The organism is Priestia abyssalis, assembly GCF_002019595.1.
Lineage (GTDB): Bacteria > Bacillota > Bacilli > Bacillales > Bacillaceae_H > Bacillus_BA > Bacillus_BA abyssalis.
The window spans coordinates 4819010-4876680 of sequence record NZ_KV917369.1 but is presented as its reverse complement, the minus strand read 5'-3'; the positions used below and the strand labels follow the sequence as shown (position 1 = coordinate 4876680).

General features: G+C 41.2%; 49 protein-coding genes, 2 pseudogenes and 2 other annotated features (1 of these 53 cut by a window edge). Of the genes and pseudogenes, 46 read left to right on the top strand and 5 right to left on the bottom strand.

Annotated features, from left to right (window positions below; all coding sequences use genetic code 11):
• The 19 genes from BK575_RS23340 to yihA all read left to right on the top strand — a co-directional run.
• Positions 1 to 351, top strand: the 3' portion of a protein-coding gene (locus BK575_RS23340) for a MarR family winged helix-turn-helix transcriptional regulator (protein ID WP_139368095.1). Its footprint begins 108 nt before the window's first position; only the last 351 of its 459 coding nucleotides appear in the window; the start codon falls outside the window, past its left edge; the stop codon is at positions 349 to 351.
• Positions 348 to 1175, top strand: coding sequence for a glutamate racemase (gene racE / locus BK575_RS23335; RefSeq protein WP_204524882.1), 828 nt, complete (start codon positions 348 to 350; stop codon positions 1173 to 1175). The genes BK575_RS23340 and racE overlap by 4 nt, the downstream gene beginning before the upstream one ends.
• A gap of 182 nt (positions 1176 to 1357) precedes the next feature.
• A complete protein-coding gene (locus tag BK575_RS23330) occupies positions 1358 to 2440 on the top strand; it encodes a GerMN domain-containing protein (protein ID WP_078413962.1) in 1083 nt (360 codons plus the stop codon).
• 170 nt (positions 2441 to 2610) lie between these two features.
• Positions 2611 to 3360, top strand: coding sequence for a ribonuclease PH (gene rph, locus BK575_RS23325; RefSeq protein WP_078413961.1), 750 nt, complete (start codon positions 2611 to 2613; stop codon positions 3358 to 3360).
• A gap of 1 nt (position 3361) precedes the next feature.
• The gene (locus tag BK575_RS23320; protein ID WP_078413960.1) at positions 3362 to 3961 is read left to right on the top strand and encodes an XTP/dITP diphosphatase; all 600 of its coding nucleotides are present in this window, start codon (positions 3362 to 3364) and stop codon (positions 3959 to 3961) included.
• Between the two features lie 193 nt (positions 3962 to 4154).
• On the top strand, positions 4155 to 4667 hold the full coding sequence (locus BK575_RS23315; RefSeq protein WP_078414932.1) for a metallophosphoesterase: 513 nt from the start codon (positions 4155 to 4157) through the stop codon (positions 4665 to 4667).
• A 400-nt stretch (positions 4668 to 5067) separates the two neighbouring features.
• Positions 5068 to 5481 (top strand): group I intron-associated PD-(D/E)XK endonuclease, encoded by a 414-nt coding sequence (locus tag BK575_RS23310; RefSeq protein WP_078413959.1) that lies wholly within the window; start codon positions 5068 to 5070, stop codon positions 5479 to 5481.
• Between the two features lie 622 nt (positions 5482 to 6103).
• Positions 6104 to 6371, top strand: a binding site (T-box leader).
• 73 nt (positions 6372 to 6444) lie between these two features.
• The gene (ilvB, locus tag BK575_RS23305; protein ID WP_235867435.1) at positions 6445 to 8172 is read left to right on the top strand and encodes an acetolactate synthase large subunit; all 1728 of its coding nucleotides are present in this window, start codon (positions 6445 to 6447) and stop codon (positions 8170 to 8172) included.
• Positions 8169 to 8687: an acetolactate synthase small subunit gene (ilvN, locus tag BK575_RS23300; protein ID WP_078413958.1), complete on the top strand. Its 519-nt coding sequence runs from the start codon at positions 8169 to 8171 to the stop codon at positions 8685 to 8687. The genes ilvB and ilvN overlap by 4 nt, the downstream gene beginning before the upstream one ends.
• Positions 8688 to 8756: 69 nt before the next feature.
• A complete protein-coding gene (gene ilvC, locus BK575_RS23295) occupies positions 8757 to 9782 on the top strand; it encodes a ketol-acid reductoisomerase (RefSeq protein ID WP_078413957.1) in 1026 nt (341 codons plus the stop codon).
• A 160-nt stretch (positions 9783 to 9942) separates the two neighbouring features.
• Positions 9943 to 11055 carry a 3-isopropylmalate dehydrogenase gene (gene leuB / locus BK575_RS23290; RefSeq protein WP_078413956.1) on the top strand — a complete coding sequence of 371 codons (1113 nt, stop codon included), beginning with the start codon at positions 9943 to 9945 and terminating at the stop codon, positions 11053 to 11055.
• Positions 11056 to 11218: 163 nt separating this feature from the next.
• Positions 11219 to 12634, top strand: a complete 1416-nt coding sequence (leuC, locus tag BK575_RS23285) for a 3-isopropylmalate dehydratase large subunit (protein ID WP_078413955.1) — start codon at positions 11219 to 11221, stop codon at positions 12632 to 12634.
• A gap of 15 nt (positions 12635 to 12649) precedes the next feature.
• Positions 12650 to 13228: a 3-isopropylmalate dehydratase small subunit gene (leuD, locus tag BK575_RS23280; protein WP_078413954.1), complete on the top strand. Its 579-nt coding sequence runs from the start codon at positions 12650 to 12652 to the stop codon at positions 13226 to 13228.
• A gap of 297 nt (positions 13229 to 13525) precedes the next feature.
• On the top strand, positions 13526 to 14515 hold the full coding sequence (locus tag BK575_RS23275) for a tetratricopeptide repeat protein (protein WP_169907962.1): 990 nt from the start codon (positions 13526 to 13528) through the stop codon (positions 14513 to 14515).
• 270 nt (positions 14516 to 14785) lie between these two features.
• A complete protein-coding gene (gene tig, locus BK575_RS23270) occupies positions 14786 to 16066 on the top strand; it encodes a trigger factor (protein ID WP_078413952.1) in 1281 nt (426 codons plus the stop codon).
• A 389-nt stretch (positions 16067 to 16455) separates the two neighbouring features.
• Positions 16456 to 17721: an ATP-dependent protease ATP-binding subunit ClpX gene (gene clpX / locus BK575_RS23265; RefSeq protein ID WP_078413951.1), complete on the top strand. Its 1266-nt coding sequence runs from the start codon at positions 16456 to 16458 to the stop codon at positions 17719 to 17721.
• A 314-nt stretch (positions 17722 to 18035) separates the two neighbouring features.
• Entirely contained in the window at positions 18036 to 19703 is a 1668-nt protein-coding gene (lonB, locus tag BK575_RS23260) for an ATP-dependent protease LonB (protein ID WP_078413950.1), read from the top strand.
• Positions 19704 to 20051: 348 nt separating this feature from the next.
• Entirely contained in the window at positions 20052 to 22376 is a 2325-nt protein-coding gene (gene lon / locus BK575_RS23255; protein ID WP_078413949.1) for an endopeptidase La, read from the top strand.
• A complete protein-coding gene (gene yihA / locus BK575_RS23250; protein WP_078413948.1) occupies positions 22373 to 22960 on the top strand; it encodes a ribosome biogenesis GTP-binding protein YihA/YsxC in 588 nt (195 codons plus the stop codon). Before lon ends, yihA begins: the two co-directional genes overlap by 4 nt.
• 61 nt (positions 22961 to 23021) lie before the next feature.
• Here the strand turns inward: yihA and BK575_RS23245 are convergent, their stop codons facing one another.
• A complete protein-coding gene (locus BK575_RS23245) occupies positions 23022 to 23507 on the bottom strand; it encodes a LiaF transmembrane domain-containing protein (protein ID WP_078413947.1) in 486 nt (161 codons plus the stop codon).
• 321 nt (positions 23508 to 23828) lie between these two features.
• Between BK575_RS23245 and hemA the strand changes: the two genes are divergently transcribed.
• The 8 genes from hemA (at position 23829) to ysxE (ending at position 33117) form a co-directional block, all read left to right on the top strand.
• Entirely contained in the window at positions 23829 to 25166 is a 1338-nt protein-coding gene (gene hemA, locus BK575_RS23240) for a glutamyl-tRNA reductase (protein WP_078413946.1), read from the top strand.
• Between the two features lie 18 nt (positions 25167 to 25184).
• A complete protein-coding gene (locus BK575_RS23235; RefSeq protein ID WP_078413945.1) occupies positions 25185 to 26018 on the top strand; it encodes a cytochrome c biogenesis protein in 834 nt (277 codons plus the stop codon).
• A gap of 13 nt (positions 26019 to 26031) precedes the next feature.
• Complete coding sequence (hemC, locus tag BK575_RS23230; protein ID WP_078413944.1) at positions 26032 to 26967, top strand: hydroxymethylbilane synthase; 936 nt, start codon at positions 26032 to 26034, stop codon at positions 26965 to 26967.
• Positions 26964 to 27773: a uroporphyrinogen-III synthase gene (locus BK575_RS23225; protein ID WP_078413943.1), complete on the top strand. Its 810-nt coding sequence runs from the start codon at positions 26964 to 26966 to the stop codon at positions 27771 to 27773. The genes hemC and BK575_RS23225 overlap by 4 nt, the downstream gene beginning before the upstream one ends.
• The gene (hemB, locus tag BK575_RS23220) at positions 27770 to 28753 is read left to right on the top strand and encodes a porphobilinogen synthase (RefSeq protein ID WP_078413942.1); all 984 of its coding nucleotides are present in this window, start codon (positions 27770 to 27772) and stop codon (positions 28751 to 28753) included. The genes BK575_RS23225 and hemB overlap by 4 nt, the downstream gene beginning before the upstream one ends.
• 21 nt (positions 28754 to 28774) lie before the next feature.
• Complete coding sequence (hemL, locus tag BK575_RS23215; protein ID WP_078413941.1) at positions 28775 to 30064, top strand: glutamate-1-semialdehyde 2,1-aminomutase; 1290 nt, start codon at positions 28775 to 28777, stop codon at positions 30062 to 30064.
• Between the two features lie 554 nt (positions 30065 to 30618).
• Positions 30619 to 31827 carry a stage VI sporulation protein D gene (gene spoVID, locus BK575_RS23210; RefSeq protein WP_078413940.1) on the top strand — a complete coding sequence of 403 codons (1209 nt, stop codon included), beginning with the start codon at positions 30619 to 30621 and terminating at the stop codon, positions 31825 to 31827.
• Positions 31828 to 32064: 237 nt separating this feature from the next.
• Complete coding sequence (gene ysxE, locus BK575_RS23205) at positions 32065 to 33117, top strand: spore coat protein YsxE (RefSeq protein WP_078413939.1); 1053 nt, start codon at positions 32065 to 32067, stop codon at positions 33115 to 33117.
• Positions 33118 to 33231: 114 nt separating this feature from the next.
• Here ysxE and BK575_RS23200 read toward each other — a convergent pair whose 3' ends face one another.
• A complete protein-coding gene (locus tag BK575_RS23200; RefSeq protein WP_028395066.1) occupies positions 33232 to 33423 on the bottom strand; it encodes a hypothetical protein in 192 nt (63 codons plus the stop codon).
• Positions 33424 to 33644: 221 nt separating this feature from the next.
• Positions 33645 to 33911, top strand: a binding site (T-box leader).
• 45 nt (positions 33912 to 33956) lie between these two features.
• On the opposite strand from BK575_RS23200, the gene BK575_RS23195 reads away from it, so the two are divergent.
• Complete coding sequence (locus BK575_RS23195; RefSeq protein ID WP_078413938.1) at positions 33957 to 36602, top strand: valine--tRNA ligase; 2646 nt, start codon at positions 33957 to 33959, stop codon at positions 36600 to 36602.
• A gap of 176 nt (positions 36603 to 36778) precedes the next feature.
• The gene (locus BK575_RS23190) at positions 36779 to 38074 is read left to right on the top strand and encodes a bifunctional folylpolyglutamate synthase/dihydrofolate synthase (RefSeq protein WP_078413937.1); all 1296 of its coding nucleotides are present in this window, start codon (positions 36779 to 36781) and stop codon (positions 38072 to 38074) included.
• 61 nt (positions 38075 to 38135) lie between these two features.
• On the opposite strand, the gene BK575_RS23185 is transcribed toward BK575_RS23190, so the two are convergent.
• Genes BK575_RS23185 through BK575_RS23175 form a run of 3 tightly spaced genes read right to left on the bottom strand, consistent with a single transcriptional unit; the run spans position 38136 to position 39945 of the window.
• A complete protein-coding gene (locus BK575_RS23185) occupies positions 38136 to 39086 on the bottom strand; it encodes a hypothetical protein (RefSeq protein WP_078413936.1) in 951 nt (316 codons plus the stop codon).
• Positions 39087 to 39097: 11 nt separating this feature from the next.
• On the bottom strand, positions 39098 to 39538 hold the full coding sequence (locus BK575_RS23180) for a PulJ/GspJ family protein (protein WP_078413935.1): 441 nt from the start codon (positions 39536 to 39538) through the stop codon (positions 39098 to 39100).
• A gap of 14 nt (positions 39539 to 39552) precedes the next feature.
• On the bottom strand, positions 39553 to 39945 hold the full coding sequence (locus tag BK575_RS23175; RefSeq protein ID WP_169907960.1) for a type IV pilus modification PilV family protein: 393 nt from the start codon (positions 39943 to 39945) through the stop codon (positions 39553 to 39555).
• A 356-nt stretch (positions 39946 to 40301) separates the two neighbouring features.
• On the opposite strand from BK575_RS23175, the gene BK575_RS23170 reads away from it, so the two are divergent.
• From BK575_RS23170 to BK575_RS23090, 17 genes and pseudogenes are all read left to right on the top strand, one after another.
• Entirely contained in the window at positions 40302 to 41819 is a 1518-nt protein-coding gene (locus BK575_RS23170; RefSeq protein ID WP_078413933.1) for a hypothetical protein, read from the top strand.
• Between the two features lie 19 nt (positions 41820 to 41838).
• A complete protein-coding gene (locus BK575_RS23165; protein WP_328589533.1) occupies positions 41839 to 42540 on the top strand; it encodes a PRC-barrel domain-containing protein in 702 nt (233 codons plus the stop codon).
• A gap of 129 nt (positions 42541 to 42669) precedes the next feature.
• Positions 42670 to 44064 carry a VanW family protein gene (locus BK575_RS23160; RefSeq protein WP_078413932.1) on the top strand — a complete coding sequence of 465 codons (1395 nt, stop codon included), beginning with the start codon at positions 42670 to 42672 and terminating at the stop codon, positions 44062 to 44064.
• Between the two features lie 9 nt (positions 44065 to 44073).
• The gene (locus BK575_RS23155) at positions 44074 to 45735 is read left to right on the top strand and encodes a GspE/PulE family protein (RefSeq protein ID WP_078413931.1); all 1662 of its coding nucleotides are present in this window, start codon (positions 44074 to 44076) and stop codon (positions 45733 to 45735) included.
• Positions 45736 to 45748: 13 nt separating this feature from the next.
• A complete protein-coding gene (locus BK575_RS23150; protein ID WP_078413930.1) occupies positions 45749 to 46789 on the top strand; it encodes a type IV pilus twitching motility protein PilT in 1041 nt (346 codons plus the stop codon).
• Positions 46789 to 48003, top strand: a complete 1215-nt coding sequence (locus BK575_RS23145; RefSeq protein WP_078413929.1) for a type II secretion system F family protein — start codon at positions 46789 to 46791, stop codon at positions 48001 to 48003. Before BK575_RS23150 ends, BK575_RS23145 begins: the two co-directional genes overlap by 1 nt.
• 79 nt (positions 48004 to 48082) lie before the next feature.
• Positions 48083 to 48514 carry a type IV pilin protein gene (locus tag BK575_RS23140; protein WP_407984362.1) on the top strand — a complete coding sequence of 144 codons (432 nt, stop codon included), beginning with the start codon at positions 48083 to 48085 and terminating at the stop codon, positions 48512 to 48514.
• A 33-nt stretch (positions 48515 to 48547) separates the two neighbouring features.
• A complete protein-coding gene (locus tag BK575_RS23135) occupies positions 48548 to 49300 on the top strand; it encodes a prepilin peptidase (RefSeq protein ID WP_078413927.1) in 753 nt (250 codons plus the stop codon).
• A gap of 13 nt (positions 49301 to 49313) precedes the next feature.
• Positions 49314 to 50306 carry a type IV pilus biogenesis protein PilM gene (gene pilM, locus BK575_RS23130; RefSeq protein ID WP_204524881.1) on the top strand — a complete coding sequence of 331 codons (993 nt, stop codon included), beginning with the start codon at positions 49314 to 49316 and terminating at the stop codon, positions 50304 to 50306.
• Entirely contained in the window at positions 50303 to 50911 is a 609-nt protein-coding gene (locus BK575_RS23125) for a fimbrial protein (protein ID WP_139368093.1), read from the top strand. The genes pilM and BK575_RS23125 overlap by 4 nt, the downstream gene beginning before the upstream one ends.
• Positions 50908 to 51687, top strand: coding sequence for a hypothetical protein (locus tag BK575_RS23120; protein ID WP_078413925.1), 780 nt, complete (start codon positions 50908 to 50910; stop codon positions 51685 to 51687). Before BK575_RS23125 ends, BK575_RS23120 begins: the two co-directional genes overlap by 4 nt.
• A gap of 39 nt (positions 51688 to 51726) precedes the next feature.
• On the top strand, positions 51727 to 52200 hold the full coding sequence (locus tag BK575_RS23115; protein WP_078413924.1) for a type II secretion system protein: 474 nt from the start codon (positions 51727 to 51729) through the stop codon (positions 52198 to 52200).
• Positions 52201 to 52310: 110 nt separating this feature from the next.
• On the top strand, positions 52311 to 53327 hold the full coding sequence (locus tag BK575_RS23110) for a hypothetical protein (protein WP_078413923.1): 1017 nt from the start codon (positions 52311 to 52313) through the stop codon (positions 53325 to 53327).
• A gap of 253 nt (positions 53328 to 53580) precedes the next feature.
• On the top strand, positions 53581 to 54165 hold the full coding sequence (locus BK575_RS23105; RefSeq protein ID WP_078413922.1) for a Maf family protein: 585 nt from the start codon (positions 53581 to 53583) through the stop codon (positions 54163 to 54165).
• 16 nt (positions 54166 to 54181) lie between these two features.
• A pseudogene (locus BK575_RS23100) lies at positions 54182 to 54673 on the top strand (JAB domain-containing protein); the annotation flags it as partial.
• A 605-nt stretch (positions 54674 to 55278) separates the two neighbouring features.
• Positions 55279 to 57090, top strand: a complete 1812-nt coding sequence (gene ltrA / locus BK575_RS23095) for a group II intron reverse transcriptase/maturase (protein WP_078413920.1) — start codon at positions 55279 to 55281, stop codon at positions 57088 to 57090.
• A gap of 103 nt (positions 57091 to 57193) precedes the next feature.
• Positions 57194 to 57361: pseudogene (locus BK575_RS23090) on the top strand (JAB domain-containing protein); the annotation flags it as partial.
• Between the last annotated feature and the right edge of the window lie 310 nt (positions 57362 to 57671).

The following is a 57671-nucleotide window of genomic DNA, read 5'->3' as shown; positions in this document are numbered from 1 at the left end:
TTAAACGATTATACGATTACCCCCCCTCAGTTTGTGGCTCTTCAATGGCTGCTTGAGCATGGTGATATGACGATCGGTGAATTGTCCGGTAAAATGTTTTTGGCTTGCAGCACAACGACTGATTTAGTGGATAGAATGGAAAAAAATAAACTCGTTATGCGCGTTAAAGATCCGAATGATAGAAGGGTTGTTCGTATTCATTTATTAGAAGAAGGCGAAAGATTGATCGAAGAAGTTATTTGCAAAAGGCAAGAGTATTTGAGTGGAGTCTTACAAAACCTGTCAGAAGACGATGTGGAGCGATTACAAAAAAGCTTGCATCAATTACATCTAGAGATGAAAGAAGAATGAGGCGATTTTTTTTGAATAGACCAATAGGAGTTATTGATTCAGGCGTAGGAGGATTAACGGTCGCCAAAGAAATCATGCGTCAGCTGCCTAAGGAAACAATTATGTACATAGGGGATACGGCGCGCTGTCCTTATGGACCGAGACCAAGCGAAGAAGTACGTCAATTTACTTGGGAAATGACCGATTATCTATTAAATCAAAATATTAAGATGCTGGTGATTGCTTGTAACACAGCGACTGCTGTCGTGTTGGAGGAAATTCAACATAAAGTGGATATCCCGGTGTTAGGAGTGATTGAACCGGGCGCTCGGGCTGCGTTGAAATCCACTAATAATCACAGAATTGGAATCATCGGCACGAATGGAACCGTTAAAAGCAATGCCTATCCATTTGCACTAAGAGAGCTGCATGACAACGTGGAAGTGGAAAGTTTAGCTTGCCCTTTATTTGTTCCGCTGGTGGAGAGCGGAAATTTTGAAGGAGAAGAAGCGAGACGCATTGTTGAAGAAACGTTAAAGCCTTTCCGTAACAGTGAAATTGATACACTTATACTTGGATGTACCCATTATCCTCTTTTGAAGCCGATCATTCAGAAAGTCATTGGCCCGAAAGTGAAGCTCATTAGTTCTGGAGAAGAGACAGCCAGCGAAGTAAGTGCGATTCTTTCGTATAGCGATTTGTTAAATAACGGAGAGCATCCGGCGGAGCATCTCTTTTTGACAACGGGCTCTAATCAGCTTTTTCAAACGATTGCATCCAAATGGTTTGAGCATCCTATTTATAACGTTCAACATATTTCTTTGTCTGCATCAATGAAATCTTGAAGACGAACGGGATTCCTCCTAGTGAAAAAAGGGAATCCCGTTTTTTGTGATATTGGTAATATTCCCATAGCTTATATTTAAAAATGCTTCCGATACTTTTTGGATAAAAATCATCTATGGCGGTCTAATTTGTGAAAAGGCTCGTATACATATTAGTACAAACTGTCTTAGGAGGGAAAAACATGTCCAAAAAGGCAAGAATTATCGTTTTTTCGACGATTTTATCTTCCTCAGTGCTCTTAACAGGCTGTGGATTATTCGGGGGCGATAAAGCGGTAGAAGAAATTGATCCGCCAAAAGATGTTTCTTATGTAGAAGATGCCAAAGCATTAGAAACAGTGGGGGATAAGGAAAATAAAAAAGACATGCCAAAAGAAGAGGCTGCAGTTGGATCAGTAAAAACAGAACTGTATTTAATTGACAAAAACGGGTATGTCGTTCCTCAGACTTTGGAGCTGCCCAAAACAGAGGGAGTTGCTGCACAAGCACTTGAATATCTCGTAGATGGTGGACCTATTACAAACATGCTTCCGAATGGCTTTAAAGCAGTTCTTCCTGCCGATACAAAAATACTTGGAGTGAAGCTTGAGAAAGACGGAACGATTATCGCTGATTTTTCTCCCGAATTCTCCAATTACAAAGCAGAAGATGAGTTGAAAATTTTACAATCGATTACGTGGACTTTAACCCAATTCGATAACGTAGAACGGGTGAAAATTCGGATCAATGGATATGACAAGGAAGTAATGCCTGTCAACAATACACCAATCAGTGAAGGGTTAAGTCGAGCAGATGGTATTAATTTGGATAGTAATGGTTCGGTTGATATTACAAATACGAAATCAGCCACCCTTTATTACTTGGCTCAAAGCGGGGACAAAACATATTATGTGCCTGTGACGAAGCGAATTTCGGCGAATGAGAAAGACCCGTTTGCGGCGGTTGTTCGTGAACTCGTTGAAGGACCGAGTGTTAAATCCGGCTTAGTAAGCGATTTTAATGCTGATGTCGAGTTATTGGATGTCCCAAAATATGAAAATGGAACCCTTACATTGAATTTCAATGAATCCATTTATGGAAACATGGAAGGCAGTAAAATTTCTGATCATGTGCTGCAGTCTCTTGTTTTATCGTTGACTGAACAGCCGGGTGTCGAAAGTGTAGCAGTTCAAGTTAATGGAGAAAGTAAACTGATGAAAGAAGATGGAAAAAAACTGACTAAACCTGTTATTCGTCCGGCAGATGTCAATACGGGAAGTTTTTAATGCAGGTAAGCAATTTGTTAACCGGTTTATTTTTGATATACTATAAAAGACAATTTTTTAAGAGGTCAGCTTCCGAGGCGACCTCTTTCATCTTTTGTATAGGCTGATGTACACAGCAAAAGAAATGATAAATACATAACTTAATTGTTTGGATAAAGGAGAATGAAAACATGCGTGTAGACGGACGAGCAGTAAACGAACTGCGCCCTGTAACAATTGAAACCGACTATTTAAAACACCCGGAAGGTTCCGTATTGATCACAGTCGGGGACACGAAGGTGATTTGTACAGCAAGTGTCGATGATCGTGTACCGCCATTTATGAGGGGACAAGGAAAAGGCTGGATTACCGCCGAGTATTCGATGCTGCCTCGAGCGACTGAACAAAGGAACATACGTGAAGCGGCGAAAGGGAAAGTATCAGGGAGAACGATGGAAATTCAACGTCTAATTGGAAGGGCCCTTCGTTCGGTTGTGAATTTGGAAAAATTGGGGGAGAAAACGGTGTGGATTGACTGTGATGTCATTCAGGCAGACGGCGGTACCCGTACAGCATCCATTACAGGCGCATTTGTAGCCATGACACTGGCTCTCCAAAAAATGGTGAACAATAAAAAAATTGCTGCACTTCCCATCACCGATTTTCTGGCTGCTACATCTGTAGGAATTGTCGAGGGAGTTGGAGAAGTTTTAGATTTGAATTACATAGAAGATTCGGCTGCCGAAGTAGACATGAATGTGGTCATGACAGGAAACGGACGTTTTGTTGAGCTTCAAGGAACGGGAGAAGAGGCGACGTTTTCACGCGAACAGCTAAATAGTATGCTCGCCTTAGCTGAAGATGGGATATTGAAACTGATGGAAAAGCAAAAAGAGGCTCTTGGTAAAGCGGCAGAAAACATCGGAAACGGGGGAGCCTGATATGTCTAGTGAAGTGATTATCGCCACCAAAAATCTGGGGAAAGCAAAAGAATTTGAAGCACTATTTTCTTCAAAAGGAGTAGCGGTTAAAACACTGCTGGATTTTCCAGAGGCAATAGATGTAGAAGAGACAGGCAAAACCTTTCATGATAATGCCGTTTTAAAAGCTGAAGAAATCTCCAAGCAATTTAATAAAATGGTGATTGCAGATGACTCTGGTCTATGCATTGATGTATTGAATGGGGAACCTGGAGTATATTCGGCCCGTTATGCCGGAAGCGAAAAAAGCGATGAAGCAAATATAGAGAAGGTACTGGAGAAGATGAAAGGGATTCCGCTGCCTGAAAGAACGGCCCATTTTCATTGTGCGCTGGCAGTAGCCGTTCCAGGGCAGGAAACCATTGTGGTGGAAGGGGTTTGCGAGGGATTGATCACCGAAGAAAAACAGGGGGCAAATGGGTTTGGCTATGATCCGATCTTTTATGTTCCTTCTCTTCAACGAACAATGGCTGAACTGGAAAAAGAAGAAAAAAATAAAATCAGCCATCGTGCAAATGCATTGAAGCAACTTGGCCCGGTGATTGAAGAGCTTTATCAATAAACAATAGAATATGGAAAAAGGCATCTATATTCTATTGTTTATAAACGACTGGCGAGAGTTGTTATAGACTCTTGCCGGCCGTTTGTATGAGAAAGTAAGTCTTCTTGAGGAGAAAAACAGAGAAGTTTGAATGTGGAAAATTTAAAATAAATAAAACAGCACTAGTGAGAGAACCGTTGGGAGGTAAGTTGTGGTGAAAGTGCTTATCGTTAGTGATAGCCATGGACAGAGAAAAGAATTGGAGGCTATCAAAAAGCGTCATGAACATGAAGTGGAAGCCATGATTCATTGCGGAGATTCAGAACTTCCGGCTGATTGTGACGAAATGAAGGGATTTTACTCGGTTAGAGGAAACTGTGATTATGACCGTGAATATGTTAATGAGAGAATTGAAAGTATCGCAGGATGCACGTTCTATATTACGCATGGACATCTTCATAATGTAAAAATGTCTCTCATGAACTTGCATTATAAAGCAAGAGAAACGGGTGCCAAGATTGTTTGTTTTGGACATTCCCATGTGGCCGGTGCTGAAATGATCGACGGCATTTTAATGATTAATCCTGGCAGTATTTCCTTGCCGCGCATGCGGAAAGAAAAGACGTATGTGATACTTAACGTAGAAAATAAAAAAATCACTGTAGTTTTTTATGATGTCAATGGTCTTCCGGTTGAATCGATGGCTACAGAGTTTGATCCGTTCTAAAGAACAGTAATACCCTCACTAGAGAAAAGGGAGAAGATTAGGTGGGGGGGAACTGTCTCTCAGAGTGTGATGAGTAACTAAAGATTAGCAATGGGGAACTTGCCTGCTGTTTCAAGTTTGCTTGATATTTTAAATACTAAAAAAAGATCTGAAAAAAGATCTGAAAAAAGATACTAAAACATGTTGACATTAGTTTGGAAGTGCATTAGAATAGGTATTGTTGTTGAGTTAATTACGTCCCGGTAGCTCAGCTGGATAGAGCAACGGCCTTCAAAATAGGAGCCTCTATAAGGAAAGAGTAACTTATAGAGTGGACGACACTATATCGGTGAAGCCTTAACAGGTAATGCTGATGGTAATACCGAGGAAACTTACGATCTTCTTATATAGAGGTGGTGTAATGTATCATCACACAAAGTCAAAAGGAGATTTAGGTGTTTTAAAGGATCAAGTAGATTTATATGAAAAAGGGTATATGATATTAAACCCTCATACTGAACATGCTCCGTTTGATATTGTTATTTATAAAGATAGCAAATTTAAACGTGTTCAAGTGAAGTATAGGGAATTAAATCAAAAAGGATTTCTCGAAATAAGGTTTCGATCTTCCTATTCTACTTCAAATGGTGTCATGACCAAAGAAATAGATAAAGAAGAAGTTGATGTTTATTGTGTTTATTGTCCACAAACAGATAAATGTTATTATTTCGATCCTAAAACCTTTACTAAATCAATCAACTTGAGGGTAGAAACTCCAAAGAATAATCAACTGCAAAATGTTAAATTAGCTGATGATTATCGTGAGGTTCCGTAGAGACTACACGTGTCGCACCTGAGATGGTGAAGATATAGTCCAGACCACAAACAGCGACTCCATGCTGGTGCCGAAAGTCATAGTGGTAAGCTAAGCCGTCGGTCGGGGGTTCGAATCCCTCCCGGGACGCCATTTTATACATACATACGATCAAACCTGTTGTGATGTTCTAAACATTATAACAGGTTTTTTGTGCATATAAGATTGACTAATTGCTCCCTTTAATTTTAAAAAGTGAAGAGTGCACATTCATTCATAAAGTATTTCTCAAATGTGCAATCGTTCGCTTTGTTTTTGAAAAACAGATTAATAAAAAAAATAAAGTGGAGAAAAGATTACTATATCAGTATTGTAAGCGGATACAAAAAGATTGTTTAGTCTAAATAGTCTAAAAATTTACGGAAAAGGTGTTGACGAAGCTTAAAAATGAGAGTAAGATAGTCCTCAAATATAAGTTTTCTAAAAATTAAAAACAAAATTAAATTCAGAATAAGCTTCTGATTTTGTTTTAGTAACAAAGGAAAGATTGTCCTTCCTGTAAGAACAGTAAATCCTTTAAGTGTTGTAGAAGATGATATGAAACTTTACGGTGCTACTATTTCTGTAAATGAAATAAACATATAACAAAGCGAAGAAGAGGATAAGTAATCTTAAGGGATTAGGTATCAACAGAGAGCCGGGTTGCTGGAAGCCGGTGTTACCTCCTTAGGCCGAACTCACCTCCGAGTGCCAGTCTGAAATTTTAAAGAGTAGGACTGGACGGGTGTAAAATTGTAAACTATACCCGTTACCAAAATTGAGTGTAATCCGTTGATTACATTCCCGAGACAGCCATTATGGCTGTGAACAAGGGTGGTACCGTGGAAAGAGAGAGTCTTTTCACCCCTTCGACCTATAAAATGTTAGGTCTATTGTGGGGTGGGAAGACTCTTTTTATGTTAAAAAAATGAGGCGAAAGAAAGGATGGGGACAGTGGGAGCCAATATGCAAACGAAAGAACCTGTGAGCGCTAAAGTGAAAATGAGTGGGGCAGAAATGATGATTGAGGCATTAAAGAGGGAGAATGTAGAAGTCATCTTCGGTTATCCTGGCGGCGCAGTCCTTCCCATTTATGATAAGCTCTATAACTCGGGCATGTTCCATGTATTAACGCGTCATGAGCAAGGCGGCATTCATGCAGCGGAAGGGTACGCAAGAATTTCCGGGAATCCCGGCGTAGTCATTGCGACAAGTGGCCCTGGTGCAACAAATATTGTTACAGGTTTGGCAGATGCAATGATTGATTCACTCCCGTTAGTAGTTTTCACTGGTCAAGTTGCTTCCAATGTAATTGGATCAGATGCTTTCCAGGAAGCGGATGTATTAGGTATTACAATGCCAATTACAAAACATAGTTACCAAGTGCGTCGTGTGGAAGACTTGCCGAAAATTATTAAAGAAGCTTTTCATATTGCAACGACAGGAAGACCAGGTCCGGTATTAATCGATATTCCGAAAGATATGGCGGCGGGAGAGGGAGAATTCTCTTACGATCAAGAGGTGAACCTTCCAGGATATCAACCCACTTACAACCCTAACTTGTTGCAAGTGAAGAAATTGATAGAAGCAGTCAAGCAAGCGAAGAAACCGGTAATTTTAGCTGGAGCAGGCATACTTCATTCCTATGCGTCAGAACAGTTTAAAAAATACGTGGAACGTGAAAATATCCCGGTTACCAGCACGCTGCTTGGTTTGGGGGGATTCCCGGCTAATCATCCGCTCCATTTAGGAATGGCTGGAATGCATGGGACATATACAGCTAACATGGCTTTATACGAATGTGATTTACTCATCAGCATAGGAGCTCGTTTTGATGATCGAGTAACAGGCAACTTAAAACATTTCGCTCCAAACGCGACGGTGGCTCATATTGATATCGATCCAGCTGAAATTGGAAAAAATGTTCCAACTCAAATTCCAATTGTAGGCGATGCGAAAGAAGTGTTAACACAGTTATTATTGCAAGAGAGTGCAAAAGGAGACTTTGCACAGTGGCATAAAGAATTATCTGGAAGAAAGCAAGATTACCCTCTCTGGTATGAAAAATCAGATGAGTTGTTAAAGCCGCAGCAAGTTATCGAGTTAATTCATCAGTATACAAAAGGTGAAGCGATTGTAACAACTGATGTTGGACAGCATCAAATGTGGACGGCTCAATATTATAAGTTTAACGATCCTAACAAATGGGTGACATCCGGCGGGTTAGGCACAATGGGATTTGGTTTCCCGGCTGCAATCGGAGCTCAATTGGCTGATCGTGAAGCAACTGTTGTGGCAATTGTAGGAGATGCAGGATTCCAAATGACTCTTCAAGAGCTTTCCGTTCTTAAAGAACTTGATTTACCAGTTAAAGTGGTCATTATCAATAATCAATCATTAGGAATGGTTCGCCAGTGGCAGGAAATTTTCTATGAGGAACGTTACTCTCATTCCTTGATCCCAAATCAGCCAGACTGGTTAAAATTAGCTGATGCTTATGGTATTAAAGGACTTCAGGCTACTACTACAGAAGAGGCTCACGAAGTATTAAAAGAGGCATTCGCAACGAGAGAACCAGTTTTAATGAACTTCTATGTGGCACCAACTGAAAATGTATACCCGATGGTGGCACCTGGAAAAGGCTTGCATGAAATGGTGGGGGTGAAACCGTGAAACGAATCATTACAGCAACTGTTAACAACAGAGCGGGAGTACTAAACCGCATTACCGGCTTATTCACAAAGCGAGATTTCAATATTGAGAGCATTTCGGTAGGCCATACTGAAACAGAGGGGATTTCCCGCATGACCTTTGTCGCTAATGTGGAGGATGAAAAGTCGGCCGAGCAGGTCATTAAACAATTAAATAAGCAAATTGATGTGCTGAAAGTGCAGGATATTACAGACCAAGCGACGGTTGCCCGAGAGTTAGCTCTCATTAAAGTAGCATCAGCACCTGCTTCAAGGAATGAGCTATATGCTTTAATTGAGCCGTTTCGAGCCACAATCGTTGATGTGAGCCGGGATAGCGTTATTATTCAAGTAACTGGGGAATCCAGCAAAATTGAGGCTATCCTCGATTTACTAAGACCTTACGGTGTAAAAGAAGTGATGCGCACAGGCACAATTGCTTTTCCAAGGGGTACTCAAAAGCAAGTGTCTCATCAAAAAATATCATCTATTCTATGAAATCTAGCTGATTATTAACCTTAAAATACAGAATAATCAAATTAAAAAGATAAAGGGAGAGAATAAAAAATGGTAAAAGTTTATTATAACGGAGATGCAAACGAGCAATTATTAGCAGGTAAGAAAGTAGCAATCATTGGTTACGGTTCACAAGGACATGCCCATGCACAAAACTTGCGCGAAAGCGGAGTAGATGTAGTAATCGGTTTACGCCAAGGTAAATCTTGGGAGCAAGCGGAAAAAGACGGATTTACAGTATTGCCTGTTAGCGAAGCAGCTGAACAAGCAGACTTAATCATGGTATTGCTTCCAGATGAGCGCCAGCCTCAAGTATACAAAGAAGAAATTGAACCAGCATTAAAGCCAGGAAAATCACTTGTATTCGCTCATGGATTCAGCGTTCACTTTAATCAAATCGTACCGCCTGCATTCGTTGATGTATTCTTAGTAGCACCAAAAGGACCTGGTCACCTTGTAAGAAGAACATATACAGAAGGTGCCGGTGTGCCTGGCTTAATCGCTATTTATCAAGATGTAACAGGACAAGCGAAAGATGTAGCTCTTGCATATGCAAAAGGTATCGGATCAGCAAGAGCGGGCGTTATCGAAACAACATTCAAAGAAGAAACAGAAACAGATCTTTTCGGTGAGCAAGCAGTACTTTGCGGAGGCTTAACAGCTCTTGTAAAAGCTGGTTTTGAAACATTGGTGGAAGCGGGTTACCAGCCAGAAATGGCATACTTCGAATGTTTACATGAATTGAAATTGATCGTTGACCTTATGTACGAAGGCGGACTTAAAGGTATGAGATATTCTATCTCTGATACAGCGCAATGGGGTGACTTCGTAACAGGGCCACGCATTGTAACAGAAGATACGAAAGCAGAAATGAAAAAGGTATTAGAAGAAATCCAACAAGGTAAGTTTGCTAAAGGCTGGATTTTAGAAAACCAAGCAAATCGTCCAGAGTTTACGGCTATTAACCGCCAAGAAAATGAACACTTAATTGAAGAAGTAGGAGAAAAGCTTCGCGCAATGATGCCATTCGTTAAAAAGGATAAGAAAGAAGCTGTAGTAGCGAGTGCTAAAAACTAAATTCTTTGAGATGGCTCTTCGAGATGGTGAACAATCTCGAAGAGTCATCAACTAAAGCATATTTGAATGCAATCAATCGTATTTCACTTATTAAAGAATCCCGTGAGACACAAGAAGCCATTTAGTATCCTTCTTCTCGTGGATGGAAAGGAGAGGTGACATGAAAAAGAAAATTGCAGTATTACCAGGTGACGGCGTTGGTAAAGAAGTGACAAAAGGGGCTGTTGAGGTACTTAAAGCAGTCGCCAACTGTTTTGAACATCAATTTGAATTCACGTATGGCCTGATCGGCGGTGATGCAATCGATCAAGTAGGGAATCCTTTTCCAGACGCTACTGTTCAGATTTGTCAACAAGCGGATGCCGTTCTTCTTGGCTCAGTAGGGGGGCCTAAGTGGGATGCTCTTCCTGCCAATATACGCCCTGAAAAAGGATTGTTGGCAATGCGTAAAACACTTGATGTGTACGCTAATTTACGACCTGTTTCCTTTTACCAGAGTTTAATTGATGCTTCACCTTTAAAAAAGGAATATATCGAAGGTGTAGATTTCATCATTGTTCGTGAACTGTTAGGCGGAATTTATTTCGGTGAGCCGAGAGAGCGTAAAGTAGAGCAAGGGGAAGAAATCGCGATCGATACACTTGTTTATAAACGCACGGAAATTAAACGGATCATCGAATCGGCTTTTGAAATTGCGTCTAAGCGCGGAAAGAAAGTGACGTCAGTTGATAAAGCGAATGTATTGGAGTCCAGTCGTCTATGGAGAGAAGTAGCGGAAGAAGTGGCAAAACAATACCCTGATGTAGCATTAGAGCATATGCTTGTTGACGCTGCGGCTATGCATTTAATCAGAAATCCGAAACGATTTGATGTAATCGTCACGGAAAATATGTTTGGTGATATTTTAAGTGACGAAGCGTCCATGCTGACGGGATCTCTTGGCATGTTACCTTCAGCTAGTTTATCAACGACGGGGCCTTCGGTATATGAACCAATCCATGGATCGGCTCCTGATATTGAAGGACAGAATAAGGCGAATCCAATTGCTGCAATTCTTTCTGCCGCTATGTTACTGCGCCATTCCTTCGAATTAGAGGAAGAGGCAAAAGTGATTGAAAAGGCAGTAGGGCAAGTACTAAATGCCGGTCATCGCACAGCAGATTTATCAATTGATGGGAAAGGCTGTATTTCAACTACGAAAATGGTGGGAGAAATCATTGATGCCATTGTTGATGATTCAGCCATTTCTAAAATCATGACTTGTTATACGTAATGATAACCAACAGCTTATATAAATAAAGTTATCGCCCTTCGTCTTCCCGGCAGGTTAGATAAAGGGCGATATCCTTTCCTTTAAGAAACGAGATGTGCGGCGGCTGTTTGGTTTTATTTTTGAGCAGTGTAATATACAGAAAAAAGAGAGGAGGTCTTTAGAGATGAGACCAAAAAATATTATTGAAAAAGTATGGGAACAGCATGTTGTTCACCAAGAAGAGGGGAAGCCCGATTTATTATATATCGATTTGCATCTTGTGCATGAGGTAACATCACCGCAGGCGTTCGAGGGACTTCGTACAGCCAACCGGAAAGTAAGAAGACCTGATTTGACATTTGCAACAATGGATCACAATGTTCCAACCGTCAATCGCTTTGTTATTGAAGACGCCATTGCCAAAAAACAAATTGATACATTAGCTGATAACTGCCGCGAGTTTGGGGTAGAACTGTTAGATTTAGAAAATGAAGAGAACGGAATTGTCCATGTAATCGGACCAGAATTAGGTTTGACACAGCCAGGGAAAACGATCGTGTGTGGAGACAGCCATACTTCTACGCACGGAGCATTCGGTGCTCTTGCTTTTGGAATTGGTACGAGTGAAGTGGAACATGTACTGGCTACGCAAACGTTATGGCAAAGCCGTCCGAAAACGCTGCAAGTCCATGTGAAAGGCAAAAAACAAGAGGGTGTAACAGCTAAAGATATTATTTTGGCCATCATACAAAAGTACGGTATCCATTTTGGGACGGGATATGTTATTGAATTTACGGGAGAAGGCATTCGCGAACTATCGATGGAAGAACGAATGACCATCTGTAATATGTCGATTGAAGCAGGAGCGAAAGCAGGGTTAATCAGTCCCGATGAAACGACGTTTGCTTATTTGAAAGGCCGTACATTCGCACCGCAGGGAGCAGAATTTGATGCTGCTGTAGAAAAATGGCGTGCACTGGCTACAGATGAAGGGGCAGAGTATGATCAAACATTAGAAATTGATGCATCTAAACTCGAGCCTGTTGTAACGTGGGGAACTAATCCGGCTATGAGCAGTTATGTAACAGGTAATGTCCCGACCCTTGATAGTTTTGCGACAGAGGTAGATCGCAAAATGGGCCAAAGTGCGATGAAGTATATGGGCTTGGAGCCTGGTGTGCCAATTAGCTCTATTGCTATTCAACATGTATTTATCGGTTCCTGTACAAATTCCCGTCTTTCCGATTTGAGAGAGGCAGCTGAAGTGATTAAAGGGAAGAAGGTAGCGGCAGGGGTCAACGCAATTGTCGTACCTGGTTCACAGCGAATTAAGCGGATTGCAGAAGAAGAAGGTTTAGCACAAATTTTTATGGAAGCTGGCTTTGACTGGCGTGATTCAGGATGCAGTATGTGCCTTGGTATGAACTCCGATTTAGTTCCTGAAGGTGAACATTGTGCGTCAACGTCTAATCGTAACTTCGAGGGTCGTCAAGGTAAAGGGGCACGCACTCATTTAGTCAGCCCTGCTATGGCTGCTGCAGCTGCTTTGCATGGGCATTTTGTTGATGTCCGCACATTAGAAAAATCAGTGGTGATATAAGAGGGGTGTGATCATATGAATCCATTTACTTGTCATACAGGAAAGGTAGCGGGATTAAACCGTTCCAATATCGATACAGACCAAATTATTCCAAAGCAGTTTTTGAAAAGAATTGAGCGCAGCGGCTTCGGTCAGTTTTTATTTTTTGATTGGCGGTACAACCAGGATGGAACGTCTAATCCGGAGTTTGAATTGAATTATCCGGAGAATGAAGGAGCGACTATTTTAGTAGCCAATGAAAACTTTGGCTGCGGCTCTTCTCGCGAACATGCCCCATGGGCACTTATGGATTATGGTTTTAAAGCTATTGTTGCTCCATCATTTGCTGATATTTTTCATCAAAACTGCTTGAAAAATGGAGTATTACCTATTACATTAGCGGCTGAAGATATCCAATACTTATTGGAACAATCTCAGAAGGCGGAATATGAGTGTACGATTGATTTAGGAGAACAGGTTATCAAAGATAATCAAGGTTTCCAACGACGTTTTGAGATTAACAATCATTGGAAAAATATGCTGTTAAACGGATGGGATGAAATTGACTATACACTGTCGTTTGGTTCAGCCATTACAGCTTATGAAAATCGATAAAGACAACTTCTCAGCATAAGGCCTGTTAATGCAGGATAAATTCACTTTAAGGTTGTAAATTTGCATAAGATGAGAAAATCATGAGACATGGATGAAGCATCCATGTCTCATGATTTTTATCCATTTGAGATGTTCATCAGTCGATACATAAAAGGATGTTCTGTTTTAAGGGAAGAGAAAAGGGAAATAATGGTAAGTCATTTATTTACATAGTATGAAGCACAAAGGACTTTCCTTGTCTTTGTAGGTGTTCCTTGCTAAACTGAAAATCAAATGGATGTGAAGCGAGGAAGAAAAATGAACCACAAAGATTCAGGGAAACTAGTGTCGTTTCCTAATTTAAAGAGACGTGTGATTGAGAAGGCGACATCTTTAATGGAAGAGAAGCGGTACCATGAGGCCCTTCCTCTCTTTCGTCAAGCAGTTGAAATGGACGAGGATAATCCTGAGCTGTTAATAGGATTGATCATGTGTCTATTTGAAATCGGAGAGTTAAAAGAAGCCAAAGAACATTGTAAGGAAATGTTGAATCAAGGAATCGGCGATTATTATAGTATTTTGCAAATTTACATGATGATATTGATTCAGGCGGGGGCATATAAGGAAGGCTATGAAACGCTTTCGATAGTCATGCAAGAACAACGGTTACCGGCTGAACATGCCGAGCACTTTTATAAATTGTTTGAGTTTTTCAAAACAAGAGCAAACGGCGAGGACACAGTCGAAGAATCGGAAGATGAAAGATGGGAAGCATTTTGCAATGCAACGGTTCAACAGCAAATGGAAATAATCGGTTCTCTGAGAGGGACGGATCCTAAACGACATTTATCGTTTTGCCGCAATATTTTAAAAGAGGAAAATGTGCATCCAATCGTCAAAACGCTGACGGCGAAATGGATGCTGACAGCGGAAATGAGTGGAACAGCAGAAGTAACAAAATTCAACCGAAGGATGAGGCTGGATTTACCTTATTTGCAATCTGTAATCCATCATCCTTTCATTCAGGAAGTAGAAGAAAGGATTGAGAGTCACATCGGGCAGCTGAATCCCACGTTGCTGCAAGTGGCGCAAGAACTGTGGCATCGACATTTATTCATGCTGTTTCCTTTTCTCCCCGAACCGTTAGAATCGCTTACATGGGCTGGTGCTGTACATCATGTGGCTATGGATATGCAGGGGTTGCATTCTTCTCTTCCAAATATAGCGGAATTATATGGCGCTGCCGAGCAGGAATTAAGCAAAGCAATAGAGAAAATAAGAGAAATTGAAGAATTTTCTAGTATATAAAAAGCTCCGTTTAGTTGCAACACTAGAGTTGTATGGTATAATATAGTGGTTGCATAATGCATATTTGCACAAGAAAAGTAGACTTTGGCAGGAACAAAGATGAACAGTGCGGAGGTCCGCCTTTGTCTTTACCGGCACATCTTGTGCGTCTGAAGTTTACAATCTTTCCTACATACTATGAAGTGGGAATGAGATAGATGATGGACAAGGTAGATTCATTATCTGTTCAAACTACTATATTTTAAAACCATGCGTTGGAGGGAAACATACATGTCTGCAAAGTGGGAAAAACAAGAAGCAAACCAAGGAGTTTTAACTGTAGAAGTTGAAGCTGCTCAATTCAATGAAGCATTAGATAAAGCGTTCCAAAAAGTTGTGAAACAAGTGAACGTACCTGGATTCCGTAAAGGTAAAATGCCGCGCGCAATGTTTGAAAAGCGTTTTGGTGTGGAATCTTTATATCAAGATGCATTAGATATCATCTTACCGGAAGCTTACAGCAAAGCGGTTGAAGAAACTGGAATCGAGCCTGTAGATCGTCCGGAAATCGACATCGAAAAAATCGAACAAGGCGAAAATGTAATCTTCACTGCGAAAGTAACAGTAAAGCCTGAAGTGAAGTTAGGCGATTATAAAGGCTTAGAAGTAGAAAAAATGGATACTACTGTAACAGAAGAAGATGTTGAAGCAGAGTTGAAAACTCTTCAAGAGCGTCATGCTGAGTTAGTAGTAAAAGAAGGTAAAATTGAGCAAGGCGATATGGCAGTTATCGATTTCGAAGGCTTTGTAGACGGTGAAGCGTTCGAAGGCGGAAAAGGCGAAAACTACTCTTTAGAAATCGGTTCTGGCACATTCATCCCAGGATTTGAAGATCAATTAGTAGGTTTAGAAGCTGGTGCTGAAAAAGACGTGGAAGTAACATTCCCTGAAGAGTATCATGCAGAAGAATTAGCTGGTAAAGCAGCTGTGTTCAAAACAAAAATACATGAAGTAAAATCGAAAGAGCTTCCAGCTTTAGACGATGAGTTTGCTAAAGATGCAGACGAAGAAGTTGAAACTCTTGATGCACTAAAAGCAAAAATCCAAGAGCGTTTACAAACACAAAAAACAAACGAATCAGAAGGCGCTCTTCGTGATACATTAGTGGAAAAAGCTGCTGATAACGCTGAAGTGGAAATCCCAGAAGCAATGTTCAATACAGAGAGCGACCGCATGATGCAAGAATTCGAACAACGTCTTCAAATGCAAGGTTTAAACCTTGATTTATACTACCAGTTCTCTGGCCAAGATGAAAAAGCGCTTCGCGATCAAATGCGTCCAGATGCTGAAAAGCGTGTGAAAATCAACTTAACGTTAGAAGCAATCGCAAAAGCTGAAAATCTTGAAGTTTCTGATGAAGAAGCGGAAGCTGAATTAGCTAAAATGGCTGAAATGTACAACATTCCTGCTGAAAACATCAAAGGTATGGTTAGCGTTGACGGATTAAAAGAAGATCTTAAAATTCGTAAAGCGATCGATTTTCTTGTAGAAAACAGCAAAACTGTTGCATAATAATAAGTAAGAACAAGGCGCGACTTGATCGTGCCTTGTTTTATACACATTAACATCCATTATCATACAGAAAAGCCTTATAGAATGAAGAATTACATAATGAATCAGCACGAAGCCTTGTTCGTAGAGAATTTTTGTACATAAGAATGTTTTTAGTATCTATTTCTTTTTTATTTATGGTAAAATGCAATACAATACTTTTTCTTTTCGTAAATGGCATGATAAAGAAAGAAGGAAGAGTGAATTCTTTGGGAGGAAAAAACGCCCCCTAAATGGAAGTTTCCTTTATAAGAGGCTTATCATCTACTTGAAAAGACATTTTATTCTATTGGCTTTCTAAATGGATGGGAAAAACTCCGAAAAATTGAAAAACTACAAGGGGTGAAATTATGTTTAAGTTTAATGATGAAAAAGGGCAACTCAAATGTTCATTCTGTGGTAAAACACAAGATCAAGTTCGTAAATTAGTGGCTGGGCCTGGTGTATATATTTGCGATGAATGTATTGAATTATGTACGGAAATCGTCGAAGAAGAATTAGGTTCGGAAGAGGAAGTAGAGTTTAAAGACGTTCCGAAGCCAAAAGAAATTTGCGAAATTTTAGACGAATACGTAATTGGCCAGGACGCTGCGAAAAAAGCATTGTCCGTTGCTGTATATAACCATTACAAACGTATTAATTCCAATAGTAAAATTGACGATGTTGAACTTTCAAAAAGTAACATTGCTATGATCGGACCTACTGGTAGCGGTAAGACCTTACTTGCCCAAACACTGGCGCGTATTTTAAATGTACCGTTTGCCATTGCAGATGCTACTTCTTTAACAGAAGCAGGGTATGTTGGGGAAGATGTAGAAAACATCTTATTAAAATTAATCCAAGCAGCTGACTATGATGTTGAAAAGGCTGAAAAAGGGATTATTTATATTGATGAAATTGATAAAGTTGCACGTAAATCAGAAAATCCATCTATCACAAGAGATGTATCTGGTGAAGGTGTGCAACAAGCCTTATTGAAAATTTTAGAAGGTACTGTTGCAAGTGTTCCTCCTCAAGGCGGAAGAAAGCACCCGCATCAAGAGTTTATTCAAATTGATACAACGAATATCTTGTTTATTTGCGGCGGTGCATTTGACGGAATCGAGCAAATCATTAAACGCCGTTTAGGTAAAAAGGTCATCGGATTCGGCTCGGAATCTAAACAAGAAGACTTCACACAAAAAGAAATTCTGTCAAAAGTCCTTCCTGAAGACTTATTGAAGTTCGGCTTAATTCCGGAGTTCATTGGTCGTCTTCCGGTAATCGCAAGTCTTGAGCCGTTAGATGAAGCAGCATTGGTTGAAATTTTAACAAAACCGAAAAATGCTCTTGTAAAGCAATATCAAAAAATGCTTGAGTTAGATGAAGTAGAACTTGAATTTGAAGAAGAAGCTCTTGTAGAAATCGCGAAAAAGGCAATTGAACGTAAAACAGGAGCACGCGGTCTTCGTTCTATTATTGAAGGCATCATGCTTGATGTAATGTTTGAGCTGCCTTCACGTGAAGATATCGCGAAATGTATCATTACAGGGGATACGGTAGCGAAACAATCAGCTCCGCGTCTTTTATTGGAAGATGGATCTACCCTTGAAGCAGGAAGCAAAACATCTGCCTAAGTATATATTCACTTAGAAACTTTGACATGACTAAAGAATAGTGGTGGCAAAGCTATATCTAAGTGGTTGTCCCATAGGTCATGAATAGGCCTCAAAAATTATTTTTACTGAAAGGACCCGCCACTGAATCTTTGACTTTACTGGATTCTCATGACGGGTTCTTTCAGGAGGGTGACTCAAAAGGTTTGCTTTTTAAACCTTTTGAGTCACCCTCTTCTTTTCAATAGCCATTTTTTGTCGGGAAAACGGTTTATTCCAACTTATGCAGGGAGATACTAGCATATAATTACATCAAAGAATGCAGGAGGATTTGTATGAGTTGGACTAACATCGTTATTGTAATACAACTTTTTTTCGGGATTGTCATCGGTCTTTATTTTTGGAATCTGCTGCGAAACCAACGGACTCAAAAGGTTTCAATTGACCGTGAATCGAAAAAAGAAATGGAACATTTGCGAAAATTGCGTTCCATTACACTAACAGAGCCGCTTGCCGAAAAGGTGAGACCAAAAAGCTTTGATGATATTGTAGGACAAGAAGACGGTATTCGATCATTAAAGGCAGCCCTTTGCGGACCGAATCCCCAGCATGTAATCATTTACGGCCCTCCGGGTGTCGGTAAAACGGCAGCCGCGCGTCTTGTATTAGAAGAAGCAAAGAAAAACGCCAAATCTCCATTTAAACCTTCTGCTGTATTCATTGAACTCGATGCAACAACAGCTCGTTTTGATGAGAGAGGGATTGCTGATCCATTAATCGGTTCTGTTCATGACCCGATCTATCAAGGAGCTGGTGCCATGGGACAAGCCGGTATTCCCCAGCCTAAACAAGGCGCAGTTACAGATGCGCATGGAGGCATTTTGTTTATTGATGAGATTGGAGAATTACATCCTATTCAAATGAATAAAATGTTGAAGGTGCTGGAAGATCGAAAGGTATTTCTAGAAAGCGCTTACTACAGTGAGGAAAACAATCAAATTCCTTCCCATATTCATGATATCTTTCAAAATGGATTACCTGCTGATTTTCGTTTAATCGGGGCTACGACAAGAACACCAAGCGAGATTCCGCCAGCTATTCGTTCCCGTTGTTTGGAGGTTTTTTTCCGTGAATTGGATCGAGAAGAAGTGATGGCTGTAGCCAAAAAAGCAGCAGAAAAAGTGAAAATGAAAATTTCAGATTATGGGCTATCTTTATTATCTACATACGCAAGAAACGGAAGAGAAATGGTGAATATGGTTCAAATCGCAGCGGGGTTAGCGATTTCTGCCAATCGTCAAGAAATTAAAGATGATGATATTGAATGGGTCATTCATTCAAGTCAGCTTACTCCTCGCTATGAACCGGCCATTCAGAAAGAGGCAAAAGTGGGAATTGTGAACGGTCTTGCTGTTCATGGTCCCAATACCGGATCATTACTGGAGATTGAGGTAACTGCGATTCCTACAAAAGATAAAGGAAATATTACCATTACTGGAATCGTGGAAGAAGAAAGCATTGGAGATCGGAGTAAGTCCATTCGCCGCAAAAGTATGGCACGAAGTTCCATTGAAAATGTAGTTACCGTTCTTCGCTCCATGGGAGTACCAGCGCATGAACATGATATCCATGTGAATTTTCCCGGAGGCGTTCCAATTGATGGGCCCTCTGCAGGTATTGCCATGGCGACGGGAATTTATTCAGCCATTTACAAAATTCCCATTAAAAATATTGTATCAATGACCGGAGAAATCGGACTGCACGGTCATGTAAAGCCAATTGGTGGTGTCATTCCCAAAATAAAGGCGGCAAAACAGGCGGGAGCTCAAATTGTCATTGTCCCGAAAGAAAATATGAATTCTATTATAAAAGAAGTAAACGGGATTCAAGTGGTTCCTGTCAGTCATCTGGACGAAGTGCTCGCTGTATCATTAATGTTGAACGAATCTAACATTTTGGATCTTGATGATCGTTCTTCTTTTTCAGCAACAGAGTCGCTGTGAGCATGCCTAATAATAAGGGATAAATAAGGTGCCATAAAAGGGTGCATTCCTTTTAGGCACCTTCAACATTTTGGTCGGAGATTACCATATATAAGAACCTGCTATTTTCAGAAGAAAATTATTTGCTTCAGCTTCTATAGATTTAGGAAGAAACGTTTAAAATAAGCAGGAAGCCTTTGAAAAACGTCTTTCATTTTAAGTGAAATCTTATCGAGCTTTGACGATCAAGTAGTTATCGCCAGAGAAGGGTTACAGCGACCTATGTATTAGACATTACCATATAAATGAGATAGAATTGTAAAAAGATTTGATATTTCATTCGATTAATTTATTGGAGGTGTTCGTGTAATGGCGAATCCAAAAGAGATAATCGTTCCCCTCCTGCCGCTAAGAGGCTTGTTAGTTTACCCAACAATGGTGCTTCACCTCGATGTTGGCCGTGATAAATCCATCCAAGCATTAGAAAGGGCAATGGTAGAAGATCACCTTGTTTTTTTAGTGACTCAAAAGGATATGGCAGTGGATGATCCAAAAGAAGAGGACTTATATCGTATTGGAACATTAGCGAAAATCAAACAGATGTTAAAGCTTCCGAACGGAACGATTCGCGTCTTAGTTGAGGGACTAAACCGTGCAAAAATCGTTTCGTTTGCCCAGCATGATGAAGTATACGTAGTGAACGTCGAGTCATATTCTGAAGAGTATGAAGCTGATGCTGAAGATAAGGCATTCATGAGAACGCTGCTGGAATACTTTGATCAGTACATAAAGCTGTCCAAGAAAGTGTCAGCTGAAACTCTTTCATCTGTTACTGATATTGAAGAACCAGGACGTTTAGCGGATATTGTGACTTCACACTTGCCGATTAAAGTAAGTGAAAAACAATCAATTTTAGAGACATTGGATGTTAAAAAACGCTTACATGAAGTCATTACATATATTCAGAATGAAAAAGAAGTACTGCAACTCGAGAAAAAAATTGGGCAGCGCGTGAAAAAGTCCATGGAACGTACCCAGAAAGAATATTATTTGCGTGAACAGATGAAGGCCATCCAAAAAGAGCTCGGCGATAAAGAGGGCAAAACAGGTGAAGTGGCAACATTAAAAGAGAAAATTGAAGCTGCTGGTATGCCGGAACACGTTCAGCAAACAGCGTTTAAAGAGCTGGAACGCTATGAGAAAATACCATCAAGTTCAGCTGAAAGCTCTGTTATTCGAAACTATATTGATTGGCTTATCTCTCTCCCGTGGACAAATGCGACAGAGGACATATTGGATATCCATCGTGCAGAGAAAATCTTAAATGATGAGCATTATGGATTAGAGAAAGTAAAAGAGCGAGTGCTGGAGTATCTGGCTGTTCAACAATTGACGAAGTCCTTAAAAGGACCAATTCTTTGTTTAGCAGGTCCTCCGGGAGTAGGGAAAACGTCCCTTGCCAGGTCCATTGCGACTTCCATGAACCGCCATTTTGTTCGCATTTCATTGGGAGGAGTGCGGGATGAATCGGAAATTCGGGGACATCGACGTACATATGTTGGTGCCATGCCGGGACGTATTATTCAAGGGATGAAAAAAGCCGGGACCATTAATCCGGTTTTCTTACTTGATGAAATTGATAAAATGTCCAGTGATTTCCGAGGAGATCCGTCTTCAGCCATGCTTGAAGTGCTGGACCCTGAACAAAATCATAATTTTAGCGACCATTATATCGAAGAAACATATGATTTATCTAAGGTTATGTTTATCGCAACAGCCAATAATTTAGCGACCATTCCAGGTCCATTGCGCGATCGGATGGAGATTATTAATATTGCCGGTTATACGGAAATCGAGAAACTGGAAATTGCGAAGCGTCATTTGCTCCAGCGTCAACTCCAAAACCACGGGTTGCAAAAGTCCCATTTACAAATTCGAGACGATGCATTGCTGGATATTATTCGCTTATATACAAGAGAAGCAGGAGTTCGCAATTTGGAACGTGAAATTGCTTCTATTTGTCGGAAGGCAGCGAGAATTATTGTATCGGGTGAGAAAAAACGCGTTGTATTAACCGAGAAGAATCTTGAAGAGTTTTTGGGGAAACCGAGATTTCGTTATGGGCAAGCTGAACTGGAGGACCAAATCGGTGTGGCTACAGGCCTTGCGTACACGACAGTCGGAGGAGATACATTAGCGATTGAAGTAAGTGTTACGCCAGGTAAAGGGAAATTGGTGTTAACCGGAAAGCTTGGCGATGTCATGAAAGAGTCGGCTCAGGCGGCATTCAGCTATATTCGTTCTCGCTCAAAAGAACTTAATATTGTGGAAAACTTCCACGAGAAAAATGACATCCATATCCATGTTCCTGAAGGAGCTGTGCCAAAAGACGGTCCATCAGCAGGAATTACTATCGCTACTGCCCTCATTTCCGCTTTGACGAATAAACCAGTTCGTAAGGAAGTGGGAATGACGGGAGAAATCACTTTGAGGGGCCGGGTTCTTCCAATTGGAGGATTGAAGGAGAAATCATTAAGCGCCCATCGTGCAGGATTGACGAAGATCCTCATTCCAAGAGATAATGAGAAAGACATTGAAGATATACCAGAAAGCGTGCGCAAAGATTTGAATATTGTTCTTGTCTCTCATTTAGATGAGGTGTTAAAGCACGCAATAGCAGAGGAGTCAAAATGAAAGTACAAAATGCAGAAATTGTGATCAGTGCGGTGAAGCCTGATCAATACCCAGCAGGAAATTTACCTGAAATTGCACTGGCAGGACGGTCAAATGTAGGAAAATCTTCCTTCATCAATAAATTGTTGAATCGCAAAAATTTAGCCCGAACGTCATCAAAGCCGGGGAAAACCCAAACATTGAATTTTTATTTAATTAATGAAGATCTCCATTTTGTGGACGTTCCGGGATACGGCTACGCGAAAGTATCGAAGAAAGAACGTGAAGCATGGGGGAAAATGATTGAGACATATTTCACAACGAGAGAAGAACTAAAAGCGGTTGTTCTAATTGTGGATTTACGTCATCCTCCAACGAATGATGATGTCATGATGTACGATTTTCTTAAACATTATGAAATCCCGGTCATTGTCATTGCCACAAAAGCCGATAAAATTCCAAAAGGCAAATGGCAGAAACATTTAAAAGTAACAAAAGAAACACTCAACCTTGAAAGCGGGGATGAAATCATCCTTTTCTCTTCTGAAACAGGAGAGGGAAAAGACAAGGCTTGGGGCGCCATTCGTAAATTTGCCAATATTTAATGTGGCGTAAATGAATTGGACATGGGCTTTGCCCATGTCCAATTCATTTATGTAGGATAATTTACTTGCGCTTGAAGAATAATAAATATAACCCAATAATTAACAAGAGCAACGGCCAAAATTTCCAAACATAATTAAAGTGCTGTTCTAAAAGAGCTGTCCACATTTTTAAGTGGTCAGAAAACATCATGATCATGGAAAGGCTGAGTAAAAAGATTCCTTGCAACAAGCCGAAATGACTTTTCCGGGAACTGAACAAAAAGCTAAGAGCAATCATTAATAGAACCATGCCTATATGTTTGGGCCAAAAGAAAAAGAGCGATACTGCATGAAAATGAATGCCTAATGTCAATAAAATCATTCCCGGCAGTAACTGCTGGAAATCGTGGGCTTTATACGCTTGTACAATCATTGCAGCTCCTACCAGCACTAAAAGTGAAGGCCAGGAATGCAGCTTCAACATCAATGGAAATTGAAATCGGCTCATTAAAAGAAAGAGGGATAAGCCTACAAGCATAATGCCAAAGAAGACTGATTGCTTTTTCATGGGTGACCTCCTGAAGTTTACATATACAGGAAACTTGATTGTTACCTTGTTTTTTGGTATAAAAAAATTATAAGTATATCGTAACTTATCTAGCTGTACAAGCTATGTTCTATGATCATTTGAAGGACAAGACAGTCAAACGCTGACGGTAATTACAGAACGTCAACATGCTTGCTTCGCTTTTCTAAATTAATAACATTCATAATCTTACCATATGTTTTCAAACACTGTTCACATTTTTTTAGAAGAACTAAACCGAAACATGATATAATGGTATAGGTATAATTCTTTATTTTCATTGGATGAGGGGGTAACGAATAAATGCATATTATCGCAGTAGGCGTAAACTATAAAACGGCCCCTGTTGAAATTCGAGAGAAGCTTAGCTTCAATGAGAATGAATTAGTGTCTGCTATGACAGCTTTGAAAAATCAAAAGAGCATTCTGGAAAACATCATTGTTTCTACTTGCAACCGCACAGAAATTTACGCGGTAGTAGATCAATTACACACGGGACGCTATTATATTAAGGCTTTCTTATCTGAATGGTTTCAAATAGATAAAGAAGAGTTTTCACCGTTCTTAAGAATCTTTGAAGGTGATGCAGCTGTCGAACATTTATACCGGGTTGCATGCGGCCTTGATTCAATGGTATTAGGGGAAACTCAAATCTTGGGACAAGTTCGTTCCAGCTTCTTGTTAGCGCAGGAAAAGCAAACCATCGGTACGGTTTTCAATCAATTATTCAAACAAGCTGTGACATTGGCGAAACGCGCGCATCATGAAACGGAAATCGGAGCAAACGCGGTTTCTGTCAGCTATGCTGCTGTTGAACTAGCGAAGAAAATTTTAGGGGATTTATCATCAACAGAGGTACTCATCTTAGGTGCCGGTAAAATGGGAGAATTAGCTGTCCAAAATCTATATGGCAGCGGAGCGAAAAAAGTCACGGTCGTCAATCGTACATTCGAAAAAGCGCAGGAATTAGCAAATCGTTTTTCAGGTCAAGCAAAGCGGCTTTCAGAGCTTCAATGTGCATTAATTGAAGCAGACATCTTAATTAGTTCAACAGGTGCAAAAGATTTTGTTATTACGAAACAAATGATGAAAGAAGTGGAACGCCTAAGAAAAGGCCGTCCTTTATTTATGGTAGATATTGCCGTTCCACGAGATCTTGATCCGGCCCTTGCGGAATTGGAGAGCATCTTTTTATATGACATAGATGACTTAGAAGGAATTGTTCAAGCAAATCTTCAAGAACGTCAAAGAGCGGCTGAACAAATTGAAATCATGATTGAAGCGGAGATTGTGGACTTTAAACAATGGTTAGGAACACTTGGAGTCGTTCCGGTCATTTCAGCTCTCCGCCAGAAAGCGCTTGCGGTTCAAGCTGAAACGATGGAAAGCATTGAACGTAAATTGCCGCATTTGTCTGAACGCGATCGGAAAGTCTTGAACAAACACACGAAAAGTATCATCAATCAGCTTCTTCGTGATCCGATTTTGCGTGTGAAGGAACTTGCTGCTGAACCAAATGCCGAGGAATCATTACAGTTATTCATGAAGATTTTTGATATTGAAGATACGGCAGCAGAGCAAATGCAAGCAGAAAAGGTAGTTCATGCATCGTCAGCCCACAAAGCTATTTATCAATCATAAGAAGAGGGGACTTTCTTGATGATTGATGTTAATTTGACGCGTATTTATGAATTAACAGTTATTTTATATGCTGTAAGTGTATTGTTATATTTTATCGATTTTCTGCAGAATAACCGGAAGGCTAATCAAACGGCCTTCTGGTTACTTGCTATTGTCTGGATTTTACAAACGGCGTTTCTTTGTTTAAGGATGTATGAAACGGGTCGTTTTCCAATCTTAACCCTTTTTGAAGGACTTTATTTTTATACGTGGGTACTTATTACGCTGTCTTTAATGATTAACCGTCTTTTACGTGTTGATTTTATTGTGTTTTTTGCCAACGTCATCGGCTTTTTTATTATGGCGCTGCATACGTTTACGCCTATACAGCATCAATCGACAGTGGAAGCGGAAATGCTTGTGTCGGAATTACTCATTATTCATATTACAATGGCGATTTTATCATACGGGGCTTTTTCTATCTCATTCGCTTTTTCTATTTTATATTTAGTTCAATATAATCTGTTGAAAAAGAAAAAGTGGGGAAAGCGTTTGCTTCGCATTCAAGATTTAGCGAAGCTTGACCATATGTCATATGTTTCTAATGTGATTGGTGTACCGATGCTGTTACTATCCCTGTTGCTGGGGGTCATTTGGGCATCTATTAAAATTCCGAACTTTCATTGGTATGATGCAAAGGTATTAGGCTCATTTTTAGTATTATTAGTTTATAGTGTATATTTATATATACGTGTAGGAAAAGGCTTGCAAGGAAAAGCCACTGCTATATGGAATATTGCTCTTTTTTTAGTGGTGCTCATTAATTTTTTCCTATTTGGAAGTCTTTCAAATTTTCATATTTGGTATTCATAATGAGGTGGAACGCATGCGGAAAATCATTGTCGGCTCACGCCGAAGCAAGCTAGCGCTGACTCAGACAAACTGGGTCATCGATCAATTAAAAAAACAGGGTCTTCCCTATGAGTTTGAAGTGAAAGAAATTGTAACAAAGGGCGACCAAATTTTAAATGTTACTCTTTCAAAGGTGGGAGGAAAAGGATTATTCGTCAAAGAAATCGAACAAGCGATGCTTGATAAAGAGATTGATATGGCTGTTCACAGTATGAAAGACATGCCGGCTGTTCTTCCGGAAGGGTTAACGATCGGCTGCATCCCTCCGCGTGAGGACCACCGTGATGTACTGATTTCAAAAAACGGTGAGAAATTCGCAGACCTTCCAAGCGGTGCGGTAATTGGTACAAGCAGCTTACGCCGGAGCGCCCAGTTGTTGGCGAAACGCCCGGACTTAACGATTAAGTGGATTCGAGGCAATATTGATACCCGTCTTGAGAAGTTGAAAAATGAAGACTATGATGCCATTATTTTAGCGGCAGCTGGTCTGGCCCGAATGGGGTGGTCAAGGGACATCGTAACGGAATATTTGGACCCGGAATTAAGTGTTCCGGCAGTAGGCCAAGGAGCTTTATCCATCGAATGCCGTGTGGATGACCATGACTTGCTTCAATTGTTAAATCACTTGAATGATGACACCACGAACAAAGCGGTACAAGCCGAGAGAGCTTTTCTTCATAAAATGGAGGGCGGATGCCAAGTTCCGATTGCAGGATATGCCCATATGTTGAATGAAAACGACGTGCAGCTGACCGTGCTGGTAGGATCTCCGGACGGCTCGATTATTTATAAAGAACAATTGACGGGAACGGATCCAATGGAGCTTGGGCATGAAGCTGCAAAGCGTTTAACAGAACGTGGTGCTAAACAATTAATTGAGCGTGTAAAAGAGGAGCTTGACAAGGGATGAGTGGCAACGCTCCTCTTTTTTTAAAGAAAATTTTAGTCACACGAGGTGCAGCACAATCTTCGTCGTTTTCGAAATTGATAGAAGCACGGGGGGGCACTGCGATTGAAAGTTCTTTGCTGTCTTTTAAGCTGATTGACGAAAAAGAGCAGTTGAAAGCGCTGCATAATTTACATTCCTTTCAGTGGCTTATCTTTACAAGCCAAAACGGCATTTCATTTTTTTTGGAGCTGCTTGAAAAGTGTCATATAAACCGAGAAATCTTGAACAAACTAAATATAGCAGTTGTCGGTAAAAAAACGGAGTTAGAGCTGAAGAAATATGGTCTCGAGGCAAAGGTCGTTCCGAAGGAATATGTAGCGGAAAACTTGCTCGATTCCCTTTTGCCATGCCTTCATCCAGGAGATAAAACGTTGATTGTACGGGGGAATTTGGCTCGTACGGTCATTAAAGAAGGACTCATGGACCAGGGATATGAGGCAGAAGAGCTGACCGTATATAAAACAGTCCCTAATCATCATGCCAAACAGTCGCTAAGGGAGCTTTTAATAGGTGGCGAGCTTGACGCTATTACGTTTACAAGCTCTTCAACCGTCGTCTTCTTTATGGAGATGATTGAGGATTTACCGCGGCAGTCTTTATTGAAAGATTGCCTAATTGTGTGTATTGGGCCAATAACAGCGGAAACGGTCAAGTCTTTTGGAATTACTGAGTATCTTGTTCCCTCTGAATATACGATAAATGGTATGATAAATGTATTGGTTCACCATTTTTCTGATTCACAGGAAGCTAAGGAGGAAAATGAATGAAAGACTTAAAATTCACACGTCATCGCCGCTTGCGTCATTCTGCAAACATGCGTGCGCTTGTACGTGAAACATACTTACATAAGGAAGATTTGATTTACCCGATTTTTGTCGTTGAGGGCGAAAATAAACGAAACCCAGTTCAGTCTATGCCTGGAGTCGATCAAATTTCATTGGATTTAGTCGAAGAAGAAATGAAAGAATTGGTGGAATTAGGGATTAAATCTGTTATTGTGTTCGGAATTCCGGCTGAAAAGGATGAAGTTGGTTCTGGAGCATACCATGATCATGGAATTGTACAAGAAGCCACGCGTAAAATTAAAGAAAGCTATCCGGAGCTCATCGTTATTGCGGATACATGCCTATGTGAATATACAAGTCACGGCCATTGCGGCGTGATTCAAGGAGAAAGCGTGTTGAATGATCCTTCTCTGGAGTTGCTCGCAAGAACGGCTGTCAGTCAGGCGAAAGCAGGAGCTGATATTATTGCACCGTCAAATATGATGGATGGCTTCGTGGCAGCGATTCGTCACGGTTTGGATGAAGCTGGATTTGAACATATTCCAATCATGTCTTATGCAGTCAAATATGCGTCAGCATTTTATGGACCTTTCCGTGATGCAGCCGAATCTGCGCCGCAATTCGGAGATCGCAAAACGTACCAAATGGACCCGGCAAACCGCTTGGAAGCACTTCGAGAAGCGGAATCAGATGTAGCGGAGGGAGCGGATTTCCTTATTGTAAAGCCAGCCATGTCTTATATGGATATTATGCGTGATGTGAAAAACCACTTTAATCTTCCTCTAGTAGCTTATAATGTGAGCGGGGAATATGCCATGGTCAAGGCGGCAGCAGCAAATGGCTGGATTGATGAAAAAGGAATCGTTTTAGAGTTGTTAACAGGCATGAAACGTGCGGGAGTTGACTTAATCATCACGTACCATGCGAAAGATGTAGCTCGTTGGTTATCAGAACAACAATAATAACATAAAAGGGGTATTGTGATGCGAAGCTATGAAAAATCAAAAGCAGCTTTTCTTGAAGCAAAACAATTAATGCCTGGCGGGGTAAACAGTCCTGTGCGTGCGTTTAAATCGGTGAAAATGGATCCGATTTTTATGGCCCGCGGCAAAGGCTCCAAAATATATGATATTGATGGAAATGAGTATATCGATTACGTTCTGTCATGGGGGCCGCTTATTCATGGTCATACAAATGAACGTGTAGTAGAGGCCATCAAAAAGGTAACGGAATTAGGGACAAGCTTTGGAGCGCCGACCATCAGTGAAAATGAATTGGCGAAACTGGTCATTGACCGGGTGCCTTCCATTGAAATTGTACGTATGGTAAGCTCCGGTACAGAAGCCACAATGAGCGCTTTGCGTCTTGCCAGAGGATATACAGGCCGTAATAAAATTTTAAAATTTGAAGGTTGTTATCATGGACATGGTGACTCTTTGCTTATTAAGGCGGGTTCAGGTGTAGCGACTCTTGGTTTACCGGATAGTCCAGGTGTGCCGGAAGGTGTAGCTCAAAATACGATTACGGTGCCTTATAATGACTTGGAAAGTGTTAAATTGGCATTTGAACAGTTTGGTGAGGACATTGCCGGTGTCATTGTGGAGCCGGTCGCTGGGAATATGGGTGTTGTACCGCCGCAGCCTGGTTTTCTGGAAGGGTTGCGCGACATTACGGAGCGATATGGCACGGTATTGATTTTTGACGAAGTAATGACCGGTTTCCGTGTAGACTATCAATGTGCACAAGGCTACTTTGGGGTAACACCTGATTTAACATGCCTTGGAAAAGTAATTGGGGGAGGCCTTCCTGTCGGAGCATACGGCGGTAAAGCAGAGATTATGGAGCGCATTGCACCGAGCGGACCAATTTATCAAGCCGGAACGTTATCGGGAAATCCGCTGGCGATGACAGCAGGTTATGAAACGCTCGTTCAATTAACGCCAGGTTCTTACCAGGAATTCGGCCGTAAAGCAGATCGCCTGGAAGAAGGATTGCAAGCAGCCGCTTCTAAATATGAGATCCCTCATACCGTGAATCGAGCAGGCTCCATGATTGGTTTCTTCTTTACAAATGAAGAAGTCATCAATTATGAAAAAGCTAAAACGTCGAATTTGGATTATTTTGCAACCTATTATCGTGAAATGGCAAATAACGGTGTATTCTTGCCGCCTTCTCAGTTCGAAGGATTATTCCTTTCAACGGCGCACAGTGACGAAGACATTGAAAAAACCATTGAAGCAGCGGAAAAAGCTTTCGCTGTTATTAGAGGGTAAATGGTATCCATCTAGAAACTCTGACATGGCCAAAAACACCATGTCAGAGTTTCTAGACCTAAGCAGATGGCGCCCCCCTTTCGGGGCTGGCACCATCTGCTTTAGGTGAACCTTTGGGAGTTTATTCGAGATGGACAAGCGGAAGAGCGCAGAGCAAATAGGGATGCGTAACACATAAGATTTATATAGTAGGAGAGGAGTTTCTATGTTTTTTGTTCAAGGGCAAAAAACATAGAAGCTTTTTTGTATGTGGTTCGTTGTCCTTAAGTTTTAATTCATGTTAATTTTCTCACACAAGCTTTATATTTTTTACTGTCCATGATTTTTCTGTTCTCCCATCTAGAATAGGCTTAAAAAGGTTCTCGTATAAGCGGCTGACATGAACCCGTAAGGGAGCGTGCCAGCCGCTTATGCGTAAATGATTGGACATGGACGCTTTGCGTCCATGTCCAATCATTTATGTGGATGAAAATTATATACATAATTGCGCGGGAAGGCTCATACGTTGTAATGACATCGACAATTGGCAGATGTTTTGAAAGGAGGAGTAGGAGTTGACACAGGACAATCTATCATGCTTACGTTTTTCAATTGAAGAATCCATATGGTTCCAAAGGGGACAGGAAGTGAGCGAGTTATTATCCATTTCATTAGATCCAAATATCTCCATCCAAGAAGATGACCAATATGTGTCCATCCGTGGGGCTTTAATATTAACAGGGGAATATAAAAATGTTCAAAGCGATACTGAAGAGCAATCTTTACGTGAATATACGAATGGCAAACAAGTACATGAGGTGATGCTTCGCGAAGATGGAATGTCGGAGTTCCAACATCAGTTTCCGCTCGATATCACGATACCGAAAAACCGCATTCAAAATCTAGAAGACGTATATGTGTCTATTGATATGTTTGACTATGATTTTCCGTCTGAAAACAATTTGAGTTTAACCGCAGACCTTTCCATTACAGGTTTGTACGGAGAACAGCAAAGTGTAGCCAGATTAGAAGATGAAGAGCAAGAGGAAATAACGGAAGCACAACAGGAAGAGACCGAACAAACCATATTTTTAGAGCAGCAGGAAGAAGAAGCAGATGAATTTGAATTTGAGCCGTTATACCGGAATGGTAATGAATTGGAGGAAGAGCAACAGGAAGACGAACAGGCTGTAATTGAATTTGAACCGTTGTCTCAGCAACTTGAGGAATATAATGAAGAGCAGCAAGAGGTACAGGGAATAGAACGTCTATCTGCAGGTGATGCAGCGCCTGATTCTTACTTTGCTGATTCCAGTCCATCCCATGGAAAGGAGTTGTATGAACCGTTTGAAGTAGAAGTGAAAAAAGACCAGCCCCATGAAGCGGAAGCTGCCGTACCTTCTTTTGAGCTGAGACCCAAAAATATGATTCCTTTATGGGCGGAAGAGGAGAATGAGGAAGCAGAGACAAGGGAAAAGGCTTATCAGCAATATGCCGAAGTTCCAAAGGCTGAGCAAGTAGAGCAAGAAGAAGGCCAGGAGAAAGCGGTGCGTAAAGAAAATGCTCTTTATTTAACACAGCTTTTTTCAAAAAATGAAGAAGAGGACTTTTCGCGCTTAAAAATGTGCATTGTTCAAAATGGAGATTCACTCGAGCAAATTGCCGAGCGCTATGATACAAATGTACAAAATTTGCTTCGAGTGAATAATATTGAAGATGAACATGATCTTTCCGAGGGAACAATTTTAAATATTCCAGTAGGATCAATATTTAAATCCACTTAAATAATTTAACATGAGCAAAGAGCACCCATGCTAGCTTACTTAAGCATAAGCGGCTGTCAAGCTCCCTTGCGGGTTCTTGCCAGCTGCTTATACGAGAACCTTTGTGAGACTATTCTAAGATGCGAGAACAGAATAAAAAGCGATAGTGATGTTAGAAAATTAACGTGAAGTTATATATTGCGCAGCTGTGTTACTGTTCGATCTTTTCTTAGACTTTGATAAAATGAGGGAAAGCGAGTGAGTTACGAGACGATTGTTGATTATCAAGAGTTGCTGAATCCGTATCGGTTAAAGGTGGACTTTGTAGAAGATTATGGAAAGATAAAAAAAGTATATACAGATAAAGGTACATTTGCTTTAAAAAAGCTGGCTTCTTCTTCCAGGCAAGGAACGGATTTTATTCAAGCCATGAGTGCGCTCTCTCAAAAAGGGTTTATGAAAATGGTTCGCCCGTATCACACGCATGACGGTCAGTATATCGTATATGAAGGTACTAACGCTTACTATATGATGCCGTGGCTCCCAAATGAGCCGAAAGAAGAACGGGACATTCGCTATCACAAATTGTTTCAAGAACTGGCCCAGCTTCATTCGATTACGTCACACGATATAAAACTGAAGGAAGAAGAAGTAAAGAGCCATTATGATTTATTGAAGAAACAATGGGAAGACCGAAAAGAAGATTTAGAAAAATATGTGGCTGAATGTGAACAAAAAGTTTACATGGCCCCGTTTGAATTATACTTTTGTATGTTTTACCATGAATGCTCGCAAGCATTGGAGTTTGCCCGCAATAAGCTTGATGAATGGTATGAAATCATGAAGGAAAAAGAAAATGCCAGACTCGTCACAATCCATGGAAAGTTGTCTTCTAAACACTTCGTGTATGACGAGAATGGAAATGGGTACTTTATTAATTTTGAACAAGCAAAGGAAGCCTCTCCTATTTATGATATCATGTCCTTTTATTTCCGGGCATTTAAAACATATCCCATCCAAAGTTATGAAAATTATGAATGGTTTACGACTTATCAGCAGCGTTTTCCCTTAAAAGAAGAGGAGCTGCTTTTGTTCTACAGCTATTTAGCGTTTCCGGAATCGATTGTCAGGGCGGTTGACCGATACCGGAACGAACGGAAATCCCAAACAGAGATGAAGCATGTTCAGGCATTAGTAGCAGCCTATTGGCATATGAAAAATATTGAACAGCTGCTGACAAGAATCATGCAGGCAGAACAACAAAAAAAAGCTGCTGCCGAACAGGCCGCACAAGCGCAAGCCAATACGTAACTTTTGTTATGTATATGGCTTGCTTTTTGTTTTTAATCGTCGTCTTTTCAGGGGATTTTTTCATTAGGAGAGAACCGTCTGCCCGCACCTGATAGCGAAAATTTTTTCCTTCTTTCACACCCATTCCAAATAGACGGCGGCAGCCAAAATGATAAGTAATGTTAAAAGCAGCACATCAAAGGTGGTCGGGAAAAAAACGGTCCGAACCGCTTGGAAGATAGTTAATGGAATGATGAACTGAGCACAAACGGCACTGGCATTACGCGTCCACTTTTGAAATTTGTACGAGTTAAACCGTTTTTTCATCGTATCTTGTCCTTTCTTCTGTAGAGTTTGCCTAGTGTATCGTATGAAGAGAGGGAGACTATGGTGAATTTTGTATCAATTTTTCCGAAATATGAATACGACACGAAAAAAATGGAGAAGATTATTGACGATTGATAGATTTTTCATATAGTATAGTTACGAGACTTTTTAATCCGTCGTTAACGGGCAGTAAGTCCCGCAGATGGAAGTTTCCTCTATATAAAAACGCCCTGATTGGGAAGAGTAGGGCAGTGTACGCCTTCAGAAAGAGAAGTCCTTGGCTGTGAGACTTCTTAGGATCGTCACGCTCGAATGTCGCCCATGAGCAGCTTTTTTGAACGTGATACTTTTTGAACAACCTTTACAAGTATCTTAGTAGAAAAAGACGGAACAGACCGTTATCTGTTTAAGTGCATAAGCCTATCCGTTTATACATAAGGCTTATGAAAAAAGGTGGTACCGCGAAACTCACTCCTTTCGTCCTTTTATGTGATGAAAGGAGTTTTTTATTTATTTGATGGAGGTAAGGAAAAATGGCAGAACAGGAAATCACCATGTCAACAAAATACGATCCGAAAGCCGTTGAAGCCAATCGTTACAAATACTGGCTTGACGGAAAGTTTTTTGAAGCAACGAATGATCAGGAAAAACAGCCTTATACAATCGTTATTCCGCCGCCAAACGTAACAGGTAAGCTCCATTTAGGGCACGCGTGGGATACGACGCTGCAAGATATCGTAACACGAATGAAGCGCATGCAAGGATTTGATGTGTTATGGCTTCCCGGTATGGATCATGCGGGAATCGCGACGCAAGCAAAAGTAGAAGAAAAACTTCGCCATGAAGGGATTTCACGCTACGATTTAGGGCGCGAAAAATTCGTCGAAGAAACATGGAAATGGAAAGAAGAATATGCGAGTCATATTCGTGCACAATGGGCAAAGCTTGGTCTTGGCCTTGATTATTCCCGTGAACGCTTTACGTTGGATGAAGGTCTGTCTAAAGCGGTACGTGAAGTATTCGTGACTCTTTATAAAAAAGGGTTGATTTACCGTGGTGAATACATCATTAACTGGGATCCTGCAACGAAAACAGCGTTATCAGACATCGAGGTTATTTATAAAGATGTACAAGGTGCGTTTTATCATATGCGCTACCCGTTAGCGGATGGTTCCGGCCATATTGAAATTGCGACAACCCGTCCGGAAACGATGCTTGGAGATACAGCAGTTGCTGTTCACCCGGAAGATGAGCGTTATAAACACTTAATTGGCAAAATGGTTGTTCTTCCGATTACAGGCCGTGAAATTCCAATCGTAGGCGATGACTATGTGGATATGGAATTCGGTTCAGGAGCGGTTAAAATTACACCGGCGCATGATCCGAACGACTTTGAAATCGGAAACCGCCATAATTTAGAGCGTATTCTTGTCATGAATCCGGATGGCACGATGAATGACAAAGCCGGCAAATATGAAGGAATGGATCGTTTCGAATGCCGTAAGCAAATCGTCAAAGATCTTCAAGAAGAAGGCGTGTTGTTTAAAATCGAAGACCATATGCACTCTGTCGGCCACAGCGAACGCAGTGGTGCGGTTGTAGAACCATACCTTTCTACGCAATGGTTCGTGAAAATGCAGCCATTAGCGGATGCGTCCATTGAATTGCAAAATTTGGCTGACGAAAAAGTGAACTTCGTACCGGATCGTTTCGAGAAAACATACTTACACTGGATGGAAAATATTCGCGACTGGTGTATTTCTCGTCAATTATGGTGGGGGCACCGCATTCCGGCCTGGTACCATAAGGAAACAGGCGAGGTTCATGTCGATCATGAGCCGCCGGCAGATATCGAGAATTGGGAACAGGATAATGACGTATTGGATACGTGGTTCAGTTCTGCATTATGGCCGTTCTCGACAATGGGCTGGCCTGATACCGAGTCAATCGATTATCAGCGTTTTTATCCGACTGATGTACTGGTGACAGGTTATGACATCATTTTCTTCTGGGTATCACGCATGATTTTCCAAGGTCTTGAGTTTACTGGCAAACGTCCATTTAAAGATGTGTTAATTCACGGCCTGGTACGTGATGCACAAGGACGCAAAATGAGTAAGTCTCTTGGCAACGGTGTTGATCCGATGGAAGTCATCGATCAGTACGGTGCGGACTCATTACGTTATTTCTTGTCAACAGGCTCTTCACCTGGTCAAGATTTGCGCTACAGCACGGAAAAAGTAGAGGCAACGTGGAATTTTGCGAACAAAATTTGGAACGCTTCTCGCTTTGCATTAATGAACATGGCTGGCTTGACATATGAAGAAATTGATTTAAGCGGTGAAAAATCTGTTGCAGATAAATGGATTTTGACTCGTTTGAATGAAACAATCGAAACGGTCACGAAGCTTGCTGAGAAGTATGAGTTCGGTGAAGTAGGCCGCGTTCTTTATAACTTCATCTGGGATGATTTCTGTGATTGGTACATTGAAATGGCGAAATTGCCGCTTTACGGAGAAGATGAAGCAGCAAAGAAAACGACTCGCTCCATCCTGGCTTACGTATTAGACAACACAATGCGCCTTCTACACCCATTTATGCCGTTTATTACCGAGGAAATTTGGCAGAACTTGCCGCATGAAGGCGAATCGATTACAACAGCGAAATGGCCGGAAGTGCGTACAGACTTAATGGATACGGAAGCGGCTGAGGAAATGCGCTTATTGGTAGATATCATTCGCGCTGTGCGTAATATCCGTGCGGAAGTGAATACGCCGATGAGCAAGCAAGTGAAGCTTCACATTAAGGCGAAAGATGCCAACATTCAAGGACAGCTTGAAAAGAACCGCGCTTACTTAGAGCGTTTCTGTAATCCAAGCGAGCTTGTCATCGCAATGGAAGTAGAAGCAGCAGATAAAGCAATGAGTGCCGTTGTAACAGGTGCGGAGCTTATTTTGCCGCTTGAGGGCTTAATTAACGTTGAGGAAGAAATTAAGCGTCTTGAAAAAGAATTAGACAAGTGGAACAAAGAAGTCGAGCGCGTACAAAAGAAATTAAGCAACCAAGGCTTTATTGCGAAAGCACCGGCAAATGTAATTGAAGAAGAGCGCAAGAAAGAAGCAGACTACGTTGAAAAACGTACGTCCGTTGAAGCTCGTATTGCTGAGTTAAAAGGTTAATAAGAAAAGCGCAAGGCGCCTCTATCGGCTTATGACCTCGAGCCGATGGCGCCTGGAGCTAGACACCATCAAGAAAGACACTGTCTGTACGGCAGTGTCTTTTTTCTATATAATTAGTCTCTAGTGAAGATGAAAAATCAAAGTATAGAAATATAGATAGAAGGGTGAAGGGCAGAATGATGGAGACTTATATGGAAGCGTTAGAATGGATTCATAATCGGCTTCGTTTTGGAATCAAACCTGGGTTGGAGAGGATGGCATGGATGCTCGAGCAATTGGGGAATCCGCATCATCATATGAAAGCCATTCATGTGGCAGGGACAAATGGGAAAGGCTCAACCGTCTGTTATTTGCGTAACATTTTACAGCAATCGGGTTATCAAGTAGGCACCTTCACATCACCATATATTGAAACTTTTAATGAGCGAATTAGTGTGGATGGACAGCCAATTTCAGATGAAGACATGATTCATCTTGTGAACGCGGTTCGACCTGTTGTCGAACAATTGGAGACAACAGAGTTAGGGGAAGCGACGGAGTTTGAAGTGATCACCATCATGGCGTTTTATTATTTCGGAAAACTAAACAAGCAAGACTTTGTCATTTTTGAAACGGGCTTAGGCGGCCGCCTTGATTCAACGAATGTTTTAGAACCAATCTTAACCATCATTACAAACATTGGATTTGACCATACGCATATTTTAGGTGAAACGGTGGAAGAGATTACGAAAGAAAAAGCGGGAATCATTAAGCAAGGAGTACCGCTTATTTCGGCTGTCGACCAAAAGGAAGCACAGGAAATTATAGTGGAAACAGCAGCTGGGAAACAAGCTCCTTTGTATTTGTTAGGAAAAGATTTTCACAATGTTTCGTATGAAACATTACAGTCAGGCGAAAAGTTTTCTCTTGAAATGCCAACCGGTACATTAACGGATTTGCACATTACGATGATGGGTTATCATCAAGTGAAAAATGCGTCGCTTGCAGCGATGGCCGCTGTTTATTTACAGCAGCACGGTGAAGCGGTCATTGAGGAAGAACACATTCGTGAAGGGTTACGTGCAGCAAAATGGATCGGACGTTTTGAAAAAATGAGTGATAACCCGCTTGTGATCGTTGATGGAGCGCATAATCTTCAGGGAGTGGAAAGCCTTGTTTCGACGTTGAGGCTGCATTACGAGGATAAAAAGATTCATATTATATTTAGTTGTTTAAAAGACAAAGATGCGAAGGATATGATCGAGAAGCTTAAAGAAGTCGCTGCCTCACTGACATTTACGAGCTTTGATTTTCCTAGGGCTTATGGGGCGGAAGAACTATATGAAATTGTTCAAGAAGAAAATGTCTTGTTTGAAGAGGATTGGCAGCTTGCGTTAGCGCAAGGGAAAGAGAGGCTGAGAAAAGAGAAAGACATGTTGATTGTGACGGGATCATTGTATTTTATTTCGGAGGTAAGGAAGGAACTACTATAAAAAGGGCCGGAGTCTCAAGAAGCATTGAGATTCCGGCCCTTTTATTCATAAGAACGGATCATCATTGATAAATAGGATCATCAAGGGAAATATCCCAGTTATCCTCCAGGTTATCATCAGAAAAGTCCAGGTGAGGAAGACAAGCTTTATAAACTTTTTCTGGATCTGTTTCGATGTTAACCCGACTCGCTGGATTTACTGAAAGTGCATAGAGGAAACGGTTATGTGGATTCCCGTGGATACTATCTACAAAAAGGCTTCCATATACACAAACGATTGCTCCGGATGAGAATTTAATTGTATTAACATCAGCATTTCCCAGAATATGAATGGTCTGATTATTATTCATGTGTATATCATCTGTCCAATCACTATTGCCTGGATTTATATAACAATCTGTTGAAGTTATAAGTTGGCCATTCTTTTTAAAGGTGCAACTAGTTACATGGGGTGGAAGCATGTCAGAAGATATTTCATCAGGAAAGACAGGATTAGTTTCTGGATTTTTAGAAATAACGATTTTTCCAGTTATGGAATATTTCTTTTTAGGACTATTGCATTCTTTGATGCATCCAGTACTTGTATAAGCGATAATTGCTTGATTTTCACCTTGTTGATTAACGCTGTCAATCCCAATTTTGAAATGGAACGATAGATCATCTCTCTTATCTACGAGATGGCTTTCTATTATGGTGCTAATTACATCTTTGCTTTCCTTTACTAAGTTGATAGGCGGCAGGTTCATTTCTGTTCCGAGTTCTCTTGCTTCTTCTCTTAATCGCTGCCGTTCCTCTTCTAAATCTTCCAAATGTACTTTTAATTTAGTGCGAAATTCTGTTTCAAAATAGGTAATACCCATTTCTGCTAAGTCTGTAACTTGGACATCTTCTTCTGTTATATTATTTTGTTTGGCTGTATTAAAAGCGGCGTTTGCTAATACAAGCCCGAATGTGGTTATTAAAACTATCATCAGCAGGACTGTGAGCAATGTGTAACCTTTTTCATTTTTCATCTACATCACCTTTATAAACGGCTTATGGTTGTTTGTATTTCGTATTCACTTCCGTTTTCATCATAAAACTTAAAATATAGACGCACCAGCTTTTGATTTTGAAGATTTGTGATGTGATAAGAGTTGTCAAATAAATCCTCCCTAGTAGATCCTCTAAAAGAGACATCAATCTTATAACCCTTGTCATTGAATAACTGTTCATTAATGTATAATTTTTTATTTTGATTGTCGTATCGGATATCTAGATTTTCTTCCCGTTTGTGACGATTAGAAAGTGTTTCAATTAATATATTGGCTTCTTGTCTTAAGTTAATATGTTCGGCCGTTTTATCATATGTTTTGACAGCGTTGTTTAGCACACCCCAGACTAAAATGGAAAGGGTGGTCCCGATAGCGAGGACTATTAAAAGCTCAAGCAATGTAACGCCGTAATTGTTTTTTAAAGCTTTCATTTTGTTGACCTTCCTTATGGAGATGAAGAGATATATCCATATGTTTCAGCAGAAACATCATTCCAATTTCTAGATTGTACCTTCACATGCACCTGAATGAGTGCTTCTTCCTGTTGTAGTGTTAAGGAAATATCAAATTTTTTTTGCAGTTCTTCTATATTATCAACTTTTGAGAAAAGATCATTTAAGGTTGTTTCGTCATTGATGGGATAGACATGTTCATTTTCTTGTAGTTCGTTCATAAGTTGTCTTACGATTTGAATCGCCTGTTGCTTTTCCACATTCCTTGAAGAAAACAACATAGACTGACTGAAAAATTGAAAGAAGGTTGTAAGGACAATTGTTAAAATAATAATGGATAATAAGACTTCAATTAAAGTAAAGCCTTTTTCATCTTGATCACTCATGCTATCCTCCATTTCCGTACTACCTTTATAACGAGATACTTCATAAAGAGAATAAATAAACCGGTTTTACCCTCCCTACCAATTATACTATTGGAAGTAATTAATCCTCTTGTTTTATTTTCCAAAGTACTGTGCAACAAAGAAGGACAAAAGGACTACTGCTCTTTTAAAAGTGTAAGCGAAACAAGAACTTCCACAAGAGTAATCCCGCGTTCATTCCCAAATTTTTTCTTTCCCATGCGCCCTCTCCCTTCTTTTAAATTAGAACAGATTATTATACAATAAGCTAGAAATGATATTGACAGATTTAGAGCTTTTTCGTCAATTTTTAGTTGTTTATTAGGATGTGATGTGAAATGATCACTTTTCTTTCAACTGGTGCCGGTATCGTTACGCTATTTCTTACGCTGTATTTTTTTCCCGCTTCTTATAGTAAAGCGGGGAAGCTTACCATTTTTGCAGCTGCGTGTTTATTTACTCTCGTCTTTATGGCAGCCAGTGGCTTTTTGCCTATGACCAACGTAGTAGGTATTTTGTTTCTATTAATTTTAGCAGTTTCGTACTTAATTAGTAAACGGGTGGAAATGGTAAAAGTTCATGAAGGGTGGGAAGAAGAGGGAGTGTTGGGTGATGAGGAAGAGAGAACCCCGCTTATCCACGATGATGTTTTAACCTCTATGAATGAAACACACCAGCTGGAAGAAGAAGTGTTACCGACAGCTTCACTGCTTCAACCGGGCCCAGTCCTTGTAGAAGAAGAAAATATGCAAGAAGTGGCTTTTACGGATGAGATGGCAGAGATACTGGATCATCGTGCGCATATATCTGAGGATGAGGCGGACATTGAAACGCTTCCACTGAAAGTGACAAAAGAAACAGATGATTTGCTGGAGCGGCCTGTGTTTGCGGAAGAAGAACATTCGCAGCAAATGTCCGGCTCAATGGATCAAGAAAATATGGATGAGTCATCATTAGTAAGTGAAGATTATATTGAAGAATTAGACTTTATTCAGCCATTAAATAATGAAACAGCAAACGACTTGACGGAAAAATCAGAAAAAGAAGAGCCGGAAGATGTTTCAACGAGCAGCATATCTATTCCTGAATTGCTGAATAGTGAGATTGAAGCCTTGTTTATGGAAGACTACAATCTAACGGAAGAGTCTGGCCATGATGAGGAAACGCGTGTGGAACAAAACGATTTCTCTGATGAAAAGAGCGAACACGGATCAGCTTTGGATGAAGAGCTTCTAGCCCTTTTTGAGCATGATGATGCACCAGCCGGCCTGTCTTCTGAACAAAACGAAGAAGAGGTAGTTATTCTTTCTTCCATGTTGAACGACAGCATTCAGGAAATACCAGAAGAGGATCAATTGACAGAGGGCCGTTTTTCTTCTGATAAAGAGATGCAGGAAGTGTCCGATCCAGTCGATGAACAAGAAAAGGAAGAGAGATTCTTTCACCCTGCATTGTCAGATGGCTCCATTCAGGACATATTAAATAAAGAAACGAATGGTGAAAGTTCAGAGGAAGTGTCTGTTTCAGAGATAGAAGCGGCAGACGAAGTTGAAGCAGAAATGGAGTCTTCACCTGTTCTTCGTCAACAATTATGGGACATCGTATTAGAGCAATTGCAATTATATAAACAAGTTGAGGCTCCAAAAGAGTATGAAGCCCTTCTCAAGGAATATCTCTCTGCAAGTCTGTCTGCCCATGAACATTATGTGCTCGCCACGATGCTTACTCGCCATTATGCCGAGCAGCATCAATACGGACAAGCCAGAGAACTGCTTGTACAATTACAGCAAACATATGCAGACCATCCAGTTTTATTAGAGGAATTAAATTATTTAGAGGTAATTATAAACAACTAGAAGTAGGTGTGATGAAACAATGAAAAAAAGTATTGAAGTAATAAAACTCCCGATCATCAGCATTGCTGCGGGAGACCAACTGGGTCAGGTGAACAGCCTGGTCATTAATCCAGAGAAATTTTCGGTTGATTTTTTAACGATTCAACAAGAAGATTGGCAAGTCAGCGTCAAAGCCATTCCGTTTAAAAAAGTTATTGGTGTAGGGGAATATGCTGTAACGGTTGAGAATGAGAGCGCCGTTATTGATTTAAACGAGATTCCGATTGCCAACCAGCTGTTAAATAAAAAAGTCGGCATCATCGGCTCAAAGGTCATGACTAGAAAAGGTGAGCTGTTAGGTGAAATTTTAGAATACTATTTGAACGATGATAATGGCGAACTGATGGGGCTGAGCATCAAATCGGGGCAGAAGGACGTTATTTTGCCGATCGGCAGTGTCATTACTCTTGGAAAAGAGATGGTCATCGTCAACGAGCATGCGAAAGAAGCCTTTTTGACAGAAGCTGAACAATTAATGGAAGCAGCTGGTCAAACAAAAGAAGAAGCAAGCAGCCCGGCTAAAGCGACAAGCGAGCCTGCAGCGAACAAAGAATCAGAAGAGCCACAATCTGTCAAAGAGAAGGAAGCAGAGCGCCAAAAAGAGCAAATCGAAGTTTTAAAGTCTAAGCAAGCCGAATTGTTGATGGGCAAAAAAGTGACGAAAAACATCTACAATAAGTAAGGAGATCTTCTCGTTCATGAAGGAAGCCTTTTGACGGAAGCGGATATCGTCAAAGCTCAGCAAGCAGGTCCAAGCGTTTTCGTCGAACTATCCATGAATGTGACGGACTAAAGTTAGGAGGCATTGAGTGTGAGAGATGGGAACTTTCTCCGCATTTTTCTTTTATTGACGCTCTGTACAGGTTATCTAGTTAGTTTCTCACATTTTGGTGTCTTTGCGTATGAAAAGTTTTTCGGTTCAAGTAGTCAATACTCTGATGGGACAACGCTTGGAACCATTCCGGCAGCAAGGATTTCTTCACAAGCCCTGCAAGAGCAGCTGGCAGCAGAGGTTGAATCTTGGCAAAAAACGCATTCTATTATGATTCACTATAAAGAAAAGATAGAAGTGCTGCCTATGGATATTTTTTCGTTCAATATCGAAGACAGTGTCCTCGGAATAGAAAGCGGGGAGAAAAACCCGATATCCGTCCAAGTCAATGAGGAGCTGTTCAACCAGTTTTTACGCTATTTTACAAGCCCCGAAGAAGTCAAAAAACTGGATAGTGATAAACTGAAAAAAGATTTGTATACACAAGCCGCCTTTTTGAATACAAGTAAACGGGATTATCGTCTGGAAGCCTATACAGATAGCAAGCATGCGAAACAAGAGGTCATTTCGCATGCCATTGTTTCCAGTGATACGGTCAGCAGTCAGGATATATCATCTTTGATTGAGAAAGTAAAAACAATCGAAATCGGACCGAATGCACAAATCTCTTTGCTTGAAATCGTGAAAAAAGCTAACTTGTCAAATCCTTCGAATGAGCTTTTAAGTTTATGGGGGTCGTCCATCTATCAAACTATTATTAATTCAAATTTTGATATTTTAGAGCGGCACATAAGCAGGCAGCTGCCGGAAGGAATCGAGCCCGGTTTTGAAGCGAAAATAGCGGAAGGAAAACAAGATTTGGTGTTTTTCAATCCGAACTTCACGTCCTATGTGTTGAAATTTGAACTTGTACATAACAGTTTAAAAACGACGCTGCAAGGGGAGCCACTATTTTACCGATATGAAGCGGTCGTAAAAGATATAGAGAAATATGAACCGAAAACAATTGTCCAATTCAATGCCGCTTTTCCTCCCAATGTCCGGAATATCGAGGAAATGGGGAGAGAAGGGATGGTGATAAAGGTCTACCGAGATATAATTGCAGATGGTGCAGATGTCAAATCGGTTTTGCTTGCCGAAGATTTCTATCCTCCCGTTCATATGATCGAGCAACGGGGGTTTGAAGTAGAGGAGGAAGAAAAAGAGACCGTTTCACAGGAGCCTTCTGATACAACGGACAAAGCAACGGAAAACGATGCCCCCTCTTCTAATGGTACTGAATCGAAAAACGGGGAAGCGAATGATTCTTCAGCCGATGAACAACAAAAGACATCACCTGATGTTGTCAGCGAGGATACAAAGAATGTGCCAGTTGAAAATGACAGCCGAGAAACAGAGCTGCTGGAGCAACCGCAAGCTAACAATGGAAAATGAGGGTTGGTTATGATCCAGGAAAGAAAAAGATTAGGAGATTTATTAGTTGATGCAGGCCTTATCACAGATGAGCAGTTAAAAGAGGCATTGGCCGAAAAAAGAACGGGGCAAAAGCTGGGCGATGCCTTGCTTGAAAGAGGCTACATTACCGAGCAGCAATTGATTGAAGTGCTGGAGCTTCAGCTTGGTATCCCTCATATAAGTCTATATCGGTACCCATTTGATCCGAAGCTGACGACGCTCATCTCAAAAGAGTTCGCCAAGCGCAATGTGTTGATTCCTTTGAAAAAGGATGGGAATCGGCTGCTTGTGGCAATGGCCGATCCGATGGACTTCTTTGCTATTGATGATTTGCGCTTATCCACAGGATTTCATATTGAACGAGCGATTGCCTCTAAGGATGACATCTTGCGTTCGATTACGAAGTACTATGATTTGGATGAAGACGTGGAAGAATTCGCTTCTTTTCAAAATAATGTAACAACCGAGGAAGAAGAAAAAGCGGCAAAAGATGATTCTCCGATTGTTCGCCTCGTTAATCAGCTGATTGCCAATGCTGTCCAGCAAAAAGCGAGCGATATTCATATCGATCCGCAGGAAACGAAAATTTTGATCCGATATCGAACGGATGGACTATTAAAAACAGAACGAATTTTGCCGAAACATTTACAAGGTATGCTAATAGCGCGCATTAAAATTTTAGGGAATTTGGATATTACGGAGCACCGCATTCCACAGGACGGACGAATAAAGCTCAATGTCGATTTTCATCCTGTGGATTTGCGCGTGTCGACACTACCGACCATTTATGGAGAAAAAATCGTTATGCGTGTCCTTGATTTAGGAAGTGCGTTAAACGATGTAAAGAAGCTTGGATTTAACCGATTGAATTTAGAGCGTTTTTTAAAATTAATCGAACAGCCAAATGGTATTGTATTAATTACGGGACCTACGGGTTCAGGGAAATCATCGACCTTATATGCTGCATTAAACCACTTAAATGATGAAAAGACAAACATTATCACGGTTGAAGACCCTGTCGAGTATCAGCTTGAAGGAATCAACCAAATTCAAGTGAACACCAATGTCGGGTTGACGTTTGCGTCCGGCCTTCGCTCGATTTTGCGGCAGGATCCGAATATCATCATGGTCGGTGAAATTCGTGATAAAGAAACGGCAGATGTCGCCATTCGGGCTTCCTTAACAGGACATCTCGTTTTCAGTACACTTCATACGAACGATGCCATTGGCACCGTTACCCGTCTAATCGATATGGGGGTAGAACCTTTCCTTGTCGCCACCTCCTTGACTGGAGTCGTTTCCCAAAGGCTCGTCCGGCGTGTGTGCCGTGATTGTCAGGACGTCCAGCAGGCATCTAAGAGTGAGAAGGAAATTTTCACGCGGCGCGGTATTCAACTGGAGACGGTTGTCCGCGGGCGGGGATGCGGAACATGCAACATGACAGGATATAGAGGACGGATTGCCATTCATGAGCTAATGGTCATGAATGACGAGATGAAAAAAGTCATTTTAAATAAGGAACCGATGAGCAAATTGCGCGAGCTTGCCGTCAAAAACAAAATGATTTTTTTACTGGACGATGGCTTGATTAAAGTAAAACAAGGATTAACAACGACAGAAGAAGTGCTGCGCGTTGTAACGGTTAGCTAGGGTGAGGGTTTAAATGAAAGAACGAATTGAGTATTTAATGAGAGCCGCCTATGAATTGAAAGCATCGGATTTGCATTTAACCGTCGGCGTACCGCCCGTCGTGCGTTTGAATGGAGAATTAAAACGGTACGGCAAAGACAACCTTTTACCTGCCGATTTGGAGCAAATGGCGAAAGCAATCATGACGGACAAGCTGTGGGAAGAGTTCAAGGAAAAAGGCGAAATGGATTTTTCATACGGCTTGCACGGCATTTCCCGGTTTCGCATCAATACGTATCATCAGCGCGGCTGTGTGGCGATGGCCATTCGTGTCGTTCCGACCAAAGTGCCTTCATTAGATGAACTGGGGATGCCGGATATACTGAAAAGTCTTTCAGGGAAACCGCAAGGCCTTCTTCTTGTGACAGGACCGACGGGGAGCGGCAAATCGACGACACTGGCAGCCATGATTGATTACATGAATAAATCGATGCGCAAGCATATCATTACACTCGAAGATCCGATCGAATATTTACATAAACATGGCGGCTGTATCATTGATCAGCGTGAAATTGGACTTGATACGGATAATTTTGCCAACGGCTTGCGCGCTTCGCTGAGGCAGGATCCCGATGTCATCCTGGTGGGCGAGCTTAGGGATTTAGAAACGATTCATACGGCCATTACCGCAGCCGAGACGGGCCACCTTGTGCTTGGGACGCTTCATACGTCGAGTGCTCCTTCTACGATCAATCGGATTATCGATGTCTTTCCCGCTTCCCAGCAAGCCCAAATCCGTATTCAGCTTGCTTCTGTGTTGACAGGGATTGTATCGCAGCGGTTGCTTGCAACGGCCGACCGGAAAAGCCGTGCTTGCGCCATGGAAATTTTAGTAAACAACCCGGCGGTCGCCAACTTGGTCCGAAATGAGAAAATCCACCAAATTCCAAGCGTCATGCAAACGAGCCGTGCGCTTGGGATGCAAACGTTGACCCAATCCATCCATGAATTGATTGAAGCAGGGAAAATTTCAGTTGAGGCGGTACAGCCTTATCTTGAGGAGACGGTAACATAATGCCACAGTTCAAATATGAGGGCCGGGACCTGAGAGGTAAAAAACACCAGGGAAAAATGACAAGCGCTTCTAAAAAAGAGGCCATTTTAAAGTTGAAAGAAAAAGGCATCCGGGTTTCCGATATTCAGGAAATGAAAGAAACGCTGCTGAATAAAGAGATTACAATTGGAAACAGCGTTAAATTATATGATTTTGTCATTTATTTGCGGCAATTTTCGACGTTATTGAAGGCCGGTGTCACGGTTGTCGATTCCACAAGAATTTTAGCCGGACAAACGGACAGTAAGGCGCTGAAAAAGGCGTTAATGGATGTGGAAGAGGATTTGCGCGGCGGAAATGCATTGTCCGCGGCGGCTGCGAAACATAAAAAAGTATTTCCGCCGATGTTCGTGAATATGGTAAGAGCGGGGGAGGTTTCGGGAAGTCTGGACGAAACGCTTGAGCGGCTCGCCGATCACTTTGAAAAACAGCACCGCACGAAACAAAAGGTGATTTCAGCTCTTGCTTATCCGGCTGTTGTCGGAGTCATTGCAATTGGGGTCGTCATTTTCCTTCTTGTCTCGGTTGTGCCTACATTTGTCGGGATGTTTGAAGATTTTGGGGCTGAGCTTCCGGCCATCACTCAATTTGTTCTCGATGCCAGTGATTTTATGACGAAGTTTTGGTGGATAATTATCGGTGGGCTTGTATTAATCTCTGTTGCCGTTTCGCTTTTATATAAAGAAAAGCAAAGCAAGTATTATTTGGATTATTTATTGCTTAAAATGCCCATTTTCGGAGGCTTGCTACAAAAGGCGGCCATTGCCCGGTTCACCCGGACATTGAGCTCGCTCTTTTCGAACTCGGTCCCAATTTTGCAGGCCATCAGCATTGTTGAAAATGTAGTAGGCAATGAAGTGGTATCGCGTGTATTAGTCAAGTCACGAGATGCATTGGAACGGGGACATTCTTTGACGGAGCCGATGGAAAAGCATTGGGTGTTCCCGCCGCTTGTCACGAAAATGATCGCCATCGGCGAAGAAACGGGGTCATTGGATGTGATGCTCGGGAAAGTTGCCGACTTTTACGAAGCGGAAGTCGAAACAAGTACGGATCGACTCAAATCGCTCATCGAGCCGTTAATGATTGTTGTACTCGCGGGACTCGTCGGAACGATTGTAACATCGATTTTAATTCCGATGTTTGACATATTTAATCACGTACAATCATACTAAAACTATTTTCATATTTAAGTAAATATTGTAAAATGATAGTAGTATTGTCCTATGTATTTATTAAATTAAGGGAGAGAAAATGATGTTAAAAAGAATGTTGAAAAATGAGAAGGGTTTGACGCTGATTGAATTATTGGCGGTAATTGTTATCCTTGGTATTATTGCGGCGATTGCCGTGCCTAGTATTGGTGGGATTATCCAGAAGTCGAAGGAAGATGCAGTTAAGGCGGATGCGTTGCAGATTTTGAATGCGGCGAAAGTTTATGTTGCTTCAAATGGGGTTGATGATGTTTCAATCGATCAGACAGATTTAGCAAGTTATGTCAATGGTGTAGATGATTTTGTTTCAGCTACCTATACAGTCACTACAGATAAAGATAGTAAGACATTTAAACTAAAAACAGGTGAAATTACTGCAGGTAAAGTTAAAATTAAGTTTGATGACGCAGATGTAACAGCTATTGAAAAGAAAACACCGGCAGCAGTTGAGGGTGTTATTACTATTAAGTAGTAATTCCTAAATTTTTTTCGAGGAATTTATATTATGTTATTACTTAATGTATATATTTTTTCGTTAGGCCTCATCCTAGGTTCATTCTACAACGTCGTCGGTTTACGCATCCCAATGAAACAATCAATCGTGAAGCCGCGTTCAAGTTGTCCAAGCTGTAAGCATGTGCTTACGGCGCGGGAGCTTGTTCCGGTGTTTTCTTATCTTATACAAGGCGGGAAATGCCGGAACTGTAAGGCGCGCATTTCACCGATTTATCCGTTTATGGAACTTTTGACAGGCATGCTTTTTGTCCTGTCATTTCGTTTATTTGGGTTTGAATATGAATTGTTGGTTGCGCTGACATTAGTTTCCTTGCTTGTGATTATTGTCGTGTCCGATTTGGCCTATATGGTCATTTCGGATGTCGTGCTGCTGTTTTTTACCGGTTTGTTCCTCATTGAACGAATCTTCATCCCGCTTATGCCATGGTGGGATTCGATTTTAGGTGCCGCTGTCGGATTTGGTCTCCTTCTTTTTATTGCTTTTGTCAGCAAAGGCGGCATGGGCGGCGGTGATATTAAGCTGTACGGTGTGCTTGGCATCGTGTTAGGATGGAAGCTCGTGCTGCTTTCCTTTTTCCTCGCCACCTTATTCGGCGCTGTCATCGGCAGCATCGGCATGATGATAGGGAAAGTGAAAAGGAAGAATCCGATTCCCTTCGGACCGTTCATTGCGGCGGGGACCCTTTGTGCCTATTTTTACGGCACAGAAATGCTAGAGTGGTATTTTACATTTTTACTATAGTAGGTGAGAAACAATGGTCTTACGGCTACCATCCATGAAAGGCAAAATAGGCAATCTTGTTATAAAAGACCATGTGATACGTTATGCGGAATTGAAGCATGCCCCGTCCCTTGCCGTTTCAAAGGCATATGAACGGTATTTGCCAAAGGGAATCATCGAGAACGGAAAAATCGTCGATTCCGAAACGCTGTCCATGATTTTGGACGAGTGTGTGCTTGATTGGGGACTGAAGCGTACGAAAGTCCGTTTTGTTGTGCCGGATGACCGCGTCGTTATTCGGCATCAAACATTGCCCGAATCGCTCGATGACGATGAGATAAAAGGGTATTTATATATGGAAATCGGTTCAAGCATTCATTTGCCGTTTGAAGACGCGATTTTCGATTTCTTCGTTACAAGCCGTACGGAGCAGCAAACAGACATTATTTTATTTGCCGCTCCGGAAGAGCTTGTGCTTCATTATTCGGAGGTTTTGCAAGAAGCGAAACTGCAGCCTGTGGCGGCGGATGTTTCGCCTCTTTGTTTATATCGCCTTTGCCATCATGAAGATTTAATGGCAAGAGACACTCATCAGATGTTCATCCAAATCGATTTGTTGTCTGTCAATGTCAGCGTGTTTCATGAACACCAGCCTACCTTCATGAGACATATTCCATTGGAAGATAAGCTGGAAAACTGGAATGTAACAAATGATGGGAATCACTCTGTTTTAGAACGGGTGGACGGCAAAGACATACTGTTAGGAAAATTGAATGATATTTATAAAGAAGTGGAGCGGATTGTCAATTTTTATAAGTTTTCGATGCATGAAGGAAAAACGGAGATTTCCCAATTATTCGTCACAGGCGACCATCCATATTTAATGGAGCTTTTTGAGAAGTTGCAAGAAAACGTGTCGCTGCCGGCTCAAATAATTGATGTTTCCGTCCAGCAAAAAGAGCTGCCGAATGAAGTGGACCGCCGTTATTACTTGGCACTAGGCCTGGCTTTAAAAGAGGTGCAATGATGTTAGTTGAAATTAACTTGCTTCCGAAAAAAGAACCGAGAAATATTGCATTTCTTGTTATCATGTCAGTCTTAATCGCGGGCGGAATAGCAGCAGGCGGGTTTCTCTTATGGAAATATACCAATTTGCAGTCAGAGCGAACACAGCTTGAAATATCGATTAATGAGACGAAAGCAGGCCGGCTTTTAAAAGAAAAAGAAGCGGGAACACGTCAAAGTAATCAAGGAGTGCAGCAGTTGCAGTCAGCGATCGAATGGATGGAACACTATCCGATTTCGACCGTACCGATTTTAAATGAATTGACGTCTGCCTTGCCAAAACGGGGATTCATCCAGGGATTCCAATATACCGAAGAACAAAAAGCCGTACTGATCGTGCAGTTTGATGAAAGCTCGGAGGCTGCTTTTTATTTAAGTCGTTTAAACAATGAACTCTCGATTGTAAAAGATGCGAAGCTGATGGTAGTGGAAGCCCAGGAGTTGAAAAACGAGAAAACGGAAGAGCTTGATGAGACAGAAAAGGTACTGCCGCGTTATTTGGCGACATTTGAGCTGGAAATTGACGGAGAAGAAGTGAAGAAACTGGCGAAGGAGGAAGAAAAATGAGCCTTCGTTTAACGAAAAAACAGTCTCTGGCTGCTGGGATCCTTTTTATGATCATTGTCCTTCTTTCTTTGCTGTGTTACACGAAGTTCATTCGACCGTTCGAGCAAGAAGTTGAACTGTTAGAAAGCGATTTATCAACCGAACAGCAATTGCTGAAATCCGCGAGTGAGAAGGCAGGCATGCCGGCAACACAAATGATTCAAAGCAGTGTGGAGCTGCAAAAGCGTCTTCCGGTGAAGCCGTTTACCGAACAGTTTTTGCTCGAGCTCGAAAAAGCGGAAGTGGTGTCAAACAGCTTAATTTTAAGTATGCAGTTTTCCGATGAGGAAGAGGCGGATCTTGGGTCAGCGGAGAGCGAAGAACAAAACGGACCGAACAAAAAACAGATGGTGATGGATGAAGAAACGGGAACCATCGTTCCGGAAGATAAACAGGAAGAAGAGAAGGCGGAACAAAGCGCGGAAACACTGCCGGTCGGCTTGAAAAAAGTAACGGTCAAGCTTTCGGTCGAATCGGAATGGTACAAGGATTTGCTGACGTTTATCGATACAGTGGAAAAGTCGAGACGAATCTCGCAAGTTGAAAGCATTTCATTTCAAGGGCCGCAGGAACCGACCAAATTATCGGAAATCGACAAGCCTACCGTCCAATATGAGCTGACAATCTCGACTTTTTACCATCCGGCTTTAGAAGAATTGCGAAAAGATATACCAACGATCGATCTGCCGGAACCGGGCGAGAAAGAAGATCCGTTTCAAACGTTGATCAATAATTAGTGATGGATGAAGTGACCGTCTTATTTTGGGGGAGTAGCCGTGAGTGAAAGAATGGTAATTAAAAATAAAAAAGGGCTGACGCTTGTCGAATTGCTTGCTGTCATCGCCATTTTAGGCATTCTTGCCGGAATCTCCATCCTTGCTGTCGGTGCAATTATCGAAAAATCGAAACATCAGGCATTTGTGGCAAATGCGGTTGCGATGAAAGAAGCGGCCTCTTTGCATAGGCGCGCGAGTGAAGTGGCACTGAATCCGCAAATGCAGGCAAAATTGACATATACGGAATTGGTCAACGAAGACTATTTGCATGTCCTGCAAGATCCTTATACACGAAAAGAGCTCGGGATAACAGATGATCAAAACAAATCGTTTGTCGAAATCAAGCTTGAGGATAATGAACTTCAGTATTACGTTTGTCTGTACGGAGAAACGAAAAAAATATGCGGCAGCCACGATGAAGGAATTCCATCGAAGGAACTGTCCACCGACAAAATCGCAAATTTGCTCCCATAATGTCGAAAACCTTTCATAACAAGACGACAAATGTCTTGTTATTTTTTTTTGCCCTTGTGATAGGATGGGAACAAGTAAATGTGCTGTGAAAGCAAGGGTGGTGGACGGAAATGGACAAGCAGCCGAATAAAATTTCCATTAAGATCAATGGACAAGAAAAAAAGTATGAAGAACAAGGAAATGAAATAAAGAAACAAAATCAACCAGTAAGCCAGTCCTCTTCACAAGAGGAATTTGCATGGGTTCTTCCGGAAGACGAGCCTTTGAAAATCGTGTCCATCGAAGATTTGCGTCATGTTAAAAGCAAGAAAAAACCATCTATCGCTAAAAAATCCGCTTTAATAAAAAGAAATGGTACATCAACAAATGTGGTAAAGAAAGTCATTTTTATTATGTCGGTTGCCGTAGTAGTCGGAACGGGGCTTGGTATGTTCAGCTTGAAGCTGATGACAGGCGAAGACTCCATGTTTGCGCCGAAAAAGTCCGAGCCTGTTGTTGTTAACAATTCGGGGTTATTGGAGGAACCCGGAGAAAACGGGGGGCTGGCAGAAGGGATGAAGACGGATTCTTTGCCGGCGATTTCACTTTACGCCGTACAGGCAGGGGTCTTTTCGACGAAACAAGGCGGGGAAGATGCCATTCGTAATATGAGAGCAAAAGGGTATGCGGCCGCTGTCGTTCCAAACGAAAAGTCCTATGCTTTATTTATTGGAATCGGACTCGACGAAAAGATAACGAAGGAAATAGGAGAACATTACAAAAAACAAGGAGAGAGCACATATGTCAAGCCGTATGATCTCGCGTCCATTCAAATGGATGCATGGTCAAAGGATGAACAGACTGTAATGACGAAGGCGCAAAAGTCGTTTAACACACTGCTTTCCCTTTCTTCTGAGACAGCAGCCAATCCGTCCGCTTCGTTAAGCGGGTTGAAAGGCATTAAAGAAGAACTTGTGCAATTAAAGTCTAATGAAAAACTTGATCAGAACATCGGAAAGTTTCTCTCTTATTTATTAATGGCAGAAGCTTCTTTATCCAAGTATGAAAAAGATCAAGGAGAGGAAGCGAGATGGCAAGCCCAGCAATTTTTGCTTGAAGCGGTCAGCGTTTATGCTGAATTGAAATAAGGAAACGAGCTGCCGGAAAAGTTTCGGCGGTTTTTTTGTCCCTCATGGACGAGTGTCTGCGGTCTTTATCCATATATCGTATAGAGCTGCATTCATAGATATCGGGAAAATTGTAAAATAAGGGAGAAGTTGCTAGAATGGATTTGTGTCGAGTGCTATTAGTACATGTTCAAAAAGGATCGAGAAGGGCGATAGTCGTTTTTCCCGGACTTGTTGAACAACCTCTATTATTTGAAATGCAAAGGTGATGAATATGAAACAACAACTAGTATTAGCCTCAGGATCCCCTCGTCGCAAGCAACTGCTTGAACAGCTTCATTTATCATTTACCGTTCATGTCAGCAGCGTAGAAGAAATCTTTGATGCCAATCAATCTCCATATGACATCGTGATGTCGCTTGCATTGCAAAAAGCAAACGATGTCGCTGCTCATTATCCGGATGCCTATGTGCTAGGATCGGATACGGTCGTCGTATATGACGGGAACATTTTGGGGAAACCAAGTGATGAAAATGAAGCAGTGAACATGCTGCAAATGCTTTCGGGCTCCACGCATGAAGTTGTAACAGGAGTGGCTATTGTGCATAAAGGGAAAGCGATCTCGTTTTATGAAAAGGCGGACGTTACGTTTTGGGAGCTGACAAAAGAAGAAATTATGGACTACGTCAAAAGCGGTGAGCCGATGGATAAGGCCGGATCCTATGGTATTCAAGGACTTGGAGCGTCACTTGTACAAAAAATGGAAGGCGATTACTATTCGGTCGTCGGTTTACCGTTGTCCAAAACGATTCGCGAGTTGAAAAAAGCGGGCTATGTGTATGAGATGAACGGTTCATAAAAAGGAGGAACTTTTAGTGAACCAGTCCACGTTAAAAATCCACGATTTCCCCGAAGATGAGCGCCCCAGGGAACGATTGCTTTCTTATGGGGCCGCCAGCTTATCCAACCACGAGTTGATAGCCATTTTATTGCGCACCGGCACGAAAGAAGAATCGGTGCTGCAATTGTCCAACCGCATTCTCCAGCATTTTGACGGATTGAAGCTTTTGCAAGACGCGACCGTCGATGAAATGACCTCCATTAAAGGTGTAGGGACGGCGAAGGCCGTTCAAATCGCGGCTGCCATTGAAATGGGCAGGCGAATCAGCAAGCTGCATCTCCACGATCGTTATACGATCCGCAGTCCGGAAGATGGAGCCAATTTCATTATGGAAGAAATGCGTTTATTATCGCAAGAACATTTCATCTGTCTTTACCTCAATACGAAAAATCAAATTCTCCACAAACAAACCATCTTCATTGGAAGTTTAAACTCCTCGATCGTGCATCCAAGGGAGGTAGTGCGCCCATAAGGGCATTTAGAAAATCTGCTCTAGCAAAGCAGTAGGGAACTATCATATTCTTTACCCTATCATCAGCCAACTTATCCGTAAGGGAAACCAAGCGGGGAGTGTAGCATGTTGGAAAAGCCGTAAGTTGTCTAGTTACCAAGGCACGACTGAACGGCGAGATGAAAATTCATAGACAAGGATGAAAGCTGGATTGCTTGAATGATAGCTCAAGGAGGACTACGGGGACCTTCAGCGGGAGGTAACGATTTACGCTGTGTGAAGTATGCATATTTCTTAAAGACGTCGAGAAATATGAAGTGATACTGCTTCATCCATCTTCTGTATGGAAGAAACGAGTGAAAATCACATCCGAAACTATGAAATGCTATGTTTCTAAATGTCTAAATGGGGATTGCCTAAGTCAGAACGCTGTAAACACAGCTATGCATAATGCCCAATAAGGTGATAAATTTCAAGTCGAAAGGTAAGAAAGATGATGCTGAAAATCTGATATGGCAACGGAGTTCTCGTAGTAGTCCGAGATAGGGAAAGCCTATTACATGGCGAAGGGGAGCAGTTTATCTAGTTTAATACCAAATTGGGAAGGAGCGAGAGGCTCTATGAGAAATCCAAAAGTAGTGTTAAACAGTCTAACTTCCAAAGCACAAAACGAATCGTACGTATTTGAACGGTTATATCGGAATTTGTATAATACCGAGTTTTATTTAGAAGCCTATGCCAAACTCTACCCAAATAGAGGAAGTAATACAAAGGGTATTAATAACAACACAATCGATGGAATGAGCTTAGAACGAATCGAGCGTTTAATTGAAAAACTTAAAGAACAGACATATCAACCAAAACCAGCACGTAGAACGTATATCCCGAAGAAAAATGGGAAACCACGACCTTTAGGTATCCCAACTTTTGAGGATAAATTAGTGCAAGAGGTTGTTCGGCGAATTTTAGAAAGTATTTACGAACCGCAATTTTCAAATCAATCACATGGTTTTCGACCAAATCGTAGTTGTCATACAGCATTAAAAGAAATACGCAATACTTTTACAGGTACGAGATGGTTTATTGAAGGTGATATAAAAGGTTTCTTTGACAATATCGACCATCATGTGTTAGTTGGACTTTTACGGAAACGCATTAGGGATGAGAAATTAATTAATTTAATTTGGAAATTTCTAAGAGCAGGTTATGTAGAAGAATGGGCTTTTCATAAAACTTACAGTGGAACCCCTCAGGGTGGCATAATTAGTCCGTTATTATCGAATATTTATCTGCATGAATTAGATAAACATGTAGAGAAGTATGCGGAATCCTTTAATAAAGGTGAAAAACGTAGGCATAATCTTGTCTACCATAACCTGGCATCAAGGATTAAGTATCGTAAAAGTAAGAATAAACGTGATTGGGAACGACTAACTAACGAAGAAAAAGCTGTAAGGCTTCGAGAATTAAAAGCATTATATAAAGAACTACAAAGCCATGACAGTAAAGACCTCTTTGACCCAAACTATCGTCGAATGAAATATGTTCGTTATGCTGATGATTTTATTATCGGTGTTATTGGAAGTAAAAAAGAAGCCGAACAAATTAAGAAAGATTTAACAGATTACCTTGCAGATAAACTCAAATTAGAATTGAGTGCTGAAAAAACGTTGATAACTCATAGTCAGAAAAACGCAAGATTCCTAGGGTACGACATTCGAGTAGCAAGGGATTGGCATAGAATGAAGATGCCGAATGGCACGAAGAAGCGAAAGTTCAACTATCAAACGAAGCTATTCGTACCACATGAGAAATACATCAAAAAACTCATCGATTTAGGTGCATTAAAAATTGGTAGCAACAATGGGTGGAAACCTGTTCATCGTCCGTATCTAGTGCATAATGATGACCTTGAAATTCTTCGTACGTATAATGCAGAAATTGAAGGATTATACAATTATTATCGCTTAGCAAGCAATGTACATGTCCTTCAATCTTTCCGACAAACAATGAAATACAGCATGATTAAAACATATGCCAGTAAATACAAAAGTACCGTCAGTAAAATGATTACAAAGTTTAAGATAAACAGGAAATTCGGTATACGTTATAAAACGAAGGATGGCCCTAAAATTGCCTATTTTACGGAACAACGAATGGAAAAGAACTCGGAAATCCAAAAACAATCAGTGGATATAATCGAAAATACGATCGTTTACGGTGGCAGAACAAGCCTCGTTGAACGCCTTTTAGCTGAAATGTGTGAATGGTGTGGTGCAGAAAATGTTCCACTGGAAATGCATCATGTCAATAAGCTCAAGAACTTGAAAGGCAAGAAACGATGGGAACAATTTATGATTGCAAGAAATCGTAAGACAATTGCCATGTGTGTGAAATGCCACCATGACTTACACAATGGAAAGTTAGATTGATAAATGGAAAGCCGTATACTTTGAGAAGAGTACGTACGGTTTGGAGGGGAGTTCTTGGAAACCTACTTAGGAAACTAAGCAAGGCACCGGGTTCTTACCCTACTTCAAAGAAGCATTTCGTCGATCTGCCGCCTCCATCATTTGTGCCCATAATCATCCTTCCGGGGACCCCGCGCCAAGCAGGGAAGATATTGAGGTCACTAAAAGGTTGAAAGAGTGCGGGCACATTATCGGCATAGAGGTGCTCGACCATCGTGTGCGTTGTTCCTAGACAATCTGCATCGAAATATGCAACAAAACTAGGCAAAGATTATACGTCTTTGAACTTTACGCTTGAATAGGTTGGTGAAACTCCAACTCATCGTTAAATGTTGGTAACGTTGCTCTGAAACTCCGACGTGCGTAAATGGTTAACTACATTTGTGTACGAAGCTCGGTAAAGGCGTTGAAAAACGGACCTGAGAAGCGGTTAGTGAAGTAAGCGGGAGGCTATAAGATCGTCATGCTGACTCACCAGGAATCCTCGTACGTACGGCTCGTAAAGTGAGAGGGAAACAAAATGAAGTTTCTCGCTTCTGGTA

Bases quoted from the DNA above. Each gene is read 5' to 3' on its own strand.
- racE (WP_204524882.1), top strand. From the start codon at position 348: ATGAGGCGATTTTTTTTGAATAGACCAATAGGAGTTATTGATTCAGGC.
- BK575_RS23330 (WP_078413962.1), top strand. From the start codon at position 1,358: ATGTCCAAAAAGGCAAGAATTATCGTTTTTTCGACGATTTTATCTTCC.
- rph (WP_078413961.1), top strand. From the start codon at position 2,611: ATGCGTGTAGACGGACGAGCAGTAAACGAACTGCGCCCTGTAACAATT.
- BK575_RS23320 (WP_078413960.1), top strand. From the start codon at position 3,362: ATGTCTAGTGAAGTGATTATCGCCACCAAAAATCTGGGGAAAGCAAAA.
- BK575_RS23310 (WP_078413959.1), top strand. From the start codon at position 5,068: ATGTATCATCACACAAAGTCAAAAGGAGATTTAGGTGTTTTAAAGGAT.
- ilvB (WP_235867435.1), top strand. From the start codon at position 6,445: ATGGGGACAGTGGGAGCCAATATGCAAACGAAAGAACCTGTGAGCGCT.
- ilvC (WP_078413957.1), top strand. From the start codon at position 8,757: ATGGTAAAAGTTTATTATAACGGAGATGCAAACGAGCAATTATTAGCA.
- leuB (WP_078413956.1), top strand. From the start codon at position 9,943: ATGAAAAAGAAAATTGCAGTATTACCAGGTGACGGCGTTGGTAAAGAA.
- leuC (WP_078413955.1), top strand. From the start codon at position 11,219: ATGAGACCAAAAAATATTATTGAAAAAGTATGGGAACAGCATGTTGTT.
- leuD (WP_078413954.1), top strand. From the start codon at position 12,650: ATGAATCCATTTACTTGTCATACAGGAAAGGTAGCGGGATTAAACCGT.
- BK575_RS23275 (WP_169907962.1), top strand. From the start codon at position 13,526: ATGAACCACAAAGATTCAGGGAAACTAGTGTCGTTTCCTAATTTAAAG.
- tig (WP_078413952.1), top strand. From the start codon at position 14,786: ATGTCTGCAAAGTGGGAAAAACAAGAAGCAAACCAAGGAGTTTTAACT.
- clpX (WP_078413951.1), top strand. From the start codon at position 16,456: ATGTTTAAGTTTAATGATGAAAAAGGGCAACTCAAATGTTCATTCTGT.
- lonB (WP_078413950.1), top strand. From the start codon at position 18,036: ATGAGTTGGACTAACATCGTTATTGTAATACAACTTTTTTTCGGGATT.
- lon (WP_078413949.1), top strand. From the start codon at position 20,052: ATGGCGAATCCAAAAGAGATAATCGTTCCCCTCCTGCCGCTAAGAGGC.
- yihA (WP_078413948.1), top strand. From the start codon at position 22,373: ATGAAAGTACAAAATGCAGAAATTGTGATCAGTGCGGTGAAGCCTGAT.
- BK575_RS23245 (WP_078413947.1), bottom strand. From the start codon at position 23,507: ATGAAAAAGCAATCAGTCTTCTTTGGCATTATGCTTGTAGGCTTATCC.
- hemA (WP_078413946.1), top strand. From the start codon at position 23,829: ATGCATATTATCGCAGTAGGCGTAAACTATAAAACGGCCCCTGTTGAA.
- BK575_RS23235 (WP_078413945.1), top strand. From the start codon at position 25,185: ATGATTGATGTTAATTTGACGCGTATTTATGAATTAACAGTTATTTTA.
- hemC (WP_078413944.1), top strand. From the start codon at position 26,032: ATGCGGAAAATCATTGTCGGCTCACGCCGAAGCAAGCTAGCGCTGACT.
- BK575_RS23225 (WP_078413943.1), top strand. From the start codon at position 26,964: ATGAGTGGCAACGCTCCTCTTTTTTTAAAGAAAATTTTAGTCACACGA.
- hemB (WP_078413942.1), top strand. From the start codon at position 27,770: ATGAAAGACTTAAAATTCACACGTCATCGCCGCTTGCGTCATTCTGCA.
- hemL (WP_078413941.1), top strand. From the start codon at position 28,775: ATGCGAAGCTATGAAAAATCAAAAGCAGCTTTTCTTGAAGCAAAACAA.
- BK575_RS23200 (WP_028395066.1), bottom strand. From the start codon at position 33,423: ATGAAAAAACGGTTTAACTCGTACAAATTTCAAAAGTGGACGCGTAAT.
- BK575_RS23195 (WP_078413938.1), top strand. From the start codon at position 33,957: ATGGCAGAACAGGAAATCACCATGTCAACAAAATACGATCCGAAAGCC.
- BK575_RS23190 (WP_078413937.1), top strand. From the start codon at position 36,779: ATGATGGAGACTTATATGGAAGCGTTAGAATGGATTCATAATCGGCTT.
- BK575_RS23185 (WP_078413936.1), bottom strand. From the start codon at position 39,086: ATGAAAAATGAAAAAGGTTACACATTGCTCACAGTCCTGCTGATGATA.
- BK575_RS23180 (WP_078413935.1), bottom strand. From the start codon at position 39,538: ATGAAAGCTTTAAAAAACAATTACGGCGTTACATTGCTTGAGCTTTTA.
- BK575_RS23175 (WP_169907960.1), bottom strand. From the start codon at position 39,945: ATGAGTGATCAAGATGAAAAAGGCTTTACTTTAATTGAAGTCTTATTA.
- BK575_RS23170 (WP_078413933.1), top strand. From the start codon at position 40,302: ATGATCACTTTTCTTTCAACTGGTGCCGGTATCGTTACGCTATTTCTT.
- BK575_RS23165 (WP_328589533.1), top strand. From the start codon at position 41,839: ATGAAAAAAAGTATTGAAGTAATAAAACTCCCGATCATCAGCATTGCT.
- BK575_RS23155 (WP_078413931.1), top strand. From the start codon at position 44,074: ATGATCCAGGAAAGAAAAAGATTAGGAGATTTATTAGTTGATGCAGGC.
- BK575_RS23150 (WP_078413930.1), top strand. From the start codon at position 45,749: ATGAAAGAACGAATTGAGTATTTAATGAGAGCCGCCTATGAATTGAAA.
- BK575_RS23145 (WP_078413929.1), top strand. From the start codon at position 46,789: ATGCCACAGTTCAAATATGAGGGCCGGGACCTGAGAGGTAAAAAACAC.
- BK575_RS23140 (WP_407984362.1), top strand. From the start codon at position 48,083: ATGATGTTAAAAAGAATGTTGAAAAATGAGAAGGGTTTGACGCTGATT.
- BK575_RS23135 (WP_078413927.1), top strand. From the start codon at position 48,548: ATGTTATTACTTAATGTATATATTTTTTCGTTAGGCCTCATCCTAGGT.
- pilM (WP_204524881.1), top strand. From the start codon at position 49,314: ATGGTCTTACGGCTACCATCCATGAAAGGCAAAATAGGCAATCTTGTT.
- BK575_RS23125 (WP_139368093.1), top strand. From the start codon at position 50,303: ATGATGTTAGTTGAAATTAACTTGCTTCCGAAAAAAGAACCGAGAAAT.
- BK575_RS23120 (WP_078413925.1), top strand. From the start codon at position 50,908: ATGAGCCTTCGTTTAACGAAAAAACAGTCTCTGGCTGCTGGGATCCTT.
- BK575_RS23110 (WP_078413923.1), top strand. From the start codon at position 52,311: ATGGACAAGCAGCCGAATAAAATTTCCATTAAGATCAATGGACAAGAA.
- BK575_RS23105 (WP_078413922.1), top strand. From the start codon at position 53,581: ATGAAACAACAACTAGTATTAGCCTCAGGATCCCCTCGTCGCAAGCAA.
- ltrA (WP_078413920.1), top strand. From the start codon at position 55,279: ATGAGAAATCCAAAAGTAGTGTTAAACAGTCTAACTTCCAAAGCACAA.